Source organism: Brevibacillus sp. BC25 (assembly GCF_000282075.1).
Taxonomy (GTDB): Bacteria; Bacillota; Bacilli; order Brevibacillales; family Brevibacillaceae; genus Brevibacillus.
Genome location: NZ_AKIX01000082.1, coordinates 1 through 57,671, shown reverse-complemented (window position 1 = coordinate 57,671; position 57,671 = coordinate 1). Strand labels below are relative to the sequence as shown.

52 protein-coding genes and 2 pseudogenes are annotated in these 57,671 nt (G+C 46.3%); 15 read left to right on the top strand and 39 right to left on the bottom strand.

What is annotated here, in order from left to right:
* Positions 1–128: 128 nt before the first annotated feature.
* The 3 genes from PMI05_RS21185 to PMI05_RS21175 form a co-directional block, all read right to left on the bottom strand.
* Positions 129–809 (bottom strand): queuosine precursor transporter, encoded by a 681-nt coding sequence (locus tag PMI05_RS21185; protein WP_007726070.1) that lies wholly within the window; start codon positions 807–809, stop codon positions 129–131.
* 69 nt (positions 810–878) lie between these two features.
* On the bottom strand, positions 879–1,514 hold the full coding sequence (locus PMI05_RS21180) for a Crp/Fnr family transcriptional regulator (protein WP_007726068.1): 636 nt from the start codon (positions 1,512–1,514) through the stop codon (positions 879–881).
* Between the two features lie 141 nt (positions 1,515–1,655).
* A complete protein-coding gene (locus tag PMI05_RS21175; RefSeq protein ID WP_007726066.1) occupies positions 1,656–2,174 on the bottom strand; it encodes an HPP family protein in 519 nt (172 codons plus the stop codon).
* Between the two features lie 138 nt (positions 2,175–2,312).
* Here PMI05_RS21175 and PMI05_RS21170 point away from each other — a divergent pair, with 138 nt between their 5' ends.
* Together PMI05_RS21170 and PMI05_RS21165 are read left to right on the top strand one after the other, a co-directional pair.
* Positions 2,313–3,269, top strand: coding sequence for a GntR family transcriptional regulator (locus tag PMI05_RS21170; RefSeq protein WP_007726064.1), 957 nt, complete (start codon positions 2,313–2,315; stop codon positions 3,267–3,269).
* A 161-nt stretch (positions 3,270–3,430) separates the two neighbouring features.
* A complete protein-coding gene (locus PMI05_RS21165; protein ID WP_007726063.1) occupies positions 3,431–4,501 on the top strand; it encodes a hypothetical protein in 1,071 nt (356 codons plus the stop codon).
* A gap of 60 nt (positions 4,502–4,561) precedes the next feature.
* Here PMI05_RS21165 and PMI05_RS21160 read toward each other — a convergent pair whose 3' ends face one another.
* Positions 4,562–4,954 carry a VOC family protein gene (locus PMI05_RS21160; protein WP_007726062.1) on the bottom strand — a complete coding sequence of 131 codons (393 nt, stop codon included), beginning with the start codon at positions 4,952–4,954 and terminating at the stop codon, positions 4,562–4,564.
* Between the two features lie 113 nt (positions 4,955–5,067).
* Positions 5,068–6,360, bottom strand: a complete 1,293-nt coding sequence (locus PMI05_RS21155) for an NCS2 family permease (protein ID WP_007726061.1) — start codon at positions 6,358–6,360, stop codon at positions 5,068–5,070.
* 156 nt (positions 6,361–6,516) lie between these two features.
* Between PMI05_RS21155 and PMI05_RS21150 the strand changes: the two genes are divergently transcribed.
* From PMI05_RS21150 to PMI05_RS21140, 3 genes are all read left to right on the top strand, one after another.
* A complete protein-coding gene (locus tag PMI05_RS21150) occupies positions 6,517–7,389 on the top strand; it encodes a LysR family transcriptional regulator (RefSeq protein WP_007726059.1) in 873 nt (290 codons plus the stop codon).
* A gap of 94 nt (positions 7,390–7,483) precedes the next feature.
* The gene (locus tag PMI05_RS21145) at positions 7,484–9,007 is read left to right on the top strand and encodes a BCCT family transporter (protein ID WP_007726057.1); all 1,524 of its coding nucleotides are present in this window, start codon (positions 7,484–7,486) and stop codon (positions 9,005–9,007) included.
* Positions 9,008–9,098: 91 nt separating this feature from the next.
* Positions 9,099–9,629: a hypothetical protein gene (locus tag PMI05_RS21140; RefSeq protein ID WP_007726056.1), complete on the top strand. Its 531-nt coding sequence runs from the start codon at positions 9,099–9,101 to the stop codon at positions 9,627–9,629.
* A 32-nt stretch (positions 9,630–9,661) separates the two neighbouring features.
* On the opposite strand, the gene PMI05_RS21135 is transcribed toward PMI05_RS21140, so the two are convergent.
* The 4 genes from PMI05_RS21135 to PMI05_RS21120 form a co-directional block, all read right to left on the bottom strand.
* Positions 9,662–10,114, bottom strand: a complete 453-nt coding sequence (locus tag PMI05_RS21135) for a DUF523 domain-containing protein (RefSeq protein WP_007726055.1) — start codon at positions 10,112–10,114, stop codon at positions 9,662–9,664.
* 24 nt (positions 10,115–10,138) lie between these two features.
* Positions 10,139–11,077, bottom strand: coding sequence for a type I pantothenate kinase (gene coaA / locus PMI05_RS21130; RefSeq protein ID WP_007726054.1), 939 nt, complete (start codon positions 11,075–11,077; stop codon positions 10,139–10,141).
* Between the two features lie 192 nt (positions 11,078–11,269).
* Positions 11,270–11,722 carry a Dps family protein gene (locus PMI05_RS21125; RefSeq protein ID WP_007726053.1) on the bottom strand — a complete coding sequence of 151 codons (453 nt, stop codon included), beginning with the start codon at positions 11,720–11,722 and terminating at the stop codon, positions 11,270–11,272.
* Between the two features lie 170 nt (positions 11,723–11,892).
* Complete coding sequence (locus PMI05_RS21120; protein ID WP_007726051.1) at positions 11,893–12,309, bottom strand: hypothetical protein; 417 nt, start codon at positions 12,307–12,309, stop codon at positions 11,893–11,895.
* Between the two features lie 199 nt (positions 12,310–12,508).
* On the opposite strand from PMI05_RS21120, the gene PMI05_RS21115 reads away from it, so the two are divergent.
* Positions 12,509–12,934, top strand: a complete 426-nt coding sequence (locus tag PMI05_RS21115) for a DUF1259 domain-containing protein (RefSeq protein WP_007726049.1) — start codon at positions 12,509–12,511, stop codon at positions 12,932–12,934.
* Positions 12,935–12,986: 52 nt separating this feature from the next.
* Positions 12,987–13,418, top strand: a complete 432-nt coding sequence (locus tag PMI05_RS21110) for a DUF1259 domain-containing protein (RefSeq protein ID WP_007726047.1) — start codon at positions 12,987–12,989, stop codon at positions 13,416–13,418.
* Positions 13,419–13,598: 180 nt separating this feature from the next.
* Here PMI05_RS21110 and PMI05_RS21105 read toward each other — a convergent pair whose 3' ends face one another.
* From PMI05_RS21105 to PMI05_RS21070, 8 genes are all read right to left on the bottom strand, one after another.
* Positions 13,599–15,215: a GMC family oxidoreductase gene (locus PMI05_RS21105; RefSeq protein ID WP_007726045.1), complete on the bottom strand. Its 1,617-nt coding sequence runs from the start codon at positions 15,213–15,215 to the stop codon at positions 13,599–13,601.
* Between the two features lie 209 nt (positions 15,216–15,424).
* Positions 15,425–16,321: a nucleotidyl transferase AbiEii/AbiGii toxin family protein gene (locus PMI05_RS21100; RefSeq protein WP_238543338.1), complete on the bottom strand. Its 897-nt coding sequence runs from the start codon at positions 16,319–16,321 to the stop codon at positions 15,425–15,427.
* Between the two features lie 17 nt (positions 16,322–16,338).
* Entirely contained in the window at positions 16,339–16,923 is a 585-nt protein-coding gene (locus PMI05_RS21095; protein ID WP_007726041.1) for a hypothetical protein, read from the bottom strand.
* A gap of 433 nt (positions 16,924–17,356) precedes the next feature.
* The gene (locus PMI05_RS21090) at positions 17,357–17,980 is read right to left on the bottom strand and encodes a hypothetical protein (RefSeq protein WP_007726039.1); all 624 of its coding nucleotides are present in this window, start codon (positions 17,978–17,980) and stop codon (positions 17,357–17,359) included.
* A 115-nt stretch (positions 17,981–18,095) separates the two neighbouring features.
* Positions 18,096–18,617 (bottom strand): SUKH-4 family immunity protein, encoded by a 522-nt coding sequence (locus tag PMI05_RS21085; protein WP_007726031.1) that lies wholly within the window; start codon positions 18,615–18,617, stop codon positions 18,096–18,098.
* A gap of 98 nt (positions 18,618–18,715) precedes the next feature.
* Positions 18,716–21,403, bottom strand: coding sequence for an S-layer homology domain-containing protein (locus PMI05_RS21080; protein WP_007726030.1), 2,688 nt, complete (start codon positions 21,401–21,403; stop codon positions 18,716–18,718).
* Positions 21,404–21,613: 210 nt separating this feature from the next.
* Positions 21,614–23,413, bottom strand: a complete 1,800-nt coding sequence (locus tag PMI05_RS21075) for a hybrid sensor histidine kinase/response regulator transcription factor (RefSeq protein ID WP_007726029.1) — start codon at positions 23,411–23,413, stop codon at positions 21,614–21,616.
* Positions 23,414–23,417: 4 nt separating this feature from the next.
* Positions 23,418–24,005 carry a sensor domain-containing protein gene (locus tag PMI05_RS21070; RefSeq protein WP_007726028.1) on the bottom strand — a complete coding sequence of 196 codons (588 nt, stop codon included), beginning with the start codon at positions 24,003–24,005 and terminating at the stop codon, positions 23,418–23,420.
* A gap of 272 nt (positions 24,006–24,277) precedes the next feature.
* Between PMI05_RS21070 and PMI05_RS21065 the strand changes: the two genes are divergently transcribed.
* The 3 genes and pseudogenes from PMI05_RS21065 (at position 24,278) to PMI05_RS21060 (ending at position 28,732) form a co-directional block, all read left to right on the top strand.
* Positions 24,278–26,266, top strand: coding sequence for a serine hydrolase (locus PMI05_RS21065; protein ID WP_007726027.1), 1,989 nt, complete (start codon positions 24,278–24,280; stop codon positions 26,264–26,266).
* Between the two features lie 74 nt (positions 26,267–26,340).
* Positions 26,341–26,493 carry a hypothetical protein gene (locus tag PMI05_RS31155; protein WP_007726025.1) on the top strand — a complete coding sequence of 51 codons (153 nt, stop codon included), beginning with the start codon at positions 26,341–26,343 and terminating at the stop codon, positions 26,491–26,493.
* A gap of 233 nt (positions 26,494–26,726) precedes the next feature.
* Positions 26,727–28,732 (top strand): annotated as a pseudogene (locus tag PMI05_RS21060) (serine hydrolase).
* Positions 28,733–29,475: 743 nt separating this feature from the next.
* On the opposite strand, the gene PMI05_RS21055 reads toward PMI05_RS21060, so the two are convergent.
* The 10 genes from PMI05_RS21055 to PMI05_RS21005 all read right to left on the bottom strand — a co-directional run bounded on the left by PMI05_RS21055 (position 29,476) and on the right by PMI05_RS21005 (position 41,850).
* A complete protein-coding gene (locus PMI05_RS21055) occupies positions 29,476–29,973 on the bottom strand; it encodes a hypothetical protein (RefSeq protein WP_007726013.1) in 498 nt (165 codons plus the stop codon).
* Positions 29,974–31,548: 1,575 nt separating this feature from the next.
* Positions 31,549–31,992 (bottom strand): SMI1/KNR4 family protein, encoded by a 444-nt coding sequence (locus tag PMI05_RS21045; RefSeq protein ID WP_007726011.1) that lies wholly within the window; start codon positions 31,990–31,992, stop codon positions 31,549–31,551.
* A 23-nt stretch (positions 31,993–32,015) separates the two neighbouring features.
* Positions 32,016–32,810, bottom strand: a complete 795-nt coding sequence (locus PMI05_RS31420; RefSeq protein ID WP_007726010.1) for a deaminase domain-containing protein — start codon at positions 32,808–32,810, stop codon at positions 32,016–32,018.
* Positions 32,811–33,129: 319 nt separating this feature from the next.
* Positions 33,130–33,729, bottom strand: coding sequence for a pentapeptide repeat-containing protein (locus tag PMI05_RS21035; protein ID WP_007726009.1), 600 nt, complete (start codon positions 33,727–33,729; stop codon positions 33,130–33,132).
* Between the two features lie 14 nt (positions 33,730–33,743).
* On the bottom strand, positions 33,744–36,578 hold the full coding sequence (locus PMI05_RS21030; RefSeq protein ID WP_007726008.1) for a phage late control protein: 2,835 nt from the start codon (positions 36,576–36,578) through the stop codon (positions 33,744–33,746).
* 37 nt (positions 36,579–36,615) lie between these two features.
* Positions 36,616–36,987 (bottom strand): DUF4280 domain-containing protein, encoded by a 372-nt coding sequence (locus PMI05_RS21025; RefSeq protein ID WP_007726007.1) that lies wholly within the window; start codon positions 36,985–36,987, stop codon positions 36,616–36,618.
* A gap of 210 nt (positions 36,988–37,197) precedes the next feature.
* Positions 37,198–38,127 carry an LD-carboxypeptidase gene (locus tag PMI05_RS21020; protein WP_007726002.1) on the bottom strand — a complete coding sequence of 310 codons (930 nt, stop codon included), beginning with the start codon at positions 38,125–38,127 and terminating at the stop codon, positions 37,198–37,200.
* A 49-nt stretch (positions 38,128–38,176) separates the two neighbouring features.
* Positions 38,177–39,544: a sigma-54-dependent Fis family transcriptional regulator gene (locus PMI05_RS21015; protein ID WP_007726000.1), complete on the bottom strand. Its 1,368-nt coding sequence runs from the start codon at positions 39,542–39,544 to the stop codon at positions 38,177–38,179.
* A complete protein-coding gene (locus PMI05_RS21010; RefSeq protein WP_007725998.1) occupies positions 39,531–40,292 on the bottom strand; it encodes a response regulator in 762 nt (253 codons plus the stop codon). Before PMI05_RS21010 ends, PMI05_RS21015 begins: the two co-directional genes overlap by 14 nt.
* Positions 40,279–41,850 carry a sensor histidine kinase gene (locus PMI05_RS21005; protein WP_007725996.1) on the bottom strand — a complete coding sequence of 524 codons (1,572 nt, stop codon included), beginning with the start codon at positions 41,848–41,850 and terminating at the stop codon, positions 40,279–40,281. The genes PMI05_RS21010 and PMI05_RS21005 overlap by 14 nt, the downstream gene beginning before the upstream one ends.
* A gap of 98 nt (positions 41,851–41,948) precedes the next feature.
* Between PMI05_RS21005 and PMI05_RS21000 the strand changes: the two genes are divergently transcribed.
* Positions 41,949–42,998: a DctP family TRAP transporter solute-binding subunit gene (locus PMI05_RS21000; RefSeq protein ID WP_007725994.1), complete on the top strand. Its 1,050-nt coding sequence runs from the start codon at positions 41,949–41,951 to the stop codon at positions 42,996–42,998.
* A 5-nt stretch (positions 42,999–43,003) separates the two neighbouring features.
* Here the strand turns inward: PMI05_RS21000 and PMI05_RS20995 are convergent, their stop codons facing one another.
* The 3 genes from PMI05_RS20995 to PMI05_RS20985 all read right to left on the bottom strand — a co-directional run bounded on the left by PMI05_RS20995 (position 43,004) and on the right by PMI05_RS20985 (position 46,074).
* On the bottom strand, positions 43,004–44,458 hold the full coding sequence (locus PMI05_RS20995) for a HAMP domain-containing sensor histidine kinase (RefSeq protein ID WP_039961119.1): 1,455 nt from the start codon (positions 44,456–44,458) through the stop codon (positions 43,004–43,006).
* Positions 44,424–45,113 (bottom strand): response regulator transcription factor, encoded by a 690-nt coding sequence (locus PMI05_RS20990; protein WP_007725990.1) that lies wholly within the window; start codon positions 45,111–45,113, stop codon positions 44,424–44,426. Before PMI05_RS20990 ends, PMI05_RS20995 begins: the two co-directional genes overlap by 35 nt.
* A gap of 211 nt (positions 45,114–45,324) precedes the next feature.
* Positions 45,325–46,074, bottom strand: coding sequence for a copper amine oxidase N-terminal domain-containing protein (locus tag PMI05_RS20985; protein WP_007725988.1), 750 nt, complete (start codon positions 46,072–46,074; stop codon positions 45,325–45,327).
* Positions 46,075–46,322: 248 nt separating this feature from the next.
* Between PMI05_RS20985 and PMI05_RS20980 the strand changes: the two genes are divergently transcribed.
* The gene (locus tag PMI05_RS20980; protein WP_007725980.1) at positions 46,323–47,615 is read left to right on the top strand and encodes a dicarboxylate/amino acid:cation symporter; all 1,293 of its coding nucleotides are present in this window, start codon (positions 46,323–46,325) and stop codon (positions 47,613–47,615) included.
* 48 nt (positions 47,616–47,663) lie between these two features.
* Here PMI05_RS20980 and PMI05_RS20975 read toward each other — a convergent pair whose 3' ends face one another.
* A complete protein-coding gene (locus PMI05_RS20975; RefSeq protein WP_007725978.1) occupies positions 47,664–47,918 on the bottom strand; it encodes a hypothetical protein in 255 nt (84 codons plus the stop codon).
* A 327-nt stretch (positions 47,919–48,245) separates the two neighbouring features.
* Here PMI05_RS20975 and PMI05_RS20970 point away from each other — a divergent pair, with 327 nt between their 5' ends.
* Together PMI05_RS20970 and PMI05_RS20965 are read left to right on the top strand one after the other, a co-directional pair.
* A complete protein-coding gene (locus PMI05_RS20970; protein ID WP_007725977.1) occupies positions 48,246–48,743 on the top strand; it encodes a cation:proton antiporter regulatory subunit in 498 nt (165 codons plus the stop codon).
* A gap of 2 nt (positions 48,744–48,745) precedes the next feature.
* Positions 48,746–49,978, top strand: a complete 1,233-nt coding sequence (locus PMI05_RS20965) for a cation:proton antiporter (protein ID WP_007725976.1) — start codon at positions 48,746–48,748, stop codon at positions 49,976–49,978.
* Positions 49,979–50,025: 47 nt separating this feature from the next.
* Here the strand turns inward: PMI05_RS20965 and PMI05_RS20960 are convergent, their stop codons facing one another.
* Both PMI05_RS20960 and PMI05_RS20955 read right to left on the bottom strand, forming a co-directional pair.
* Positions 50,026–50,574: a peroxiredoxin gene (locus tag PMI05_RS20960; RefSeq protein ID WP_007725975.1), complete on the bottom strand. Its 549-nt coding sequence runs from the start codon at positions 50,572–50,574 to the stop codon at positions 50,026–50,028.
* Positions 50,558–51,253: a hypothetical protein gene (locus tag PMI05_RS20955; RefSeq protein WP_007725974.1), complete on the bottom strand. Its 696-nt coding sequence runs from the start codon at positions 51,251–51,253 to the stop codon at positions 50,558–50,560. The genes PMI05_RS20960 and PMI05_RS20955 overlap by 17 nt, the downstream gene beginning before the upstream one ends.
* A 90-nt stretch (positions 51,254–51,343) precedes the next feature.
* On the opposite strand from PMI05_RS20955, the gene PMI05_RS20950 reads away from it, so the two are divergent.
* Positions 51,344–52,123 carry a GNAT family N-acetyltransferase gene (locus PMI05_RS20950; protein ID WP_007725973.1) on the top strand — a complete coding sequence of 260 codons (780 nt, stop codon included), beginning with the start codon at positions 51,344–51,346 and terminating at the stop codon, positions 52,121–52,123.
* A gap of 43 nt (positions 52,124–52,166) precedes the next feature.
* Here PMI05_RS20950 and PMI05_RS20945 read toward each other — a convergent pair whose 3' ends face one another.
* From PMI05_RS20945 to PMI05_RS31415, 6 genes and pseudogenes are all read right to left on the bottom strand, one after another.
* The gene (locus PMI05_RS20945; RefSeq protein ID WP_007725971.1) at positions 52,167–52,811 is read right to left on the bottom strand and encodes a bifunctional precorrin-2 dehydrogenase/sirohydrochlorin ferrochelatase; all 645 of its coding nucleotides are present in this window, start codon (positions 52,809–52,811) and stop codon (positions 52,167–52,169) included.
* Between the two features lie 29 nt (positions 52,812–52,840).
* On the bottom strand, positions 52,841–53,620 hold the full coding sequence (cobA, locus tag PMI05_RS20940) for a uroporphyrinogen-III C-methyltransferase (RefSeq protein WP_007725969.1): 780 nt from the start codon (positions 53,618–53,620) through the stop codon (positions 52,841–52,843).
* The gene (gene cobT, locus PMI05_RS20935) at positions 53,617–54,657 is read right to left on the bottom strand and encodes a nicotinate-nucleotide--dimethylbenzimidazole phosphoribosyltransferase (protein WP_007725968.1); all 1,041 of its coding nucleotides are present in this window, start codon (positions 54,655–54,657) and stop codon (positions 53,617–53,619) included. Before cobT ends, cobA begins: the two co-directional genes overlap by 4 nt.
* On the bottom strand, positions 54,632–56,173 hold the full coding sequence (locus tag PMI05_RS20930; protein WP_007725967.1) for a cobyric acid synthase: 1,542 nt from the start codon (positions 56,171–56,173) through the stop codon (positions 54,632–54,634). Before PMI05_RS20930 ends, cobT begins: the two co-directional genes overlap by 26 nt.
* On the bottom strand, positions 56,166–57,542 hold the full coding sequence (locus tag PMI05_RS20925) for a cobyrinate a,c-diamide synthase (RefSeq protein ID WP_007725966.1): 1,377 nt from the start codon (positions 57,540–57,542) through the stop codon (positions 56,166–56,168). The genes PMI05_RS20930 and PMI05_RS20925 overlap by 8 nt, the downstream gene beginning before the upstream one ends.
* A pseudogene (locus PMI05_RS31415) lies at positions 57,539–57,671 on the bottom strand (cobalamin biosynthesis protein); the annotation flags it as partial. The gene PMI05_RS20925 and the pseudogene PMI05_RS31415, both read right to left, overlap by 4 nt.

Here is a 57,671-nt window from a genome sequence, read left to right as displayed (position 1 = left end):
AAGATGGTAAACGTATAACCTGAACCTTATGTAAATTTGATGTAAAGTTTGTATAATCCTTCTAAACTTGTAAAAACAAAAACCGCCAAGCTCCATCGTCCTTGGCGGTTTTTCTTTGTTTTTGTCAATTAGCTTTCGTCCACTTTCATACTGCGTGCGATATAAAGAACCGGCGTCGAAGCTGCCGATACGACAAACTTGATCAGGTAGGTAGTCAACAGGATTTGCCACCATACGTCCATCGGGAATTCTCCCAAAAAGGCAATCGTACAAAAGGTAACGGAGTCGAGCAACTGACTGAAGAGCGTGCTCCCATTATTGCGAATCCAGAGCTGATTTGGGCCTGGACATTTTTTCTTCAACCACGAATAAATTTTCACGTCGACAAATTGGCTGACAAAATACGCACACAAGCTACCCAATGCCACTCTTGGCATCAAGCCAAAAATCGTCTCTAAGGAACCTTGGGCAATATCTGTTTCCTGTGGTTCAAACACCAGCACGAGCTGCATGATGATCGTTGCCGCAATTAAGGTAAAGAAGCCAAACCATACAGCTTTTTTTGCTTCTCTTTCCCCATACTTCTCGTTCAATAGATCGCTTACCAAATAAATAGAAGCATAAATCGTATTGCCGAGCGTCATGACCAGACCGAACATCTCGATTGTTTTGACCACCTGAATGTTGGCCAACACGGTTGCCATCCCGATCCACGCGTACAGTCCCATTCTGCCGAAAAATCGGTAGCAGAGCAGGAACAGCCCGAAGTTCACCAGAGCAAAAAGCACTCCGACCCAAAAATTAAACATATGATTTCCTCCTAGTTTTGATAACGCGGGAGTTTACGAACCGCGGCCCGTTTTGAGCATTCAATCATTTTACTTGCATTCTCTTATTTTATCAACCATTCTCGATGCATGCACAGCAATCGACATTCGGGACACCAACACAATTCCCTCATCGACTAAACTGGCTAATGCTAATGAAACAGTTTCTCTGGTCGCCCCCACCATGTTGGCAATTTCCTGATGGGAGAGAGATACGGTCAATTTCCAAAACGGTTCTTCTACTTTTCCAAATCGCTGACATAACTGAACTAACAGATGGAGTACGCGATCCCTAACCGATTCCAAGGCCAGCTTTTCCATCCTCTCCTCTTGTTCGCCCAATCGTTTGGACAACTGGAACATCATTTCTTTCAAGCTTGGTGGACATGCTTGCAGCATTTCTTCCATCCGTGTCGCACTCCAATGAGTAAGGGTCGTTTTTTGCATCGCTTCAATGTAGACAGCGCGTGACCCTAGCACCATTTCCTCACTCTCGCCAAAAACTGCTCCAGGCCCCAGCAATCCCACGGTAAAAGCCTTTCCATCCTCGTTCAGCCGAGAGAGACGCAGGAGTCCCTTTTGAATGAAGAAAATGCCCATTCGCGTGTCAGCCGGCGTCTGAAACACCGTTTTCTTGGCTAGAACGATTTGCTCCCCCATTCTCTCATGCTTGATCGGCTCATTCATGATACATCCCTCACAACTTTAAATACCTAGTTACCTATACTTTTATGCATTTCAATTCATTTGTCAATCACCCTCCCCTCTTCCTTCTAAATGAAAAAATGACCACCTACTAAAAGGCGGCCATTCTTTACTGTGATACTGCTATACCCAAAACACAGGGTACGCACGTTTCTTATGCATGTTATTGACGAACAGAGCAATCAGCACAACCACTACTGCACCTATGAGTACCGGAGACAATAAAAACTCCCACCCTTTGCCGTCCATGACAATAACGATCGGATTGGCACCCGCAGGAGGATGCGTTGTTTTTGTTACATGCATGACGGCAATCGCAAGACCCACACTAACTGCTACGACCCACAGATGCGATCCGCCTATTTGATAAAGCAGCACGCCAACCAAGCTGGTGAAAAAATGCCCCCCGATGATATTGCGCGGCTGAGATAACGGCGAATCCCAGGCCACAAAAGCAAGCACACAGCTTGCCCCAAATGAAGCCATCAACCAGACCGCGGTGGTTAATTCCGTTAGCATGCCCAGTACCCCTATCGTCACTAATCCGCCAAGGCCCCCAATCAAAGCAACCGAGCCAGATATTTTCAAGGGCGTTCTGCTTCTTCCCTTCATTTTGGCTACAAATTCCTTTATACCACTCATCACAGCCACCTCCTACTCACATCGTAGCAAGTGACCCTTCCTTGTTCTGTGAGGTATCTTACAAAAACACAAATAATAGCTAGTTACCTAGATATTTAGTAAAATGAATACAAACACCAAACTGTGAGGCGAATATTCATGACTCAATCACTTGTGCGGCTAAATGCGGACTTTCCAATACCGATCCATGTGCAAATCAAAGAACAATTGAAGCTTCTCATTGGCCTAGGCCACCTTCAACCGGGCGAAATGCTTCCACCTGCTGCCCAATTAGCAGATCAGCTGCAAGTCAACCGCAACACCATCAATGCTGTATACACGCAACTACGGGATGAAGGTCTCGTCCATATGCAAAAGGGTCGCGGTACTTCTATCGCAGACAAACCTGCGATTACTGCCTTTCGCATACGTCAGCAATCGCTTTATGATCACGTTAAAACAATCATGACCGGAGCACAGCAGCTTCCATTTTCGCTGGATGAGCTTATGCTTGCTTCCATTGCTTACGGACATTTGTTTCTTTCCCAGTCCAAGAAAGAAGCCAGATGGCTCTTGGTGGAATGTCACGAGCATGATCATCCTTTTTATCGCAGGAAAATAGAAGAGATCGTCGGTCAGCCCATTCAGGTTGCCTATCTTGAAAACCATTCAGATGTCCTCTCTGCCTTACAGGATGCAGATCAAATTGTCACTACCGTCAACCATGCAGATGAAGTAAAAGAATTAACTGCACGTTATCACAAATCAGTCCTCATCATTGGAGCAAATGCCCAGACGAGCACGCTTCTGGAAATCGCTCGCCTGGAGGCAGGCCGTGCAGTTGGATTTGTTTGTCTCGGAAAAAAAGGCGGGGAATGGATGGCAGGACGTGTACAAGAGGCAGGTATCGAACAGATTCAACACATGACCGCAGGATTCGCTGATGAACGCTCCTTGCAGCAGATTATCCACGATTCTGACTTGCTCTATGCCTCTGCTGCGGTATATGATCGGCTCCTCGCGTTAGCTCCAGATAAAACACGTCTCTATCCCATGCTGTTGGAGCAAAGCAGCGAGGCACTGCTAAAAGAAGCGAGCAACCTCCTCGCACCCTAACATTTACCTGTTACCGATTTGTAGGTTTTATGTCGATAGTCTGTAACCAATGCATCCACACTATCGTACATAATGAACGTGTAGCAAGGACGAGCACAAAATACAGCACACTACACATTTCATCATGATCAGTCAGCAAGACTGGGGAGGAGATTCATCACATGAAACACATGAAACAATTGAACAAACTCGTAACAGGAACAGTACTTACTTCCGTACTTTTCACTGGAGGGTATGCAATTACAGCAGATGCAAGCAACACAACGGCTACAACAAAAGGCTTGCAAGAGATTACGAAAAAAACAACAGACGTAACGGGTGACAAGACCGCAGACACAGTCGTTCTGTACGGAAAAAAAGAGAAAAACAGCCCATACGTTAAGGACCTCACTATCAAAGTAACAGATGGCAAAACGAAGAAATCTTTTAACATCGACGTGAAGGACAACGGCTACGAGCCGAAGCTCTCCGTTCAAGATTTCACTTACGATAAAAAAGGCGAGATCATGGTTACTGCAAGCACTGGCGGAAGCGGCGGCTACACAACCAATCACATCTACAACATTAAGGATGGAAAAGCGAAAGAGCTCAGCCTGCCAGGTCTGGATAAAAACAAAGCAGGTGTAGTCGGAGCGGACTTCGTAGAACTGAAACCAATCGATCTAAACAAAAATGGTCTCTACGTACTGGAAGGCACAGAGCGTCTGACTGGTGATTACAATGCAGATGTTCGCGGCTACCTCAAATCCAAATGGAAGTGGAACCAAACCAAATGGGAATTGATGAGTGCCAACTTCGAACCAGCTGTAAAACCACTCGAAGTATATCATGATACTTTCAAAAGCCAAGACTCTGCCTTTGCTTTTAAAGGTCCAAAATCTTGGAACGGCAACATCCTTGTTGAGGAAAAAACTGGCCCAAATGCAGACGAATACTTGCCAGAAGCAAAGAGTGTAACCCGCTTCATCTTCAATGCTGACAAAGCGGAAGATCGTGCACCTGTTGTGGTTATAACCGCGTTTGACCTGAATGACTGGAAAAAACTGAACAACCCGGACGAGCCGCCAGTCGGCACCGAAATTGCACGTAACCAAGCAACCAACACGGTTTATGTTGCAAGCTTGCCACAAGATACGGTATTTGATCCAGCAAGCAAAGAAGGTAAGAAATTCATCCCTCTGATGATGTCTCTGGACCAAGTAAAACAAGCGTTTACGCTGGTAAAACGATAATTCATACGCATCTCTCCACGAACAATCCCTTTGCCACTCTCATTGGCAAAGGGACTTTTTTCACTTCAGCTTCTCAAGTCTTTTTTGCTTCTCCTCTTTTTCAGCTGGATCCAGGTACTCGAACAACCCAAGACGATTTCCCCATGGATCGGCGAACGTCCCCCACTTGACCGGTACTTCTTCTCGTTGAAAAATTTCAAACGGTTCGATTTGTAGCTCGTTGATCAGTCTTTCTTTTTCCGCCTCAATATCGACAACGGCAAAGCGCACGGGACCGCTGCCCTCCGCTGGCGTCCCCTCTGCCAGTTGCAGCCAACACCCAGGCAATACTTCCCACTCAGCAAATCCTTCGTGCGGAACAAAATCCGGCTCTCTTTGCAAAAAACTCTGGTACCAGGCTTGTCCTTTGGCGAAATCAGCAGTACGTAATTGAACCGTCATCTCATGGATCATGGAAAAGTCCCCCATTCTTCAACTTTCCATCCATTATTTCACAAGCCTTGCGCCACTTTCTAGAGAACAGAACATAAAAAACCCCCGACTCAAGTCGAGGGAAAACTACTCTTTTATGTGAAGATCGGCAATATGAGATTCAGCAAGAACAATCCCGCGATGACGTACATGAGCGCAGGCACTTCGCGACGTTTGCCCAATGCGAGCTTCATGAGCGGATACGCCACGAATCCAAACGCAATTCCATCTACAATGCTGTAGGACAACGGGATAATCGCGATGATCAAAAAGGCAGGGAAGCCTTCCGAGAAGTCCTTCAGATTGATATTCTGTACATTTTGCAGCATCAATGCGCCAATGATGATGAGCACGGGAGCAATGGCTCCATCCGGAATCATTTTGATGACAGGAAGCAAACCGAGCGAGAGCAGGAACAAGGTACCTGTTACAAGCGCGGTCAGTCCCGTCCTTCCTCCTGCTGCGATTCCTGCCGCGGTCTCCACTGTCGAAACCGTCGGACTGGTTCCCAAAATGCCAGAGATGGCAGCCGACAACGCATTGGCTTGCAGCGAACGTCTGAACTTCTGCGGCTGTCCAAGCATCGAGGTATGCCCATGAATCAAGCCAATATTTTCAAAGACGATGACCATCGCCAATGAGAAGGTCGCGATCCAAAATGGCAACGCCCAAATGGCAGAAAAGGAAAGACCCGCAAAGACGCTTCCGTAATCCGCAAACGAAAACGATCCTCCTCCTCCTGGCTCGACAACCCCGAACAAAAAGCCAAGTCCTGTACCAACCGCAATCCCGATCAAGAAGTTGCCCGGCACATTGCGAACAAACAAAATCAACGTAACAATCAAAGTAATCAGCGTGACGATCACATGCGGGCTGGATAAGTCACCCAGCGCAACAAATGTAGACGGATTCATAACGATCAGCCCGCCTTTTTGCAGACCAATGAAGGTCAAGAACAACCCAATCCCTACGGTAATCGCTTCTTTTAGCGAAGCGGGGATCGCATTGGACAATATCGTCGCAGCCTTGGTAAAGGCAATCACAGTAAAAATCAGACCCGAAACAAAAACAGCAGCTAATGCTTCCTGCCAAGTGAGGCCCATCGATTGGCATAACGTGAACGTAAACAGGGCGTTGATCCCCATACCGGGAACCAGAATAATCGGAGCATTTGCCCAAAAGGCCATAAGAAGTGACCCGATAAATGCCGTCAATACAGTCGCCAGAATGCCTGCTTCCATCGGTATTCCAGCATCATTTAAAATCGAAGCGTTTACGGCAACAATGTAGACAATGGTGACAAAGCCAATAAATCCGGCGATGAGTTCCCTTTGAAACGTCGTGTCGTAAGCGCGCAAGTGAAATAGCTTTTCCATCCACGTACGCACGGATTTCCCCTTCTTTCCTTTATGTCTATTCCGTGAAGTGAAGATTCACAGGAAACATGCTATCATAGCTTCATCAATATGAAAAATATCCATAAAATCTAATTTTCATATCGTTTTCATATGGAACTATTCTCGTAAGGAAAGAAGGCATTGTGTGTGGATATTCGACAACTGCGTTACTTTATCGCCATAGCAGAGGAAGGTCAAATAACGGGGGCGGCTAAAAGACTGAACATGGCCCAGCCACCTTTGAGTCAGCAGCTGAAGCAAATGGAGGAGGAGCTCGGGGTCATGCTCATTGAGCGCTCAGGAAAACAAATGATCCTGACAGAAGCAGGCGTTACTCTCTATAAGCAGGCGCTCAATATCGTTCATCAAATGGAGGAAGCTCTCTCCGAGGTCAAAGAAACAGGCGAAGGCATTCGAGGGACGTTGTCCATCGGTGTCAGTGCACTGTCGGCCTACCGCCTGCCAGAACAAATTCGTGTGTTTCAGCAAAAGTATCCGCTCATTACGTATAAAATCTGGAAAGGCGATACGCAGCTCCTCAATCAGTGGCTAGAGCGCAGAACCATAGAAGTCGCTATCGTACGCCTTCCCCACTCGTTGAACAACTGCACGATGATTCCGTTGGAGGAAGAGGATTTTGTGCTCATCGTTCCTGCCACCTCCCCCTATGCCGATCGCAAGGAAATCGAAATGCGCGAGATCGCCGAGCTCCCGCTTATCATGCCGAGCACACCAGGATTGGGCATCTACGACTTGATTATCAAGGAATTCTCCCGTCTAGGCGTGGAACCGCATGTCATCTGCGAGTGCCCGGACATTTCTCTCATCGTCAGCATGGTCGCCTCCTCGGTCGGTTCCTCTATCGTCCCCATCTCGGCATGGGAGACTCATCAGAGCGAACAAATTCGCGGGATCCGACTCTCCGGAACTTCCATTTATTCTTCCGCTGCTGTCGTTTGGCAGTCTGGACGCCATCTGTCAAAAGCAGCGAATCGTTTTATCGAGACGTTTTCATCGTAACTCCATTCAGGTGTGGTCACATCCGGAATAATCTTGGAAATCCCGCGGGATGATAAACTATTACCATTTCTTGTAGATTCCCGGGAGGATAAAGATGACTTTCCTGATATCCTTGGTCATTGTATTTGTCATTGTGCTGTTCGGCGCGATTTCTCCTGAGCTTTTCGCCTCTGCGGCTTCCCATGTACTTAAAGTGACCACGACGAATTTTGGCTGGTTTTATTTAATCGTGACTTTCGGTTTTCTGATCTTTTGCATCTTCCTTGCCTTTAGCAGATACGGACAAATCCCTTTGGGAAGCGACGATGACGAGCCGGAATATTCACTGCCTACCTGGTTTGCCATGTTGTTTTCTGCTGGGATGGGGATTGGTCTTGTCTTTTGGGGAGTGGCAGAGCCCGTCTCTCATTACTTCTCTCCGCCAGCAGGTGTGACTGGACAAACGACCGAAGCCGCACAAACTGCTCTTCGGTATGCGTTTTTTCACTGGGGGCTGCATCCTTGGGGGATCTACGCTCTCATCGCTCTCGCTCTCGCGTATTTTCAATTTCGCAAAGGAGCGAAGGGCTTGATCTCCTCCACCTTTGGCCCGCTGCTCGGTGAACGCATACACGGACCGATCGGAAAAGGGATTGATATTCTGGCTGTCATCGCCACGGCATTCGGTGTCGCAACCTCACTTGGCCTCGGAACTCTGCAAATAAACGGAGGTTTGTCTCATCTCTTTGGACTGCCGTCCAACACCACCGTGCAAATCGTGATCATTTCCATTATTACGGTCCTATTTCTGCTCTCGGCTACGACAGGTCTGGATCGGGGAATCAAATATTTGAGCAATACGAATCTGGTTTTGGCCATGTTGCTCCTCCTGCTAACGCTCGTATTGGGACCAACCTCGTTTATTTTTGACGCCTTTACCAGCACGCTGGGCAGCTATTTGAACAATCTCATCTCGATGAGCTTGCGACTGACCCCGTTTACACAAGGGACATGGGTAGCCAACTGGACGCTGTTTTACTGGTCGTGGTGGATTGCCTGGGCGCCGTTCGTCGGCATGTTTATCGCACGCGTCTCCAAAGGTCGCACGATCAAGGAATTCGTCATTTGCGTGATGCTCGTTCCGAGTTTGTTGAGCTTTATTTGGTTTTCGGTGTTTGGCGGGACTGCGCTTCATCTCGAGATTTTTGATCAAGCAGCTATAGGGGCAGCGGTACAACGTGACATCTCAACTGCGTTGTTCCTCGCACTGGAGCAGTTGCCCATGGGATACATCCTCGCTGTCGTTGCGATTCTTTTGATCATCACGTTTTTTATCACATCGGCGGACTCAGCTATTTTCGTGCTCGGCATGCTGTCTTCTGATGGCAACCTGGACCCGTCGAATCGGGTAAAAATCACCTGGGGCGTCCTTCAATCGGCTATCGCGATCGTACTTTTGTTAAGCGGCGGCTTAGAAGGCCTGCAGACAGCTTCCATTGTGGCAGCGCTGCCTTTTACCGTCATCATGGTTCTGATGTGCTTTTCTCTTGTCATGGCACTGAAAGAAGAAGACCGGATTGCGAAAAAGAAACGGAAGGATCAGCAGAAGAAGCTGGAGAGGTTATTGAAGGAGTTGTAAATAGTAGGAAGACCTTTCCATCAGGTATTATGCTTCGTGAAGGGTCTTCTTTATGGTATCATATGGTAAAAATTTCAAAGGATCTGATTAAATGGAGCTTGATCGTTCTTTTCGAAAAAAGATTGTACCGATACCGTACTGGAAATTGACGACTGTCTTCATCCTATTCATTGCCTCGTTTATTATTTGGGAAGTATGGGAAAATCAAAATCGCCTCTATAATGACAATCTGTACATGAAACGATCGATTTTTACAGGTGTGATGTATCAAGTGGAATTTCTCAAGGAGCCAGACGGGGGAGAAATAGAGCTATACAGCTTTGTAACTCCAGACGCTCGAGTAGATCGCCAACAATTGCACAAAGACAACCAACTGGAGTTTTCATTACTGGAGAATAAAATCGAACTGATCATTCGAGAAGAGCGCAATGTCATCTTTTATTCCCTATTCTTGTCGTACACACTGGCCGTTTGGTTTATACTGCGAAATCTGATTCGTGATAGTGGCCTTCCTATTTTCGCATTTGTTGCATGTGTTTTCTTCAGTTTTTCTCTCTGGCGTTCTTGGTTCAAGATACAGGAGTTGCTTGAAGAGACCGCTTATAATATGAGCAGATTGTAAAAGGAGGACGCTATCCATCGCGTCCCCCTTTGTTATTCATTGGATACTATTGACTCAGATGTTACCTCAATCCCGTTTCTGCGAAACAGCGCCGCCGTCAGACCGACACCCGACATTTTTTTCCCGGAAAAGCTGCCATCGTAAACAAAGGAGCTTCCACAGGACGGGCTGTTCTCTTTTAATATGGCGGATGTCGCTCCAACCGTTTTCGCCAGCTTCAGCGCTTGGTTTGCCCCCATCAAAAATTCCTCGGTGACGTCTCGGCCAGTGTTGTCTATGATGCGTGCTTTGCCATCCAGAACATCTTCTCCCGTTCCCCCGATGATTTCTGCTGGCGGTCGTGGTGTTGGCAAGCCTCCCAGCTGTTCAGGACAGACGGGGATAGCCTTCCCTTCCCGAAGCAATTGCTCCAGCTCTTGGTCCAAGCATGACTTCTGATCGTAGCGGCATTCACAGCCGATCAAACAGGCACTAATCACTTTCATGACAACCGTCCCCCACCTTTTTATCTACAGTTTGCGCAGCTTCACGCTTTGTATCATATGATCCTGCCCCTTGTCCAAAATCAATTGAGCGCGAACACGTGTCGGCAAAATATTTTGGCGCAGGTTGGCTCCGTTGATCTCCGTCCAAATGCCGGTGGCTACCTCAGTCGCCTCCTCGTCAGACAGACTCGCGTAACGCTTGAAATACGAGGATGGATCGGAGAACGCGGTCTGACGCAGCAGCTTGAACCGCTCTACATACCATTTCAAGATGTGCTTCTCTTCCGCGTGCACGTAGATCGTGAAGTCAAAGAAATCAGAAACAATGACCTCGGAAATTCGAGCATCGTTTTCGTCACCTCTGGGCGGTTGCAGCACGTTCAAGCCTTCGACAATCAAAATGTCAGGCTGTCTGACCGTCTGCCATTCATCTGGCACGATGTCATACACAAGGTGGGAATAAACTGGCGCCTTCACTTCCGGCAAGCCCGATTTTACTTCGGATAAAAAATTGATAAAGCGGCGCAAGTCATAACTCTCCGGGAATCCCTTGCGCTTCATGATCCCTCTGTCTTCTAGAACCTTGTTCGGATACAGGAATCCATCTGTCGTTACCAAATCGACCTTTGGATGATTCGGCCAGCGGGACAATAGGGTCTGCAAAATGCGAGCCGTTGTGCTTTTGCCTACAGCCACACTGCCTGCGATACCGATAATGAATGGAACCTTGCCATCCTGGTTCCCTAAAAAAGTGTGAGTCGCCTGGTACAGCTCCTGCGTGCCCCCGACATACAAATTCAGCAGACGGGACAACGGAAGGTAAATGTCGGAGACTTCGGTCATGGACATTTTCTCATTCAAGCCCTGCAAAAGGGAAAGCTCGTTATCAGATATGGTCAACGGCGTGGAAGCCCGCAGAGCACTCCACTGCTCGCGATTAAATGTAACATAGGGTGATGCCATGGGAATGTACATCCTTTCCATCATGAAAGTGCTTTCTTTATTTCACACAAGGTTAGTTTACACCAGCATGTCTCTCTTGGGAACAAGGGGGTTGTCCCAAATCAGACCAGCCCTGCACTTTTGCCTTCATGAGCACATAGGAAAAAAGCTGATACCCCATGGCATCAGCTTTGCTTGCAAAAGAATTTCTAGTTATTTTCCCAAGTGAGCTTGCAGCATCCACACATGCTTTTGCAAGCTGTCCATGATCCCCAAGAACATATCGCCAGTCGCTTCATCGTCCCCTGCTTCCGCGGCTGTAATACCTTCTTTGAGCTCCTTGATCAGAAGTGTAAAATCGCTCACCACTGCCTCTACCATTTGATCCGCAGACTCTCCACCTGTCGCTTCCTTTATGGAAGCCTGCTCCATACAAGCCTTCAACGTCGAAACAGGCTTGCCCCCAACCGTTAACAGCCGCTCCGCCAGCTCATCCACATTTTTGGCTGCCTCGTTATATAGCTCCTCGAATTTTTCATGCAAGGTAAAAAAATTCGGGCCTTTGACAAACCAGTGATAATGATGCAGCTTCATATACAGCACAGACCAGTTAGCCACCTGTTTATTAAGTACGTCGGTCACGGGCCGACTCATTGTCATACTCATCCGGACGCTCCACCTCTCATGGTATAAATCGTTTGTAGTATGTGGTGAATCGGTCGTTTCTATTCTTTTCATGTACAGAGCGCATCTAATTTTTGATAACGTACTACTTATTCAACAAGCTCCGCGTATTTATAACGAACCAGGGAAAGATACCCTTCCAAATATTCAACTTAGCCATGTATTTTCACAAGAAAATCCTCTAATACTCTTCTAGTCGCAACGCCAGCTCTGGGAAGTAATTCATTTATACGAACGAGTATGGCAGGATTGTCACGTATCATTTGTTTCCCTTCAAGAGTCGTATAGCTTCTCAACGTATCTACACAGATCACGAAAAGTTCTTCATCACCCGTATCCAGCAACGATAGTAGAATATTCAGCTCATGCTCGTTACAAGAACTGTCCAAACAGTACGCAAGTTTTCGCTGCCATTCTAACGGTTTCATCAGCACATGACTGGACAGGTCTTCCCAATCCTTTTGACTGAACTTCACTAGCATGTCAGACGCTATTATGCAGCCATAGTCATACCAATAATCAACGGTATTTTGGCAGCCTGTTATGAAAACATCTAATTCTTTGTACATGCTGGTCACCTCCATTCAATATTCAAATTTGTCACTCTAAAATGTAAAGCCTCCTATATCTGTGCCAAAGCCAATCCCTTGAACAACTAGGACCTAGAATGAAATCTGTGTCTTTTTCACGTAAAAAACCACCAATTACTCATTTCCCTTTTTTCTGTCAATCATAAGATATTTCGAGATTGACAAAAGGAGGATTACTATGGCGAATAAAGCAAAAGCGAAGGTTAGCCCACGGTTCAAAAGGCTCTGTACCCGATTTGGAAGAATATTAGGGGGCGAGTCAGAAATTGAAAATGGGCCGGTTTGTTTTGTCATGCGCCTTGCAAATCTGCGAGAAACAATCTTGGGAAGACGAACGCTTTCCCCTTTAGTTCGAGCTCAAATGTTTTCGTTTGAATCCCTTGATAGGTCGGGTCGTGCCCTTTGTTTGGGTGAGACTGCCGTTCACCAAAATCAGGTGAACCGCTTGATGTCAAATCTCCGCAAACGTGGGATTAAAGTGACAGCACTTCACAACCACTGGCTAAAAGAAAACCCGCGCTTAATGTATATGCATTGGGAAGCGATAGAGAATCCTATCGTATTCGCCAGGAAAACCAAAGAGTCCATCGCATTCCTGGGTTAACATGGTGGAGCCATGAAGTTTTCATTTCATCATAATCGAAAGGATGACGGATATGGGCAAAGTAAAGGCAAAAGCAAAGGCAAGTCCCCAGTTTAGAAGACTGTGTAACCGATTTTCAGCCATTTTAGGTGGAACAGAGCATGAAATTACAAGAGGTCCCGTTTGTTTCGTCTCCAGAAATAGAATATTCAATGCGTCCATATTAGGCAGAAGAACCACATCCCCATTGGTCCGCTATCAATTGTTCTCATTCGAATCCTTGAACAGTTCAGGGCGTGCACTATGTTTAGGGGAAACGGCTCTCTTCCAAAACCAAGTAAACCGTTTGTTGTCAAACCTTCGCAAAAACGGGATAAAGGTAACAGCAGTCCATAATCACTGGCTCTTTGACAACCCGCGTCTTATGTATATTCATTGGGAGTCGATTGATAATCCCATTGAATTCGCCAGAAAAGTGAAGCGTTCTATTGCCTTTTTGGGCTAATCATTGGTATTGATAACAGAAAACAGTGACAGCTAAAGACGTGGTAATATCGTCCTAGACCGCCGCTACAGCTTCAAACCAAAAACCCGAGATTTCGTACAACGGCAATCCATGAATAATATCCCCTGAATCTCCGTACAATTGCGGATTCACGGGATATTACTATTTTCATTACTAATTTCACCTTTTCTTATTATCTCGCGAGTTTTGTTTCAAGAGCTGCTGCGCAATTGTATTTCCAATAAGGTAGGCTGGTGCAGACGTATTGCCATCCACCGTGAATGGAATAATCGAATCATCAGCAACAATTAAGTCTTTTACTCCATGGACTTGACCTTGACTATCCACCACTCCCCCCTTGCTAAGAGGCGCCATGCGAAGGGCACCTTGTTCATGATGATTATGGTCAAAATTATTTTTGATGAATTCTTCAAGCTTGCGATTATTATTGATGATGTCTAGAGTTGGTGAAATAAGCCGGTACGATCGATCGATCGCGGTTAATTGTGCGGCTATCTTCTTGATATATACCTTATAGCAGTTTTTAACTGCTTCAAGATCTGCGGGATTATTGAGATATCCTTCATCAGCCAGCACAATTTTCAACGGATCATTGCTTTGTATTTTTATGGAACCACGGCTTTTTGGTTTTAGGAAAAGGATAGCTATCATCAGTTTCCCTTTTGAGCCGATTCCAATCAGTTGGACTGCACGACGAGTTTTGTTTGAGCCTGGAGTGGGATCTGGCAAAAAGGCCCCACCTGTAAAAAGCGCATTTGGATCATCATCAGGCAATGGGTTATCTTTCGGATTGGCACTAAACTCAGCAAAGTTGAGCGTGTGGTTTCTAAGGTTTTTGCCTACGTGGGGGTTGGCGAAAACAATTGGGATTCCTGCGTCCTTAAGCATTTTGGCGGGACCGATTCCAGAAAGCATTAAAAGCTGAGAACTATTGATGCCTGCTGAGATAATTACTTTTCTCCGAGTGTAGGCTCGCACGCGTTTACCCTCTTTGAGAAATTCTACGCCAATTGCTCGCTTATTCTTAAATAATACCCGAAGAGCTGTTGATTTAAAGAAAACTTGCAGCTTTCGACCATTGACTCCTTGACCAGCAGTAGTCATGATATCTGATGATAGAAAAGCGGTGGACGCACTTTCTCGCCGTCCATTGGGTTGCTGAAATAATTGCCAACGCATAAAGGGTCCAAGGGGAGTTTTCGGGTCATTGTAATCGAGAATTTTTCGAAATCCTGTTGCTTTCTCGATGGCTGACACTAACTTTTTGGACATTGGTGTTGGATTTTCAGGTGCTTGTCGAATGTCGATCAATCCCTTATAACCATGAACCTCTTTATTGTTTGTCTTTCCATTGTAATTTTCCATTTTTCGGAAACTTCGAGTTGCATTCTTTGGTGACCAAAGAGGTCCCAGCAGCTTCTCCCAATGTTGAAAAACTGCTGACGTAGGTCTTACATACTGCTGTGTGTTAATAGAAGTGCCTCCACCCAATAATCGCCCCGTCGTCCATTCAAAACTTCGTTCATTTACTTTTTCCTGGGGTACTCCTTCTCCTTGCCAAAAATATTGAGGAAGATACAGCTCCTCAAGCTCTAAGGCAAACGTTGAGTTGCTAATTGGCGTGTCCCTATCATTATTTTCTCCTGCTTCCAAGACGAGAACGGATGTTTTTTTATCGTCCGTTAGTTTCTTTGCAATAACAGAACCTGCAGGACCGGTGCCTACAACGATGTAGTCAAAAATGATTTTCTTATCTTTCTGTTTACCTTCGCTCATTCGCTACTCCCCTACATGTACAGTTTGGATCATCCCATTGACTCGAAAGACACATTTGCTCTAAAGAAATTGGGTTAATGTAGGGTATTATTCATGAATGATGATGGTGAATGTTTCTGACCAATCTCATTATTAACCTTGTATCCCATAAAAAAACTCATTCCTTCTACCACGATAGATGGAATAAGCCTAATTCACTTACGATGCTGTTACAATTTTTTCTGTGTTGGACTCGGTAAACTTTCAAACACATACCCATTAATCCCGGCAAAATCCATCTTTTTACGCAACTCACTGACAAACTGGGTAAAATAAAGGCCACGATCCATGCTGCCCGCATATTTTCTCAAGTCGTAATCGTAGGATAATGAATCGTATATGTGCTGTAAATCATCGACCAGCACCTTTTTCATATCCGCTTTTTTAATGGATGGATCGATACTGCATTCGTTCACGAGCGCCTGTAATGTTTCCTTGAGCGCATCGTTGTCATAGGACGGGTGAGAGAGTAAAAATTTCAAATCGTACAAGTCTTTAAACCTCGGCCTGACAATCGTTTGATGCAGCTTCCAAGCAACCTGGATGGACAGGGGCACAGTGTACGGAACCAAAAAGCTTTCCCCGAAGGCAGGTTGGTACTCTAGCGGAACCGGTTCTGCATCCATTTCCAAGTTAAACGAAATATCCAGATTAAGCTCGTTATAGTCATCCGCTTCCCTTGTTTGACCTTTGAAATAATAGGCAATATCCGTATTGATCGTCGGAAAATCATCTGCCATAGCGTAGTCGATATATCTCCAAAATGCATTCTTTCGAAAACTTCTAAACACGACGCCGTCGTTCAGATCCATTTCGGTTACTTGAATCATCCATTGAGTAAATACTTCATGTGCATGTTCGACGTCCCTGATTTTTCCCGCATACAATAAGTCGATATCATCCGCGTCCCGAATCTCTCGGTTGTCCAAATATTGTCTGGTTAAAAGGCTGCCTTTTAATACAAAGGGCATATTCACTAGAGCAATTCTTCTCAATAGCGCTTCCAAAACAACGAGCTCTCTCTCCTCATATTCCAACTCTGCTACATCATCATACGTAATCATCATGATCCTCCATCTAAAAATTAGGAAATCCAGCCGCTGTCCAGTTCTTCGCGGCTGTCATAAATACATAGTTCATATTGTTCTTTGATTAGCCCAATCTGATTTGCTTGCAAAATGGTATGTATCATTTCTACTCGATCGTAAAACTGTTTCGGGCTCTCATATTCTCGGACGGTGATAAATCTCACTTTTCCATTCGCATTCAAAGAGTTTCTCGAAATATGTCCACCATGACCTTCACAGTAATTTCGTAGGGCGGCGACATCATCGACCTGTACTTTGCCATGCCATTCGAAGTAAGGCTTCGAATTTTTTAGGATGGGCTGGTGAAAATACGTTTCTTCCTTTGGAGAAATCTCTACTTTTTTTCGGACGATGGTAAAACCGTTGTTTTGAAACGTAGCTGCAATCTTTTCCATCTCTTTATTGGCTTCATGAAAACCTGGTCGTTTGATTACTCCTGTTATCATCGGTTGATTGATGTAATTTCCCTGATCCAAGACGATCATGACCGGTTTTACTTGTTGCGATTGGCAGAGATCGATAAAAGCTTCCTTTTCATCAAGTTGTAGATCGTTGAAGGTAACATGAAACTCAAATTCCATTACTTCACTCCCTGACGTTCCTTGTATTGCGCAATCAATTTATTTCCTTTTCTTCCTATTTGTATCGACATATCTTTTCTATCTATTAACCGTTTCGTTTAAAAAATAAAAAAGTAGAGGTACGCTGAGAATCTTCTCTCAACATATCTCTACTTCGAATAAGTCCTAGTTGCTAACCATTTAGCTTGGTGGTTGCTGAAAAGTCCAGAGAGTGTACTTTTATGGACCAATGCCCCAAGATTTCATCGAGTCTTAAAGCCTAAGTGCTGACCTTTGAGCCTAAAGAGCTTTGACACGTAAGATTTGAAAGCTGAGCTCTCATCTTTGAGCTTTCATCCTCATATTCGCCAAATAATTTTAGGATGGCCTAGTTAACCCACTAGGCAAAGGACTCTCGTTTATCAGCTATTCAAATGATTAGCAAATCACACTGTTAATCCACAAGATTAATTTTCGTAATGGTATTGGATTCGCTTAAAATAAAATCGACTTCACACTCAAACTCATCGATTTCTTTACTAAGCGTATCCATTTTTTCTTTCAACTTCAATGGGTCTACGAGCTTCGCTTCATTTTGCTCTTTAAATGGTTTGGAGATCGCTTCCATTTCCGTATCCTTCACCTTGGAGTCTTTGCCAAAGTTCGCTTCGAGCAGCTTTTCCAATCGCAGCTGTACTTCTTCATTTTTCTCTTCAACCTGCGTGACAGCGTGGTTGTAATCTCTTCTCATTTTCTCCAGCAATGATTTCTCGTATTGAATGGACGTTTTTCGCTCGATTGCTTCTGCCACTGTCATTCTCTTGTCGCTAATCGTTACCATCGTCTTTGCGTTGGACTCGACGATCAGTGACTTAATTTTTTGTCTTCTTTTTATTAGATCAATGATGGATTGGTAGTTGCGCTCTGTTGTTTCCTCATAGAGTTCTGTTGAAGTATAGCCAGATACTGGCTTATGTCCAATGGCCGAAGACATGAAAGTCGTTTCGTTGATTCCTTTTTGGATTCTTTTATCGAGTAATTTTAATTCTGAGAGTCCTCTTGTGATAGACATTTCCATCGTGTCATTCCTCCTCGTGGAGTTTTGATAGAAGAATTGTTTATGTATATAGGGGTTACATTTGGTAGTTTAATATACAACTTTTTGAAAATGCCTGTCAAATTTCAGCCCTGTTTTATAACCCAGTTTCATAGTCTTCTACCAGATGTGACCAGTAACTTTCAGCATCCTTCATTGGTGCAGGATCGATTTGTTCAAATAACCTACGCAGCTCACACGCGTATTGATATGAAGTGTATTCACCTTGTAGTCTCATTTTCATTGCCACTTCATTTTTTATTAAATGGAACAAGAAAAATGTTCTTACGTTTTTATTCAGCATATAAAGTTGAGGTTCATGAAGGGAGGAAGTAGTGAAAAGACCATCGCTACCTTCTTTTACGTACAGTCCATACGAATTATGTATACCGAAGCACGCATAATGACCGATCGTAATAAATTGTACGCCTTCCATTAACGTTTTTTGAATAGTATCCGTTCCATAGAATACAAAATCATTATATTCCTCTGGCACTCCAATACTAACCATAAAGTCAGCATTATCATGACTAATGCCAAGGCTTATTAATTCATTGTAATCATAATTTTGCACTTCAGTGTCATAATAATCGCGGATCTCTCGAATATCAAAGTCCATGCTCTCACTCCTCCTGTTCTCCATTATTTTAAAAGCTCATTCCTCCCTATAGTCAGGTTGAAATGAGCCTTAAAAAGTTTATCGCGTTATTAACAGTATCAAAGCTGCAAATATAGTCGATATAGCATTCGGACAGCTTCCCCGCGAGTGACCGCCTCGCCAGCTCTAATCTGTTTATCAGCAGGAACATCGATCAAGCGCTGCTTCACAGCCAAAGCCATCGTTGGTTTCGCCCAATCGGAAATCGTGTGTTGGTCTGTGAATTGACTCAAGTAGTCCCCCGTATTCGAAGGGTAATGATAATTTTTCTTTTCATGTAATGATCTTGCACCAATCGCAGCCATTTCTTCTCGGGATATGGTATGATCCGGCCTAAACGTGCCATCCGGATAACCTTTGACGATATCCTTTTTTTCGGATGACGCGATAAATGGAACATGCCATTGCGGCGGATTCACGTCTGAAAAGCTCTCCGTCGCTGTTTCATCCAAAGCGTAAAAAGCTCTTACCAGCATCGCCGTGAACTCTGCACGGGTAAGCGGTGAATCGGGCTCAAAGTTGCCATCTTCTTTCCCTGTTACGATTCCTTTCGATCCCAGAAACTGTACGGCTTGCTGTAACTCAGGATCCCGATTGTCAACATCAGGGAACGTTTTGGTATTACCGTCCACGAAATAAGTACCCGAACTGTTTATTTCGGCTTCCATGCCGTTATTGTACGGATTGAACTTCCCTCCGATAGGTTGCGTTACTTTCCCATTCGTATAGAACACGCTATGATGTGTCGCGTCCGCCTGATTTGCAGGCAGAATGAGCCCGATGTTGCTAGATACGTTCGAAAGCTCCTGCCCTTGTTCATCTAAAAATTGTACGTGATATCCGCCGTTATTGTTTTCGACCAAGCGAATAACGATAACCGGGAGCGAATGGAACAGGCGATTTACAGTCGCAAGGTTAAACGTCAGTTTCGCATCCCCCGCATGGACGGTAAGATAGTCGACATCCTTACGATTCGTGAAGCTATCCTTATAAAGTTTGACTGTAAAACCTTTTTGTTCAGGCAAAGACAAAACTTCCCCATTTACGACCAACTCTCTAGCAAGGGCAATGTTGTTTTCCGATAGCGTCTGCTCCACCGCAGTCTTAGCCTTTCGCGCATTGTCAGCTACGCGGTCAATTAACTCGGGCGTGATGACGAGTTGGCCGTCAACAAGCTCTGGCTTTTCGCTGCTTGCGGCTGTAATAACTAGCTCTCCTGCTTGGGTCAGTCCCTCCACAATACACGGACGCTGTCTATCAGCGACAGGAACCGACTGGACGGCAGTGTAATATGTCTCGGACAGCCTATTACTGTCGACGACGTACAACAAAAAGTAAGCGGTCACGTCCGGAGAACCAGCTCTGCTTGCAGTTGCCCGCACAATGGTCTGCCCGGGTTTGTTCGCTTTTACGACCTGTGTACCATTCACATTCGATAAGGTTCCTATGCTCGGATCGTCAATGGTGTACGTCATTTTTGTCCCGGGAAGCAGATTATTTACCGCAATGAATTGTTTGTTCCCAGGTTGCAGCATCGTGACATACGGATAGAGACTCATTTCCGGTGTAGTTCGTATCACTGGCTGGGCAGTTGTTCCAGAGCGATTGTCAGTTGGTTTGTCTGCTTTCTCTGAACGATTACGAGCTACCGTTTCATCTGTGAAAACAACTAGCTTCGGCAAGGCAATCGAATCTGCCCAAGCCCACAAAGTCTGATCCTTTTTTAATACATAGTAATACCTATTTTGTGGGGAATAGTCATTTTGGTATATAGAAGCGATGTCCGTAAGCTCTGGGAAAACTTTATCGTTGTTGTCCACTGACCAAAGCTGATCGTCTTCTCGGAAGGCATACGTTTTATCGATATTCCGATCTCTTATGGAGTCAAATTGCACGATCGTTCGCGCGTCTTTTGCTGCATGTAAATACAAAGGATATTTTTTCGTGTCAGCAGTTGGCCAAGACAAGACAGTGCCATCTTTCATATAAGCATAGCTGGTAGAAATGCCCGGCTCTATCTTGACGATATTAGCAAATCCGTTCATCTGCTCTGGACTTGTGTTTTTCGAGCGGTTATTCGGCAGATACGAATTTGCCTTCCATCTCCAAATCGTACCGTCCTTTTTCACAGCGAATACGATGCCGGCAGCCATTTTAATGGATATGACATCATCTAGCAGCTTTGTTCGGACCGGAACGGGTGTGGCCCCCTTCGTGGTACCTATTTCACTTCCCAAACTCCATACGGAACCATCTGATTTTAGTACGAACAAGACCTTGTAGGCACTATTATAATTCGCGACTAGTGACGTTACATTTTTCAAATCTTTGATTTGCTTCGGAGCACTAGTCGTACTCGTTTCAAGAGTGGTGCCGGGGGCGGCGTCCCAATACCACACCGTTCCGTCATTTTTTAGGGCCGCGTAGTTAACAATATAGTTACCCCGGGCCGACTTCCTTTTGACTGTCATCTCCTTCACATTCTGCAAGCCCGGAATTTGCATCTTCTTGGCTTTATAGAATGGATCTGAAGAACTAAGAGGATGTCCATAGATGTACCAAGTCCATACGGTTCCATCTTTTTTCGACAGTAGCACATTATCGTTAAGGATGTGGTAATCCTCCCCGATACGTGTATATTGCTGTTCGTAATCAACTCTTGTGTCATTCCCATTGGCTTGTACCGTATTAAATTGGGCCGTCAGGATTAACACAAGGCTTAACAATGCTGCCATCAATCGTTTCATTGTTGTCCTCCACCAAAAATCTCCTCGATAGTCTAGTTGCTCTGTCTCTCTAATTACCATAATTTGCACTACGCTTTATATTAACAGAACAAGAAATATTTACAATCAACTACCTAATTGAAGCAGAATATGGTGGTGGGCTTGTCGGGCCGCATGAAAAGGTCCGGAAAAGCAAAAAACCAGGGCCTACTCTCCCTGGCTAATCCTATGTTACAGAAGTCCTTCTCGTTTCCCTTTTTGTACCGCGTCTTCCCGATTCCGCACTCCGAGCTTGTCATACAGAGCAGACGCATAGTTACGAACAGTCCCGTCTGACAAATACAGCTTGGAAGCGATCGTTTTATAGCGCATACCTTGGGAAAGCATCTGCAAAATCTCCTGCTCCCGCTTCGTTAACCCATAAGAATTCTCGTCTTTTTCGGGTGCAATGAGCAAATCTTCCTGTTCGTTTACCGGCTGTTCATCCAGCATTTTATGAAACAGGTCCTGTGCAATCATCGTTCCACCGCGATGGACCAGGCGAATCGTTTCCGCAAGCTCGCGTGATTCAATCGATTTCAAGAGATAACCGTCTGCACCACTACGCATGATTTCCTTGGCTTTTTCCGTATCCTGAAACGTAGATAGGACAAGGACACGAATGCCAGGCCATTTTTCCTTGATTCGTTTAGTCGCAGTGATCCCGTCCATATTCGGCATTTCCAAGTCCATCAGCACTAGGTCTGGTTCTAGCTCCTCGCACAGCTCCACAGCCTGCGCCCCATCTTCGGCCGTCCCGACTACCCGCAGGTCCCGCTGTCCCTCGAGTATGGTGCGCAAGCTATCCCGAATAAACGAGTGATCATCGACGATAAACAAACGAATGATCTCATCGGCGCTCTCCATCAGCCTCGGCACAAAACAAGTAACGAGCGTTCCTTCTCCTCGCTCTGAGTATACGGATACTCTTCCTTGCAAATGAGCGGCTCTCTCTTTCATTGCCGTGATCCCGAAGCCATCCTCCCAATTTTCCACCCCGTGACCGTTATCCTGTACCTCAAGCCTCGTCTGTTGTTGCTCAAAATGCAAGGAAACGACGATGTCCGTAGCCTGCCCGTGGCGTACAGCATTCGTCAAAGATTCCTGCAAGCAGCGAAATAAGGTCATTTTCACCTGCTTACCAACAGGATACTCTTCTCCAATCGCACGAAACCGCACATTCACCTTTGCATGTGTCTGAAACTCCTCCGCAAGCTGCCTCAGCGAATGAACCAAGGGAAGCGTTTCTTGCGGTGACCCCATCTGATGCAAGTACCCTCTCACTTCCTTCATGCCGTTTCGCGCAAGCTTCAGGAGAGAGTCGAGCTTTTGCGTCCCTTCCTGCGACACCACATCCTGACGCAAGGTTTCCATCCCCATGATGATCGAGACATAGGAATGCCCCATCGTATCATGCAGATCCTTGGAGAGCCGGTCCCGCTCTTCCAGCAGCGTCACTCTCTCGATTTGGGTGAGGTACTGCTCCAGCACACTGTTTTGCTTGCGAATAATTTCATTTTGCCGATGATTGACGATAAGCAAATGAAAGGCAAACCCCACCACATAAGCAAGCCCTACTTGCGGGAATATCTGGAGCAATTCAATTTTCCGCGAAAAAAACATAATCAGCAGTGGGATGAAAACAATCGTAATGGGAGCCGACCAGCGATATGATTTCTCCGCACTATTGGCGGCAATCAAAAAAGCTGGCATCAAAAAAGTAAGGTACGCCTCCGGAAACATAGACGTGAGATAAATCGATAATCCGCCAAACATGAGCATTTCTGCAATCAGGTAGTAACGATAGTTCAGCAGTAAACAAATCCACGGGACGGAAAAAACCATAACTTCCCATAAAATAACAATCCATAAGGGTAGAGTAAGAGAATCTACATATTGTGCGGTCGTAACGGTGAGAAAAAAGCAAATAAGCAAACGTAAAAAAAGCATCACCCAGTCATACCAGGCCCATTGTTTTACGATATCTAACAAACCATCATCTCCTAATTGCTTTGAACATCAAGCGGGTATACCCTCCAATTAATTGTACCAGTCCGTTCCCAATCATGGAGCACCCGATCATGAGTATGAATCCTAAACTCATAATTTGCAATGCCATCAGATCTGAATCCACCCGGATCTCGAAAAAAGTTAACTCCAAATAAGGATAGAGCAACGGTGTGACCACAAAACATATGGGGGCAATGTAGATGAGCACTCCGATCACCAGAGAGATACAGCCTATGACAAATTTTTGCATCAGCCAATAAACCGAAATCCAATTTTTCACATTCATTAATTCCGCCTTTGCCTGCATCCATTGATTTCCCTCTGCTCTTTGTCTCGTTTCCAAAGGCTCTATCGAAATATCCGTATAAATTTTCGTCTGAATACGTTCATGCTGGACAAAGGTTTGGGTTGTACGCAACACATTGGTAAGCAATGGAATTCCCACTACGGTAAATGACAAGCCCAAGCCAAGCACGATACTGACCATGTAAAAACACAGATAAAATACCCCCGAAACAAATGTATACAGCAAAAAGATAACATTTTGAACGTTACGCATAATCGCTCTTTTCATCTAAGTTAATTCTCTCCTATCTATACTTTTTCCGACACACTGATGACGGTCTGCCCTTACCGTAATCCGCTGCGCGTCACATGAGCCAGTGCCAAAATGTCATATAACAGGCTAAGTCATGTCATTTCATCAAAATCATTTTGTCAGTCGGAAAAGTGATGACAGAAAGTAACTACCGAGTATGACGCGAGCTTTGCCATACTGTGCTCAAGCGCTCACTCTCAGAGTCGGTGCGTCAAACGGTGTTGCCAACCCAAAAAGGAGAATCGCACATGAAAAAAGTGATACAAAAAATGAGTCTCGTCGTTTTTCTTCTCTCCACAACCTTGATTACCGCATGCACACAGTCGCTCGGTGCTGTTGAATCCACTCATACTGCTTCCATTGCTGCCCAAGGACCGGTGGATGCCAAAGAAATAGAAGCGTTTTTCGATCCACTGTTTGCAGAGAAAATGAAAGAATATAATGTGGCTGGTTCCAGCTTTGTTGTCGTCCGTGATGGCAAAGTCATCGTGAACAAAGGCTACGGCTTTGCTGACAAGGAAAAGAAAATCCCTGTTGATAAAGACACGGTCTTCCAAATTGCCTCTGTATCGAAAACCTTTACCGCCTTGGCTGCCATGCAGCAAGTCGATGCGGGTAAAATTGACCTGCATGGCAATATAGAGGAATATCTCGGTGGGCTAAAAATTCCGAATAAGACAGGAAAACCGGTCAGTATGTACGACTTGCTCACCTACGCACCCGGCTTCGCATTTCCTGACGAAACTACCTTTACCGGTCCACAATACATCGGGCAGGACATCTCTATGGATGAATTCCTTTCAAAGCACACGCCGGTCATCATCCGACCACCTGGCGAAGCCTATACGTATGATAATACAGGATTCTTACTCGCTGGCTACGCCGTGGAAAAAGCAAGTGGAATCCCCTTTGCCCAGTATATGGATGAAAAAGTGTTCAAGCCTCTCGGAATGAACTCGACCAGTGTACGTTTGAAGCCTGAGCTCATGAAGAGAATGGCTGCCAATTACGATCTTAATGGCGAGCCACGTCCGCTAGAAGGACACGCTCCAACTGATGGTCCGCAGGGAAGCATTATATCAACAGCAGAAGACATGGCAAAGTACATGATCATGCAGCTGCAAAACGGAAAATTTGACGGCAAGGAAATCGTCAGCCAGAAAAGCATGGAATTGATGCATACGCACCAGATTTTCGCGGATGACATCCCGATCACAACCGTAGGCTTTGAAAACTATTTTCCAGAGTATACAAATGGTCAGCACGTTGTTTTGAAGGGCGGAAACATGCCAGGCCATTCTTCCCTGATGGTATTAATCCCGGAACATAAAACCGGCTTTTTCATGTCCTACAACAATGATACAATGGTTAGCGCTGATATTTACAAAGAATTCATGGATCATTATTTCCCAGAAACAGAAAAAAAAGCTGAGCCTGTTTACTTGCCCTTGAGTGAAGCGGATGCGCAAAAATATTTCGGGCTGTATCAAAATACGCGTGCCTATTGGACACGCACTTCTATTACCTATGAGAATGGATCACTCGTGCTTGAGGGTAAGGAAAACGGAAAACAAAAGCTGCGAATGATTCGCCCATTGCTATTTGTAGATGAGGCAGGCGAAAAAGTCGCGTTCAAGGAAGACAAAAACGGTAACATCAAATACTTCTATCATACAACGCCAAAAGGCATTAGCCTTGTTGCCGATTCACAAAAAATGGAAATGGAAAAGACATACTCAGACGTCCCTAACACTAGCAGCTATAAGACCCATATCAACAACCTCAGCGCCTTTTCCATTATGGGAGCGAAATCAGGAAGTAAATTTGATCCTACAGGGACCATGACACAAGGCGAATTTGCTGACGCCCTGATCAAAGCAGAAGGCCATTACGTAATGGCCGGGAGTGAAGACGGGCTTAGACAGCAATTGGCCGCGGGCATCCCTAATTTGAACCCATCGGCACCAATCACAAGACAAGTCGCTGCTGCCATGATCCAAAATTTAAAGCAGCTTGAACCTGTTTCAACCAGCAAAGTGACGCTGCAAGACACAGCCGACACATGGGCAAAAGATGCGATCACTGCTCTCGTTTCACAAGGCATCGTCGATCCTGACACGAAGGTAAACGCAGATGGCTCTTTCACATTCCGCGCAAAAGATTTACTGAAGCGTCAAGAAGCCAGTGCCTTGCTTGACTTAGCATTTGGTTACTATTCATTGCCGATTAAACGATAAGCATCCTTTTCCTCTTTTTGGGATAAAGTAGGGACTTGTTGTATACCCTACTCCTTTGAGGGAGGTGACTGGTCGTGGAAAATAGCGATAAACACAGGGGACAAGCTGAACAAAAAGATTCAAGTGACTTGAATGAGAAGGAAATCGAGCTTCAGCATCAATTTCAAATGTTCCCTACCCCTGATGAAAAACGCGCTTCAAAAGTGATTACCGAGCTGAAAGATTAATAACTACTCTCCCCCACTTTAAGGCTGTCGAGAAACTCGGCAGTCTTTTTCATATGCTCTTAGAACCTGCGTATGAGCCAATGCCAAAATGTCATATGACAGAAAGTGACTACCGAGCATATGACAGAAAGTTACTTCCGAGTGTGACACGAGCTTTGCCATACTGTGCAAAGCGTTCACTCTCGGAGTCGGTGCGCCAAAACGTATTAGCAAAACCCAAAGGAGAATCCCACATGAAAAAGGCTGTTCAAAAAATGAGTCTCACGGTTTTTCTTCTCTCCACGACCTTGATTGCCGCATGCACGCAGCCGCTCAGCGCTATGGAATCCAATCAGACTGCTTCCATTGCTGCCAATAATATAAAAGGACCGCTGGATGCCAAAGAAGTAGAAGCATTTGCCGATCAACTGTTTGCAGAGAAAATGAAAAAATTTAATGTGAATGGTTCCAACTTTGTTGTCGTCCGTGATGGCAAGGTCCTCGTGAACAAAGGATACGGCTTCGCTGACAAGGAAAAGAAAATTCCTGTTGATAAAGACACGGTGTTCCAAATTGGCTCTGTAACGAAAACCTTTACCGCCTTGGCTGTCATGCAGCAAGTCGATGCGGGCAAAATAGACCTGCATCGTAATGTAGAGGCATATCTCGGCGGGGTAAAGATTTCCAATAAGACAGGAAAACCGCTCACTCTGTTCGACATGCTTACCTACACAAGCGGCTTCGATTTGCCTGACATCACTACCTTTACCGGTCCACAATACATCAAGCAGAACATCTCGATGGATAAATTCCTTTCTGAGAATAATCTGCCGACCGTTGTCCGACCACCTGGCGAGGTCTATACGTATGATAATACTGGATTCTTACTTGCTGGCTACGCCGTGGAAAAAGCAAGTGGAATCCCCTTTGCCCAGTATATGGATGAAAAAGTGTTCAAGCCTCTCGGAATGACCTCGAGTAGCATACTCTTTAAGCCTGAGCTCTTGAAGAGAATGGCTGCCCATTACGGTCCTAATGGCAAACCACAGCCGATAGAAGGAGTAATGCCAACTGTTGCTCCGGACGGAAGCATTCTATCAACGGGAGAAGACATGGCCAAATACATGATCATGCAGATCCAAAACGGAAAATTTAACGGCAAGGAAATCGTCAGCCAGAAAAGCATGGAAATGATGCATTCTTACCAGATTTTCGCGGAAAAGGACATCCCGCTCACGACAGTAGGAGGGTTTGAAAACCTTTATAAAGAGCCGGCAAATGGTCAGTACGTTGTTTTCAAGGGTGGAAACATTACTGGACATGCTTCCCTGATCGTTTTGATCCCTGAACAAAAAACCGCCTTTTATATGTCCTACAACAATGATTCGGACATGAGATCCGATATTTTCAAAGAGTTCATGGATCATTATTTCCCGGAAAAAGAAAAAGAGGAGCCTGTTTACTTGCCCTTGAGTGAAGGGGATGCCCAAAAATATATCGGACTGTCCAAAACACGCGTGGCTTTTGGAACCGTACTTCTATTGCCTACGAGAATGGCTCACTTATGGTGGAAGATGCAACAATTGGAAAACAAAAGCTGCGCATGATTCATCCACTACTGTTTGTAGATGAGGATGGCAGTAAAATCGCATTCAAGGAAGAGAAAAACGGTAACATTAAATACTTCTATTATTCCACGCCAAAAAACGTCTCACTTGCCGTTGCCCATTCACAAAAAATGGATAGGAAAGAGACTTACTCAGACGTATCTAATAGCAGTAGCTATAAGACCTATATCAACAATGTCAGCGCGCTTTCCATTATGGGGGCAAAAACAGGAAGTAAATTTGATCCTACAGGGACCATGACACAAGGCGAATTTATTGACGCCCTGATCAAAGCACATGGCTGGTACGGATTTCCCGGGGATGAAGCCATCAATAGACAGCAATTGGCCGCAAGCATCCCTGATTTGAACCTTTCGGCACCTATCTCAAGACAATCCGCTGCTGTCATGATCCAAACTTTGAAGCAGCTTGAACCGATGGCAACCAGCAAAGTAAAGCTGCAAGACACAGCCGATGCATGGGCAAAAGATGCGATCACTACTCTTGCTTCACAAGGCATCGTCGATCCTGATACGAAGTTAAGCGCAGATGGCTCTTTCACATTCCGCGCAAAAGATTTGTTGAAGCGTCAAGAGGCAAGTGCCTTGATTGATTTGGCGTTTGGCTACCATTCTTTGCTGATTAAGTGGTAAGTAGCTGTTTGCTCTTATTTGGGAAACTTTCTCTCGCCCACGGCTGTCGAGTAACTCGGCAGCCTTTCTTCTTTCAGAAAAAAAGCCGCTTATGGGACACTAGATTCTCGCCAGAACCTTCATCTCTGCGAGACTCTCGTGCTTTCTGACAGTAGCCTCTCTCGCTAAGTACTTCCCTGATTCGAATAGAAGAGTCTACTTTTAAAATTTGTTTGCTGAAACAAAGCAAGAAATGCTCGAAGCTGAGATGGAGTTCTCTCTTGGATACGCTAAGCATGACATGAAAAAGAAAAGGACAACAAATAGCCAATAATGGATACAGCAAAAAGACTCTTACGATTTTTGTCGTAAACGCAAAGCGAATGGTGAAGCTCATAGAAAAATCAACGAAGTGATCAAAAGTGGGATCATCCCTGAACCGAGTTGGTAGTCGTTTGGAGAGCAGAGCGTTTGTACTTGTGAAAAGTCGAGCGCTTTTTTCTATTTCGGAAGAATGATTGCGGGGAGCGCAAAAGAAATACGGAAATACGAAATAGCACTTTCGGTGAAAAATATAAAATTTTGGATTAAAGGTAGTGACCAGGAGAGGTTGAATACAAGTACAGCAAGAGCGTGTTTTGTCAGCGATGGATGTAAAAGAAACCACAACACGGCGGTTAGGTCGCATTGTGGCGTTGTTTGTTGTATTGTACGATATTGTATTAGTATTGTAAGTTGTTTAATAATCCGAACAAATCCATAAATTAATCAACATGTCCATTGTCAAGGGCATCCAAGGTTTCATCACTTATATCAAGTGGTTCCCTTTTAACTCGATTTGCAAGCGAAAGAAAATCAGTAGCACCCGCTACATTCAAATAACCTCCCCTTATAAAGAAATGGCCACCTCTTTCATATAGCTTTATTGCTGGCTCAAACAAATCTTTATTATCAATAGCAATTTGATTTCCTTCATCAATGAGTGCGTTTAACTCTAAATAACTGGTAGCAATTTCTCTAACATAACTATTGTCAATCTCCTTTAGTATTTGTAATTCATCAACACTCACTTGTGACTTAGTTATCGAATTTGAAATGATAATAAAAGGATACCTACAAGGCCCAGGATAACACCGGAAAAATATTGATGCTCTTCTTAAGTATTCTTGACTCAAATGAACATGTGATCTTGCTTGCTTGTTTCCAATATAACTCCAATCTATTGCAGAAATACGCTTAATTGCCTGATTAAAATTTCCCATCAATTATTTCGCTCCATCTTCTCTATTTTTATTGCCCAAAAACTTTTTTCGAATAATAGTCATATGCTCCAGGGAGTTCAAATGAAGGTTGATCAGAAGCTACATCATGTGCACCAGGAGGATCTGAACCAAAATAATCACTATCTTTTTGATACGAGCCAGGATTTTTATATGGTAGCCTTATTTCATTTTTTCACTTTCAGTTAATTCATGTTTAGCTAAATCTTGAAACCACTTTTTTTGTTTTGGATCCAGCTCACCTTTTTGTGCCCATTTCCATATAAACCTAACTTCTAAATCAGGAGTAAAGTGGCCTACTCTATAACTTTGATTATCTAAAGGATGTTATGTGTATCAAAAAACATGTGTTGTTTCATAGCCCTAATTTCTTCTATTGTCATACCAGTATTTTTTGCAACCTGCTCAATATCAGTCATACCAACACTTCTAATATCATCATGATGCAGCTTTATATTCTTTTTCTTGAAATTCATCCATAAATGTGGGTTTATAATCATCTACACGCTTGTATTCATTCCAATCAACCTTTTTAAGGGTAGGTATTGATTCTGGAGCATTACCAGTCCCCTAAGTTGTAATCTTAAACTGGGGAATATAGAAACTGGGAATCGTTTTACCAATCACCACCATTCTATCATCCTGCTTGACGGTCTGTTAGGGGAGTAACCAGCCTGTATTCCGTCTTGTTCTTCATCATGCTAAAGATGATATTTACAAGCCTTCTCATAAGCGATTAGGTCAATCAGAATCAGCTTCTCATAATGTGTTAAGCCGTAGCACCGATGGATTTTAAGTGGCACTTTTGTAAACCCCTTATGCTGTGATGTCAACTGACTCTCTTGACTTACCTTGTCCATGTACTCATTATCGGCTTGACGATTCTGATTCCTTTTACCTTCCTTCTCGCAATTTAGTTCTGCCCGCGGCGGCTATGAAGTTAGGAAGGCGGCTAGCCTACACGTTACCTTACCTGTTATATGTCAACTGGTCGTCACCAGATTCATTACTTCACAGTAACAATCGCGATAACTTGCCATTCTGTTGCTGATAAAATCAAAAATATTTTCGATTTAGCCCCCACTACTATTAATTGTCGTGCAGCACATCCTTAAAGGTGCGATTGGTTAGTTTCTCATCCTCTCTATCAGGGCGACGTTCTTTACAGTTGCGATTGATTTCAAAAAACTGCGAGAAAACGAAGCTAACAAAAAACAGGTCAATCATGGTGGTATCTGACCATAATCGACCTGTTTAACGTATCGGAATAGCACTTTTTAGGGTATAAAGCCAAAGCATTGATGTGCGTACAAATAAAACGAAAAAGTCTTTATTCCAATGCAACTTGAGTTAAGTCTACTTAGATTCATCTGCCCTACTCATTCGGCACTGGGTGAGGTCTACTCATCAACAAACCGCCCTAGGATAAAAGACCACAATACGGGTGGCTATCTCGTATTGTGGCAATGTTGGGTGTATTGTACGATCTTGTTGTTGAGCTTGTAACCGGATTTACACAAAACTTTTTACATACCTAAAATAATTACTCGATTCTCTTTAGTCGTATAATGAAATTAAATATTCAGAAAGAGTATCGCTGACTTTCTTAAACTCCGTTAGATTAAGACTTTCATCGTAAAGATATACTGAAGGATTATCACCCTCATCCAAATTGAAAAACCAAAACATATATCCTTGGTGCATCATAAACACAAACTGATTATCTGTGAGTTTTTTTGAGAAACTATTTTCCTCTAAAAGTTCTACAGCCCATTCTTTTAACTCTAATATATACTTCATAGTATAATGTGTACCAGTCAAAAACTCTGCACCATTCCCAAACTTACTCATAAAATCTAAATAATTCGAGGGCAGCGTTTTTGTTGGAGAAAAATGTTTTAATTTTGTTAGCTCATCTTCACTACAAGGCTTCATTGGGTATGATTTTTTTTCTAATGTTAATAAGAATTCCTTTAAATCATCCTTATTTGAAATATCCATGTTAAATCTCCTCCATATTCTACTCAATTCAAGTCATCCAAGATTTGAACTCTCGTGACTTTGATATTCGGAAAATCAATTTGAAATTGATCAATAATATCATTACAACTTTTACAAATAGGGTTATGTGAAATAATTTCAATACTGCCTTCAACATCAGGATTATTTTTGAACCTTTCTCTCAGATATTCTATCATCTTTTGCTCTGTATCTTGCAACCTTCCTTTATTATCTGACCCACTATATTTATAGTGATTTTCAGGTGGTCTGGGATAGTTATCCTTATGATTTGGATTATTTGGATCATACCCACTCATTGATTCAAGATTTATTGATTCACCATCTATTTCCCCCTTAGTTAATGCGACATTTTTAGTTTTTCCTGCGTTAAACCTCTTCCTCACATCATCTATCAATTTCTTATCTTCTTCGGTCGCTTCCCTAAAAACTCTGTTGACAGAACCAGCTTTTCCCGTCCCCTCTTTACCATTATCACTACGACGATGATTACCACCACCGCCATTACCCCCAGACAAATCATCATGCCGAACCCAATAAACCCTATATTGACCCGAATGAGCGTCTCTGAAAACAGCAACTCCACCAAGCATGTTCCCCATCTGCTTGAGAAGCTTATCAACCTCTTTTTGTAATTCCTCGATCGATTTTGGAAAACTCTTAGCCTGCGTCTTTAGCTTTCCACCCTTTAGTGATGCGCTACTGTTCCCGTTGTTATCTACGCCATCGATTAGTAATCCCGTTCTATTTCCACCGTCTCGTTTTCCACGTTGGGCATCGATAATAACTACGAATTTCATCCATAAGCTGCTCGTATACACCTCGTGCCTAAGCGATAGACCTCATTTATTTTTTTACTTCCTGTGCTAGTTGCTGGTTCTTCAACTTTCTGCCACTACCTGTTCACGTTTTGCCATTCGTTCCTTCCTCCTTTGATTTTGAACATACAAAAAAAGCTCATCCCTACTCATGATTCAAGTTGGAAAGAGCTTTTGAAAGTTTATCAAGTGTTTGAGTTGTTTAGTGTTTGGTTTGTTGGTCGTATTGTACGATCTTATTGTTGGGATTGTAAGTGTATTTACAAAATATATCTTGGCAAACCATTATTTAAATAACAACTCACATACAATTTTCAAAAATCCACCTTTTCGCTTGTTCTTTATCTAAGGTAATTGGTTCTTCTGGAGTTCCAATATTTATACTAATAATATTAGCCTTCTCAATTCCCTTAACATTTTTGAAGCTTGCACCCTTTACTAAAACATCTTCAAAAAAAGAATCTTCAATGTTTGCATTATCCAGTTTTGAATTTCTAAAGTCTACACTACTAAAATAACAAACATTTAACTCAGCATTCGAAAGATCAGCTCCCAAAAAAATGGTCTCTGCACTCTCACAATCTGTAAATTTTGAGTTTCTGAGATTAGAGTAACTAAAATCCGCATAAGAAACATAACCTTTATAGAAATTAGCCCCGTGTAAATAAGTATTTCTAAACGTTGAAGAATATAGCCAAGTTAAAATAAAATTTCCTTTTTCTAAGTTCATACTATCAAACGAACATTCAATTAACCTAGCTTCTTTAAAGGAAAAATTGGACAAGTGGAGACCTTCCAGATTTATTTCGTCAAGTACCAATTTCTCCCCCTCCCTCCCCACTGAGTCTAACCATACTTGATGTAATTCAAATTTTTTAATTATACTTTTTTCATCTACCATTCTAATCACCCTTTTTATGGATACCAAATAATCCTATCTGCAATACCTTCCTTACTCACTGCATCTTTTAGTTGAGCAACATGTTCCGGGATTAGCCCTCTAGTGTCAATTATTATATTGATATCTTTATTTAATTTTTTATACATATTTTCCAGTGTTCTTTTCACACTAAATGCTCCCTTTTTAGGGTTTGTGTGACCATTAGGATAAGATTCATAACTCTTAACATCCCAACGTTGCTTAGTAGGTGATGATTCATCATAGAATTCAGCGCCACCAGAATCCCTTTTAATTTTGCCTAGTTCCCCTCTTTCTTCTACAGCTAAACCTACTTCTCTTTCCTTTTCGCCTTGTTCATCTAAAACATAGCCTCTATCTGGGTCTGTAGCCAATTCATCCAATTCCTTTTGGCTTCTACCCCCAGTATAATTTCCATCCTTGTCATACAGGTTAGGCTTATTAGCTTCACCCGTCCCCTCATTACCATTTTCACTACGACGATGATTACCACCACCGCCATTACCACCAGACAAATCATCATGCCGCGCCCAATAAACCCTATATTCACCCGAATGAGCGTCTCTGAAAACAGCAACTCCACCAAACACGTTCCCCATCTGTTTTAGAAGCTTATCAACCTCTTTTTGTAATTCCTCGATCGATTTTGGAAAACTCTTAGCCTGCGTCTTTAGCTTCCCACCCTTTAGGGATGAGCTACTGTTCCGGTTGTTATCTGCACCATCGAGAAGTAACCCCGTTCCATTTCCACCTTCTCGTTTACCACGTTGGGAATCCCCATCTGGACCTAAGTCAATTGTCTGTTTAGCTGCCTGTTTGTAGGCAGACAAAGCCCCACGGCTTACCACTAGCTCGGCGATAACCAAATCTTGCTTGCCTCTATTTCGGCCTTTTTCGTAGCTTTCTTCGATAGACCTGGTCCACATGCCGCCTTGTGTGTCTTCCAACATGTATTGCCCATCTTTTACAAAGGGTTCTATGACATCGCTGTAGACTCCTTTTGCACCTGACCAAGCCGTTTCTAATGCATCTGTTCCTATTTCTCTCGCCGATTTATTTCCCGTGAGTACATCTCCAGCGTAATTCAAGGCATTGGTAGCACGATCCGCGACTCCCTTTGCCATGATATTTCGCTCGGTAAGTGATCCTACCTCTTTACCACTTACCCCTTCATAAATTTCTTCGGAGTTGCCGAGCATTAATGCGGTAAACGCAATATCTGCTGTATCAACCACAGCACCCCACAAAGCAGATAAACTATCTCCCCAGAACTCTTTGTTCCCCTGCGTTTCTGCGTCAAAATTTGCCCGCATTCGCTCTTTTTTCACCGCTTCAATACCTTTAGCCTGCACTTGTTTTTCAAATTCACTAAATAGCCGGTCGTACTTCGTTCGTTTGCTCGCATCCAGCTTAATCTCCTCACTGCTGGATTTGTTTTCCTCCAATAGTTCTATCGTATCCGACGCCGTTTTCACGTTCAAGCTCTCAGTCCCGGACAAATACACAGCCGCCCCACTCAAGCTCAGCGCACCACTCGCACTGATATTCACATTCGAGGTACTGTTCAGACTGATGCCCACATCCTTGTTCATCGAGATGTAGAGCATCCCTTCCTGAGCAGTCATCGTCAGCTCTTTATCCCCGAGCGTGAACTCTTTCCCCTGCGGATTCCCAAACGTCTTCACACCGGGGTCCTGCATTTGCCGATCTTGCTTCTCAGCGGCCGCTCCTTTGGGCGCATGGCGCACGGAGTTCATGACCATGCCGTCGTCTTCATCGGCGCTTGGGAAATACAGCTTTACCTTCGAGCCGAGCTCGGGCATGAGATACAAAATTTGGTTGCCCTCCGCCGCATACGGGAACCACTGGGCCTTGCTTAGCTCTTGCTTTTTGTCCATGTTCAGGTGGAGTTTGACCTGATTGCGACCGATTTGAATGACTTTTCCGTCGATCGCCGCACCGATGATGGCCTTGTTGTACAGCTTCGTTTGCTTGACGGATTCAGGCACGGCGCAGACGTAGCTCCATCTCAGGAGTCCCTGCTCCAGCTTCCCAGTGACTTTCGTAATGACAAACGTTTGCCCTTCCCGCTGCACCTCATCCCCGATTTGTAGCAGGTCGTCGTAATCGAAGGTGTACGTCGTGTACTGGTACTCGCTGACGGACGAGGAGCCGTTTGCTGCTTTTTTCATGTACGGCGCGATGGCCCGGTTGACCTCGTATGGTGATTCTTCTTCCAGCTTGATTTGCTTGCGACCCTCGGGCATGCCGATCCACAAGCGTACCTTATGCGCACTCAAATCCGGTACGAGGACGGCTCCGACATGGGACGCGATTCGTTTTAAAAAAGTCCAGTCTGTCTCCTCGTACTGCATGATGAAGTTACCCTGCTGGCGGTCGTCGAAGGCTTGATCGATGACATCTCCACCGTGATAGACGGACATGATCTCGTCTACAACATCCCGGTACAATCGATTCACTTCTTGAAACGAACGTATTTTTACACTCATGTCCAGCGCATATGTATGCGAGACGGCCTTTATCGTGACGTAGTGAATGTCTCGTACGACCTTGATCTCCACATGATCCAGCCGCCCCATGAAAATCGGCTGTTTTTGCCCGTCTTCCACCTTGTACAGCTCGATGGGATCGTGGGTGCCGGCACGATTGATGATCTCGTCCTCTTTGTCTTCCGGAACAATTCCTGTAATCGTGAGCTTGGCGTGTGTGCCTGTTTGATGGACGAACTCTAGCTGATCTAGCCGAATCGGTCCATATGGCCAAACGACTTTTATATCCTGATAAGTCATGACGCCGTTTGTACGCTGCATGTTCTCCCCCCTCCTTCTCTAGCAAGCGCGGGAAGCGTCAATCCTGACCGTCTTTTTCAATCGTGATGATGCCTGACAGATTACAGACTAGCTGCGACTTGCTCAGTAAGGCATGCTCGTTGTCGATGAGCACATCGTGCTTTCCATCTGTCCATTTCGAGGTCGTCTGTGGCACACACAGTCCTCCTCCTGCCGCTGTGCAAAACCCAAAGCATCCGATATTCACTCCGGGGACGTGATCGGCAACATTCATGACAGGCTTGTCTAGGCTATAAACGCCATGGCACAAGGGCAAATTCAATATGCCGGGGTCAGTTCCCTTGCTGCACTTGAGGGTCGCTCCCCGCACGACATATGAGTACTCGGGGCTGAACAACCCCATTGCAAGTGCTTGAAGTAACGCTAGCATCTTTAGACCTATCCCCCTTTCCAAAAAAATCCTCTGCAAGCAACTTCCATAATTCGTCTTATTTTTACATTCCATCTAATAATCGGGATAAACTGGAAAGTAATTTATGGGTCAAACGTCCTGTTTCCTTATTTTTCTAAATTACCCAAAAAGGCCTCCACCAACTCTGCAATGGTTGGGGAAGCCTTCTTGAAAGAAAAAGCATTCTCGTTATATGGTTACACTCTCTTCGATCACTAGTTCACCGTTTGTCGCATCGAGACTGGCCTCTACGCCCAGAGGGAGAGCGATGTTGCACGCGCCATGCCCGATCTGAATGTTCCAGATGGTCGGTTTTCCGTACGGCACGACGATATTTTGAAACACATCCCAGACAGAGAAGCCTTCGCGCTTTTTCGGCTCACAATCGGTCCATGTCCCGATGACGACGCCTGCACAATCATCAAACAAGCCACCCTGGGCAAGCTGTGTTAGCATGCGGTCAATCCGGTACGGCTCTTCGTCGATATCCTCCAGGAACAACAGCTTGCCTCTCGTATCGAGCTGGTAAGGCGTCCCCATCAAAGCGGAGACGAGGGCGAGATTCCCGCCGACTACGGGTCCAGCTGCCTGACCTTCGACGAGACAGACGATTTCTTCCCCAGGCGGATTAATGATCGCTCCCAATGGCTCGGGGCGAGTCATTGCGCGCAGCAAATATTGCTTGGACCAGTCATCCAGTCCATGCGCGATGTCTGAGGTAGCCATCGGCCCGTGAAGGGTAGCCATATTCGCACGCTGTCCGAAAACGGTATGCAGCGCCGTAATGTCGCTGTAGCCGATAAACAGCTTCGGGTTTTGGGCGATGCGGTCATAGTCGAGCAAGGACAGAATTTGCGGGGAACCGTAACCGCCGCGCATGCACATGATCCCGTCCACTTCCTCGTCGACGAACATGGCATTCAGCTCAGCCGCTCGTTGTTCAGGAGTTCCCGCTAAATACCCACCGTACGATTCTCGGCATGTATCCGATATTTTCACCTTGTATCCCAAACCTTGCAGCTCTGCCATTGCTTTGTTCAGCACTTCTTCTGTAGCAGGGCTAGAGGTTGCCACTACTCCGATTGTATCTCCCGCTCGCAATGCTTTCCCTTTGTTCATCTGTCCAGTCTCCTCCTCCAGGTTCTCTCCCCATTATCGTACATCTGTGTCAAATGGTGCATAGCCATTTTCGCAGCTTGCGACTTGCAGACGGCTGGCTGATTCCGAGCGCTTCCGCTACCTTTGTCGTCGTCTTATGCTGCTCATACGCCCGGTGCACGAGCTGGCGCTCCACCTCATCCATGGCATCCTGCATCGCCATCACACGATCTACCTTGATCCCTTTGTGCTCACTGTACTCTTGGTTATGAATATAACGCGGAATTTGCGCGGGCGTAATGAGGACATCGTGAGACGTGACGACGAGCCGTTCCACAACATTTTCCAACTCTCGTACATTGCCAGGCCAATCGTATTCACTGAGGATGCGATAGCAGGCATCTGCGAGCTGTCTTTCCAAACAGTACTTTTGCGAAAAGACATTGAGAAAGTAATGAACGAGCACGGGTATCTCTTCCTGCCGTTCGCGCAGCGGTGGAATTTCCAACGGGACGACGTGAATGCGATAGTACAAATCCTCGCGAAACTTGCCTTCCTTGACCATTTGCCGCAGGTTTTTATTCGTGGCCGTGATCAGCTTTACATCTACTTTTCGCGAAACAGAGCTACCTACAGGTGTAATCGTTTTTTCTTGCAACACATTCAACAGCTTCACTTGCAAGGAGAGAGACATCTCCCCGATCTCGTCCAAAAACAGCGTGCCTCCGTTTGCCTTTTCAATCAAACCTGCCTTACCATCTTTGAACGCTCCTGTAAAAGCACCCTTTTCATAGCCAAACAGCTCTGACTCCAGCAATGTCTCAGGAATGGCTCCGCAGTTGATGTGCACGAATGGCTTGTCCACCCGCGGACTGCACTCATGGATGTATTTTGCCAGCACGCCTTTTCCGACGCCTGATTCTCCTAACAGGATCATGGATGATTCTACCTGCGACAGTTTTTTGGCCAACATGGCGACCTGCTCCATGGACTGACTGCGGTAGATCAAGCTAGTTTCTCCTTTTTGTCTGTTGTTCTCCTTGGTCATTTCACTCTGCAAGACCGTCCCAACGTATTTGACTTCATTTAATTCCTGCTGCAGTTGCTCCTGGCTAGTTATATCAATAAAAGTATGAACCACTCCGCTAAAATTCCCGTCCTGATCCCAAATCGGCGTGCCTTCCACAAAAAGCTTTCGATTTTTCCGGGTGGTTTGAATTGTGTGTACCTTTTTCTTGTCACGAATGACCCGCCTCGTGATCGTTGGCGCAAAATAACCGGGGTGATAAAACTCCTCGATCGGCTTGCCCACCATCTCTCTGGGATCGATTCCGAAAAATTCCTCATATCTTCCCGAGCCATACAAGGTTCTGCCTTCGGCGTCTGTTACGTGCACGATATCAAACAGCGAGCCTATTAACGCTTCATAATCGATCATGGCGCTCTCTACCTCCCGTGCCCCCCGCATCTTGTGGAGTGACACGTACATAGCGATTCGTTGGTCTGCCTACCCCACCATAGCTGACATCCATTCTGACACTCCCGCTCTTCTCCAGGTAGTCTAAATAGCGTCTGGCCGTCACTCTCGCGATCCCTACGCGTTCGGCCACGTCATCTGCCGATAGTGGCTGACTCTCTTTCTCGACCTGGCGCATGATTTGCTCCATGGTGACAGCGTGCAGTCCCTTCGGCAGCACTGCCCTGCCTGGAGTAGCATCGGCTTGTTCTTTTTCTGGACTTTTGCGGAATAGCAGCTGGTCGACCTCATCCTGGGATGCTGTTCCCTCCCAATCAATCCGTCGGCGAAACTCTCGATAGTTTTCTAACGACTGCTTGATCCGTTCGAATTGAAACGGCTTGATAATATAGTCCATCGCACCATTGCGCAGCATCGATTGGATCGTGGTCTTATCCTTTGCAGCTGTCACGACGATGACGTCAACCGCATGTTTGGCGGCACGTAACTCTATCAGCGCCTTCACCCCGTCCTGGATCGGCATGAAAATATCAATGATCACCAGGTCAGGAGTGAGTTCATTCACTAGCTTGAGTCCATCTGCCCCATTGGCTGCAATTCCTACGACGACGAAGCCCGGGACGCGCTCAATGAACTGCTTGTTGATTTCCTGTACCATCGGATCGTCTTCCATAATCAGTACGCGAATGTTATCGTTATTCTTCTCCATGACTCTCCACCTCCCCCATCGGAAACGTTATGAGAAAACTGGCCCCTTCTCCGCGTGCCGAATGGCAAACCAGCTCACCTTTCCCTTTATTGACCAACTGATGCACCAAATGCAGACCAAGTCCACGGTGCGCTCGTTCTTTCGTAGAAAATCCCCGTTCTAGCATGTGTCGGCGCGTCTCTTCGTCCATGCCGTTTCCGTTGTCCTCCACCAGGATGGAGCAAATCTCTTCGTCCTGCTCGATACTGATCATGATCTCCTTCTCCTCGCGTTCGATTCGCTCCAGTGAATCAAAGGCATTCTCGATCAGATTTCCCAATATGAGCACGAAATTGTGATGATCCATATACGGCGGAAATTGTTCCAGATGACTCCTGCGATCAATGACAACACGGATGCCCAGCTCTCTTCCGCGACTTACTTTGCCAATCAAGAGTCCAGATAAATTCTCATCCATGATCCGTGTTGTTAAAAAGGAAGTGAGCTCCTCCTGTTGCTCATTGACCTCGAACAAATACGCGAGTGCCTTTTCATGCTGATGGAGCTGGAGCAAACCTGCGATGGTATGCAAATGATTCATGTGCTCGTGATTTTGTACCCGCAGTGCACCAACGAATTCTTTTACGCCCGTCAGCTCCTCCGCCATTCTCGCCACTTCTGTTCTGTCCTGAAAAATCGCAATCGCACCGACGATCTTCTCCTCGACCTTGATCAGAAAACGGTTCGACCAAAGCAGCGTATTGCCGACGTGAATTTCCGTGTTGGTAAAATTCTGGCGAAGCTCCAGCACTTCTGGTAATCTTGTGTCGTGCAGGACAGAGCGTATGTGTTTGCCCAGCACCTCTCCTTCTATGCCAAAAATTTGCTTCGCTCGGTCGTTAAAAATCGTGATTCGCTCCCGATTGTCGATGGCGATGACCCCCTCATGCATAGCATGGAAGGTTGCGGTTCTCTCTACCAGGATTCGCGCGATTTCGTCCGGCTCTAGGTCGAGCATCTGTTTTTTCATGTGACGGGCCAACTGATAGGAGCCCCACACCCCGAACAATAAGGAGAAGAAAAAGGTCAGGGCGATATTGTTTCGCTCGGTGTACAAGATCCCCCAAACATCAGGCATGACACGTCCGACCAAGACAACACCCACTTGCTGATGCTGGTCATCCATGATCGGCACGTAGGCCCGCAGAGCGGTTCCCATCTCTCCTTTCACTTTCTGAAAATAGGAGTGCTCGGCATAGGCCTCATCAACCGCTGGGTCCATAAATACCGTACCGATTCGCTCATCTAATGGGTCTGAGTAACGGACACGCTCCTTATTCAGCACGACGATATACGTCACATCATTGACGACGCGCAGATTGTTTGCTGTCGGTTGGATCACCTTCCACCCGTCTGGCTCCTGGATGCTTTTTTGTACATTTGGAATCGTCGCAACCGTGCGCGCTGTGGTCATCAGCCGTTGTCCCAGTTGGGTTTCCGTAATCCGAATAATCCCTCCGGCCATGATCAAGTTTCCGATGATCAAAGAAAAAAGAACGATTCCGACGGAGAGCAGCATAATCTTCCATTTGATTGTTAAGCGTTCAAACAGGTTCGTTCTTTCCTTTCCATTGGGTTTGCAACTCAAATTCATTCAACATAAGCAGGTGTTTGAAAATGAAATCATTGGTAACCAGTACATTCATTGTCATACTCGGACTTGTGAGCGCTGTCATTATAGGCTTCGGACCAGATTTCCTGATGGAAAACAGAGGATACGACGAAGAACAGGTAGGACTGTCCAATCAAATAATTATCAAGTTCAGCCACGTAATCGCGGAAAATACACCGAAGGGGCTAACCATCGAACGCTTTTCCCAGCTAGTGAAGGAAAAGACAAACGGACGTGTAGAGGTACAAGTCTTTCCCAACAGTATCCTTCATACCGAGAAAACCGAGATGACTGCTTTGCAAAACGGCGAGATCCAGATGATCGCACCTGCATTCTCCTATCTGTCGAACACGATTCCTGAGTGGGCTGTCCTTGATCTGCCTTATCTGTTTCGATCCCAGGAGGATGTCGAAACCGTATTCAATGGGGAAATCGGTCAAATACTATTCGATAAGCTTGAAGATTCCGACATGAAAGGGCTGGCCTTCTGGGCAAGCGGTTTTAAGCAAGTCACCGCCAACCGCCCGTTGATCATGCCTTCCGATTTTGTCGGACAACGCTTGCGCATCATTCCAGGCAACGTGATCGAAGCTCAGTTTCGCACGCTCCAGGCAATCCCTGTAGGCTCTTCCTTCAATGAATTATACAGCATGCTGGCTGCCGGAAAAGTAGACGGCGAAGAAAATACGATCTCCAATGTGTACACCAAACGGCTCTACCAAGTACAAAAGCACATGACGATCAGCAATCACAGCTATCTGGGCTACACCGTCGTGATTAATAAAACGTTTTGGAACAACCTCCCCGCCGATATTCAGCAGGCCATATCGGAAGCGATGCAGGAAGCGACAACTTACAATAATCAATTAGCTGTTTCGATGAATGACAAACAGCTGCGCTTGCTCCAAGAAAATGGGGGAATGCACATCCACATACAGACTGCCGAAGAACGTGCCGCCTGGATCGAAGCATTACAGCCAGTCTACGATCAATTCGCTCCGAGTATCGGAGAACCCTTGATGCAGAAAATCAGAGAGCTCCACCAACGCCGGTGAAGCTCTCAAGCAATCTCCTCTTTCTGCTCCTTGTGCATGGGCAAAATCAGCGTAAATACAGATCCCTCTGACGTGCTTTTTGCGAGGAGGAGATCTCCGCCAAGAGCCTTCGCCATCATGCGAGAATAGGACAACCCCAAACCGAGTCCACGTACTTTGTCTTTTTTATTGCTTCCCCGAAAGAAACGCTCGAACACAAGAGGCTGTTCCTTTGCAGGTATTCCTGGCCCATCGTCTTTGACGTCGATTCGTAAATCGGTGTCCGTTTCGTATAGAGTGAGCGCTATGCTCCCCTTCTCACCGACAGCCTGTTTCGCGTTGTTCAAAAGGTTAATCAAGATTTGCTGCACACGGCCCGGATCGACATAGATCATCGCCTGCTTTTCCAGAACCCAAACGGTAAACGTCACGTGACCGAGGTCGTGGACAATCTGCCATTGTGAGGCGATCTCGCGGATCAGTTTGTTCACGTTTTGCTCTTCCTGACAAACGGTGATCGCTCCTACGGCAAATGAATTGAAGTCTAGCAAATCCTCTACCATTTTTTGCAGGCGCTTCGTTTCCTTCAAGCAGATTTCCAAAAACTCCTTCTGTTCCTCACCGGAAACCACCTCGTCGTTAATCGCCTGAATTAATCCGCTAATCGACGTAACGGGGGTTTTCAGCTCATGTGTCACTCCAGCCAAAAGCTCTGTGCGCATGCTTTCCAACTGCCGAAGACGGTCGGCCATTTCCGCAAACGTATGCACCAGCTCGTGAATTTCTTTTTCCTTGATCGTTTTATTGATCAAGACGTCGTAGTTTCCTTCTACGATCTGTCGTGCAGACATCACCACATTTTGAATCGGCTCAGACAGCTTCCGCGCATGAAAATAAATAACGGCCCAGCCAAGCACACCCAAACTGCCCAGCATGATGACCAAATATTGGATTTCTTCTTTACCTACCTTGATATCTGTTTCTGGGAAAAGCAAGATCACCTTGCCAATGATTTGACCATTGTACTCCAAATGTTTCCTGATTACATACAGGGTCTCACCTGACGGATGCCTCACTTTATCCCACGTATCCGCCTGCTCCAACAACTGAGGAGCTGCCTGCTGCAAAGGAGGCGGAAGCTTGGTTGGTCGACTGTAAACGACCTCTCCTTTTACATCTTCAATGAACAAAATCAGGTTGCGATCCACACCCATAAACTTGCGCCGATTATCCAATACCTGATGAAGTTTTTCCCCCACCAAAATATTTCCAACATCATCGACGACTCGATCAGCCACTTCCTCTGCAAACAGTCGGGTGACCTCGATCTGCTTTTCAATCGCAGCGTACTTGATCCAATAGGCAGAAACAGCCCCAATGATGAGCAGTCCGATCACGAGGGTGAATAGATAGCGTGTGGTCCAATAGCGCAGCAGCGATACGGGCTCATTGTTTTTTATAAACACAGAATTGATACCCAACCCCTCTTTGCGTCTTGATCTCGCCTTCCTGAACTGGCCAATTCTCCAGTGTCTTTCTGACCCGCTTGATCGCCAGGTCTACAGCACGGTCACTGCCACCATAGTCCATTCCCCATACTTGTTCGATCAATTGCTCACGGGTAAAGGTCTGATTCGGATTTTGTGCCAGAAAAAGCAGCAAGGACAAATCGCGCGGGTGAAACGTCAGTTCGAGACCGTGCAACGTCACGTGGTGGGACTGAAAGTTTATTTTTAAGCTTCCAAATAGTCGGGTTTCCTGATCTTTCACCAAAATAACGGAGCGGCGCAGCACCGCATTGACTCGTGCAACTACTTCATCCGCGACAAAAGGCTTCGTTATGTAGTCATCGGCCCCTTGATTGAGTCCTTTGAGCTTTTGGTCTGTCTGACCGAGCGCCGTCATGATAATGACCGGACAGGAGCTCTTTTCGCGAATGTACTGGAGGATCTCCCACCCGTTGCGTTCAGGGAGCATGACATCCAACAGAACAAGATCCGGCTTTTTTTCGTCAAAAAGCTCCATCGCCTCGATTCCGTCGTTCGCTTGCCAGACCTCATACCCTGCCTTTTGCAAGTAAGCCTTCAGCACGCGCGATATCACCAGTTCATCTTCTACCAACAAAATGCTTTTCATAACTTCCCTACCTGATTTACAGACATATGATCATTCCTATTCGAGAATTCTCGCATGGTCTCTCTAATAGTCTACGTACTTCTATTCTATCAGTTTACAACCTCGTATTAAAATTTGGCTTTGATGTTTTTGGAAAATAGGAAAAAAGCCTTGCATCCTGTGAAAAGGAGCAAGGCTTTTTTTGTGAGAAACGTCCCCACTTTAGATCATTTTACACGTCAAAGTTGATGTCTTCGTCGCTAGCATCGCCTTCAAACTCATAAATCGTATCGTCATTGTCGCTGTCGATGACTTCACCTGTAATATCGGCATCTTCGAAATCCTTGTCGTCCCAGATATCTTTGATAATATCTTCAACGAGTGCCTCTACATCGCCATCGTCATCCAGATCCTCGAACTCATCTTTGTATTTATCCAGATCGATCTCGATTTCTACGTCGATATCATCCTCATCGCCCTTCAGAGAGATGCTCCATTTGAGGTCTTTGTAGTCATCGTAATCAGAATTCAGATCATCTTCCAGATCATCCAAGGCATCCTGAATATCATCATCGTTGTTGTTATTATTGTTGTTTTTCTTGCCGTTTTTCAAATCAGAGATCTCTTTGTTCAGGCTATCGATGGTGTTTTGCAGGCTTCTGATTTGAGCATCACGTGCAGCCAACTCGTTTGCGTGCTGGGAGTTAGGCATGTCTTTTACCGTAACGGTGTACTTAGCGCCATCCCATGCTACATCCTTGTTGAAAACGCCAGCCATCATACGAAGTGGAATGTACGTGGTTCCGTTTACGATGAATGGTTCGATTGTAGTTGGAACAGCTGCACCGTTATAGATAACTTTAATGTTGTTGTACTTAGCTTGCAGATTCTTCGTTCCAGTCGCTGCTTGAGAGCTCGTCGGAATAAGCGTGGTAGTCAGAATCAACGCCGAGGCAATCGCCAGATATTGCTTCTTGAACATAGAAAATCCTCCATTCTCCCGGTTGTCTATTTCTTTCGTGTCACTATGTACATTACTTACTTTACCTATCGTTCGTGTCGAGAGTATGTCAACAATTGATTTTTTCCTTTCCAATTTGAGGGGATTTCTATGACCAAAAGGACCAAAACAACCAATATGACCGTATCATTTTCAATTTTTCACACAATTTATACAATGCGAAAGAGAGGAATAAAGCGTTTTCAAAATCTGGAGGAGGAACGAATTTCATGCGGATCAACTTTAAAAATCTGACCGTACAGGTCGTTATTGCCATCATTCTCGGTATCCTAGTTGGTCATTTTGCACCCAAATTTGGCGCAGAGCTGAAGGTGTTGGCCGATATTTTTGTCAAACTGATCAAAATGGTCATTCCACCGATTGTCTTCTTCACCGTAGTGAATGGAATCGCCAGTATGGGTGACATGAAAAAGGTCGGTAAGATCGGCGGCAAAGCGCTGCTCTATTTTGAAATCGTTACCACAATCGCATTAGCAATCGGACTACTCGTGGTCAACCTGATCAAGCCTGGGGTAGGCTTTGACAAAACGGGACTGACCAGTGGGGACGTCTCCAAGTACACGGAGGCAGCTGCTCAGAGTAACAACGGTTTTATTGATTTTATTGCGGGGATCATCCCGGAAAACGTCGTCGGGGCGATGGCAAATGGCGAGCTGTTGCCTATTCTGTTCTTCGCTGTCCTGTTTGGCCTTTCACTCGCTGCCATGGGGCAAGCGTCCCAGCCTGTCATCAAGCTGTTTGACAAGCTGGCACATGGATTTTTTGGTGTCGTCAATATGATCATGAAGGTTTCTCCAATAGCTGCATTTGGTGCAATGGCGTACACGATTGGCAAATTCGGCATTGGTTCGCTGACCAGACTTGGCCTTTTGATGACGGCTGTCTACATCACGATGTTTTTGTTCATTATTCTCATACTCGGCGGGATCGCGCGCTACTACAAATTCAACATCTTCTCTTTTATCAAATACATTCGGGAGGAAATCCTGCTCGTGCTCGGTACATCCTCCTCAGAGTCCGCTCTTCCGAGAATGATGGATCGGCTGGAGAAGTACGGCTGCTCCAAATCTGTTGTCGGTCTGGTCGTACCGACGGGCTACTCGTTTAATCTGGATGGCACCTCGATCTATTTATCTATGGCTGCCATTTTTATCGCCCAGGCATATGGCATCGAGCTCAGCTTCTGGGAGCAGGTCACCCTTTTAGGAATCCTGATGATTACGTCAAAAGGGGCTGCCGGTGTCACAGGTTCTGGTTTCATTACACTCGCCGCTACCTTGGCAGCCTTCCCTATCATACCGGTCGAAGGCATTGCCCTCTTGCTCGGTGTTGATCGATTCATGTCAGAAGCTCGTGCCATCACGAATCTGATCGGAAATGGCGTAGCTACCGTGGTCATAGCCAAGCATGAAAATGAGTTCCATCCGGGACGCGTCCAGCAAGCAGATGAAACCGCTATCGAGTCGGACAACGATGCAGAAGCAAAACCGATCATCGCCTAGTCCCTATAAAAAAGAGGTTCTCCTATTGAGAGAGAACCTCTTTTTGCTTTAGTCATTTGGCCATGTCTTACGAAGCTCCTGCTCAAATTGTCGCAGGTGATTAATTCGCTTCTGTGCTGCCTGATACTCCTCCTGCCAGCCCTCTTTCTCGCGCTCTCTGATCAGCTCCGCTTTTTTCTCCAGCTCCTTTACCTCATTGCGCAATGCGATCACGATGTCCAATAACTCATCCATATCCATGGACCGCATGTCTTGAATAAAGATCCATTCAGCTTCTGTTAATCGATACTGTTTGTTCGCCATGTTTCATCATCCTTAAAATAACCTCTATCGAAGCCCACTCATGGTGGAGCGACCGCGTTTTAGAGGAAGGTTAATATTCCTGCTCGTTTATAAGTGTGTCACTTTTTAATAAAAATGTTTCATTTCAAAGAAAAATGACGTCATTTCGTGTATAATAGTTGATGTAGGTATGACTGTCGACAATAATCCGCACAACAGGGGGGATTATTACTAAAATATCACCGGAATGGATATAATTCCAAATAATTATTGACGACTTGTTGCTCACTGGGAAAAAAGAGCAGCTATCTATGCCAATACAGTGTTTTGCGCGAAGGAGGATCTTACATGTTCTCAATTAGAGAATCCGATTTACCAGGAATCGGTAGGAAGTACCAGGTCGAAACCAGAAGTGGCGACAAGCTGGTTATCGTCATTCACGATGACGGCCGCCGGGAAATGTATCACTTTGACCGTGATGATATGGACGAAACGATCTCCATGGTTACCCTTGACGATGATGAGGCGAGACAAATTGCTGCCATCGTAGGCGGCTTGACGTACAAACCATCTGCACTGGAAACAGTCGAGGTTGCGTTAGACAAACTCATGATTGAGTGGTACAAAATTGAGCCCAACGCTCCTGCCATTGGCAAGACAATCGGGGAGCTCAACATTCGTCAAGAAACAGGCGCTACCATCATCGCTGTTATCGAAAAAGACCATAAACAAACGATTAATCCCGGCCCCGAGTATGTCCTTTGTTCAGGATCTACGTTGGTCGTTGCAGGTGAACGGAAGCAGGTGAAGGCTCTCAAGACTAATCTCAGCAACGGAGGTGAGTGATATTGGAGCACATCGTTTTTGAAGTCGGTCTTGCCCTCGCACTCATAGCAATTGCAGGGTTCCTCTCTATGAAGTTAAAATTCTCCATTGTACCCTTCTACATTCTCGTCGGGATGATCGTGGGTCCACACGCTCCCGACATCGGTTTGTTTGATCTCCGCTTTATTGAAAGCGCCCCGCTCATCGAATTTATGGGCAGACTTGGCGTACTCTTCCTGTTGTTTTACCTCGGACTGGAATTTTCGGTAGGTCGTCTGATCAAGGCTGGTCGATCCATTGCCGTAGGCGGTACGATCTACATCGTGATTAACTTTACCCTCGGCCTCGTATTTGGTTGGGCCGCTGGATTTCCACTCAAAGAAGTTTTGATTATCGCTGGTATTACCACTATTTCCTCCAGTGCCATTGTGGCAAAAGTACTGGTGGATCTCAAACGTACAGCAAATCGCGAAACAGAGATGATCTTGGGGATCATCATGTTCGAAGACATATTTTTGGCCGTCTATATTTCGATCGTGTCCGGCTTGGTATTAAGCGGTGCAACTTCTCTTGCTGGCGTACTCTCATCCGCATTGATTGCACTCGGCTACATGCTTCTCCTCATTATCGTAGGCCGCAAGCTCGTACCTTTCCTGAATCGGGCATTGAACATCAAATCAAACGAAGTGTTTATGATTACGGTGTTTGCCGCTCTGTTTCTGATTGCGGGTTTTTCCGAAACGATCCATGTTGCCGAAGCCATCGGAGCATTGCTCGTAGGTCTCGTCTTGGCAGAAACACAACACATGAAGCGCATCGAGCACCTCATCCTGCCGTTTCGTGACTTCTTCGGAGCCATGTTCTTCTTCAGCTTCGGTTTGACAATTGATCCATTGTCATTAGGTGGAGCCGTATGGTTGTCCATTGGTGCAGTTGCCCTCACCCTTTTCGGTAACGTCGTCGCCGGACTTTTGGCTGGACGAAGTGCCGGATTGTCTCCCAAGGCTTCTACCAATATTGGACTGACCATCGTATCTCGCGGTGAGTTCTCCATCATCATGGCTAATCTCGGAAAAGCGGGCGCACTCATGGAAATTCTGCAACCATTTGCGGCTCTTTATGTTTTGATTCTCGCCATTTTAGGTCCATTGTTGACCAAGGAATCCAAGCATATTTACAAGTTGCTCAATGCTGTGTTTCGACTGGATCGAAAGACACCACTCAAAGAACCGGAAAACAAAGCAGACGCTGGATAATAAGAGAAACATCACACCGACAGCATTTATGCCAGCTGTCGGTTTCTCTATTTGATCGCAGACAACATGTTCTCCATGATTTCTTCACTCATCGGGCCGATGTATTTATTCTGGACCACGCCGTTCGAATCAATGATGTAGCTGGTCGGAATCGAAATGGCTTTGTACACATTCGCCACTTCTTTATCGGGATCGAGCAGGATCGGGAAGGTAATGCCATACAACTTCACAAAATCCGCCACCGCCTCCGGACTCGTCTCCGTATCAGTCAGATTAACACCCAGAATAACGACGCCTTTTTCCTTGTTCTCTTCGTAGTAACGCTGCATGTCCGGCATTTCTGCACGGCAAGGAGGACACCACGTCGCCCACAGATTGAGAATGACTTTTTTCCCCCGTAAATCGGACAGCTTGACCGTACCGCCACCTATCTGCTGGAGTTCAAAATCCGGAGCAGTATTTCCTTTTTCAATTCCAATCTGCCCGTTGCCTGAAGCGCTGGGCTCCTGCTTGTTCAAGAATTCCGCATCAATAATGCCCCATCCCAAAAGCCCCAAGAGTACGACGATTGCCCAAACATTATGATGCTTCTTCATCGGTCGTTCCCCCTAACGGCTTCACTCGTCTGGACAAAAAGAGCAGCAAGAGAGCGAATGCATAGTACATGAGCTGATCGCCGGAAAGTCCTGCAAACACAGCTTCTCGATTCGGTACAAAAAAGTACACATAGACTTGGCTAATGGCAAACCACATCACCGGTGCAAGCCAAGCCGCCAGATGAATGAGTCCTTCCTTTGCCCGATGCAGCCACCAAAGAAAGAAGGCGCATATGGCGACCTGCTGTACGTGATACCACATGCTGCTCTGTTCTAACACGACCGTGAGCAGCTGATAAGCGCCCGTTGCAGCAAGAAAACCTGTCGCCATTCCCAAGGCGACGAAATGAACAGGAATCGCTTTTTTGCGTACCGTCTTGGTGAGGTAGACGACAACTGCCACGACTGCCAGCATGGCTCCGTTTTCTCCCCCAGAAAAATAAAGAATGGATGAGGGATTCTCCACCGCTTTCGAAAAATAAAACAGGACGTAGCTGAACTTCCAAACGAGAAATGCCAGCAACAATGCATTACTCAACAGCTCAATTACGGCTGATTTCATTTCTCTGTTATTTTTAAGCTGAGCGGATATGGCCACAAAGCCGAGCGAAAGCGAAACAATGACCGCCAGCATGCTCATTTTCAACAAAAAAGGGCCCATTTGAAAAGCGTCCGACATTTTCGTTTCCTCCTTTAGGAAAATGTCTTACTCTAGGGAAGACAAGTATCCAAACAACTATCACCATATCAGGAAATGGGGAATAAAGGAATGCTCACGAATATTTTTACTTTGCAGGAGCGCTATGCCCTTGCTTTTTCTACGCGAACGGAGCATCCACAAGTGCGCGTATATCGCGATGAATCGGTCCCGGACATGTATAGCCATAATTATACAGAGATTATGTCGGTTCCCACTTCAGACTGGGTGCAAGCGTACATCGAGCAAGAGCTTCGACATGCCAAAGAACAACAACTCGGCCACTTGAAGCTGGAGCTGCACCCGTCGCTACCTTTTTCAGAAGAGTTAGTGTCTTTTGCGACCCAGCTTGGGTTTGAAGTAAATACGATGCTGTACATGCTTGCTCCGCTGGATGTTGCCGATAAACTGGAGCCGAATCCACACTGCTCCGTTTTACGAGGGGATTCAACTGACGTCATGGAAGCAGGTATACGCTGCCTTACTGCTAGTGATTCCGTCATGATCAATCCTGATTTTGCTGTCCGTAAAGCGAACCGGAAAAGAGAGATTTATGGAAGAGGTGAGATCATTCCGTATGTGTGCTTTGTCGATCAGGAGCCAGTCGGTGCATGTGAATGGCATCTTTACAAGGAGCTCGTTCGTATGGAAGAATTTTTTATACTGGATGCCTGGCAGCGTAGAGGATTCGGCACGGAAATCATTCGGGTCATGATGCAGGACGCCAAAAAACTCGGCGCCACCCATATGTATTTAACGACCTATGCGGATGATACGCCACAGAAAATGTACAGCAAGCTCGGCTTTCAAGAGGTCGGCAGGCATTTCGAAATGCTCTGGCTAAAGAGCTAGAAAAAAGCTCCCACCAAGTAGCTTAGTGAGAGCCATCCTATTTTCAGTGTTGATCTACTCTTTTGTTAAGCAGCGCTTCTGCCTCCCGATCCCTTCGGTCGGTTTCGCCACTTTTGGTCCATAGTAAAAATCGGTCGTCCAAAAGCTCTGCCAAGATTGCCCGTTTGTCCGCTTCGCTCACACCCAGCGCGAGTACTTGTCTTCTCATGCTGCCGAGAAAAAGCGTGTAGTCCTCGTATTCCGGTCCCACCCATTCTTCGAGCTGGCGGCGCATTTTCTTCGCCAGACCCGGGTTGTTCCCACCCGTAGAGATAGCAATCTGCAAGTCTCCACGTGCAACGACGGATGGAACGGTAAAGGAACAGAGGTCTGGGCGATCAACGATATTGATCCACTGATGCGGACGGCCTGCTTCGTATACTGCCAGATTGACAGCGGGATCACTCGTCGCCGCGATGATGAGCACTGCCTCCTCTACATCCTGTGGGGTGAAGGGGCGCAGTGCTACCATCAGCTTCTTAGCGTGTGCCCATTCAAGGATGGTTGCCGTACAAGAGGGACTCACAACGGTGACATCATCCGCACCAGCAGCAAGCAGACTGCCGATTTTCCGCTCGGCTACCTGCCCGCCACCGACCACCAAGCAACGCTTGTTTTGTAGATTAACCATCATGGCATAGTGCGTCACCAGCGTTCCCTCCCCCAGGCTTCCTATTATTACACTTGCTCCATTCCGACCGTAGCTTCAAACCAGTTGATTTTCTCACGCATCTTCACGACATCACCGACCAGAATGATAGCTGGATTCGTGATGTGACTGTTTTCAGCCAAATGTTCCTCAATATCAGCCAGTGTACCCGTTACCACCGCTTGCTGCGGGAGTGTTCCCCAAGCGATGACGGCTACTGGCGTATGCGGATCGCGTCCGTGCTTGATTAACTGGGTGCGGATTAACGGCAGATTGGATACTCCCATGTAAAAGGCAACGGTGTCGATGCCATTCGCGAGAGCACGCCATTTTTCTACAGCTAACTCCGGCTTGTCTTCGCGCAAATGTCCCGTCACAACAGCAAATGACGATCCGTGATCGCGGTGTGTCACCGGAATACCCGCATACGCCGAGGCTGCAATTCCAGCTGTTACTCCCGGGACGATTTCGAAGGCAATTCCTCGCTCAGCCAAATGCTGCGCTTCTTCTCCCGCACGGCCAAATACACAAGGATCGCCGCCTTTTAGACGTACGACGACTTTTCCTTCCAGCGCTTTTTCCGCTAACAGCTCGTTAATCGATTCCTGTCTCATCGTGTGATGATCCGGCAGCTTGCCGCAGTAGATGCGTTCCGCCGTCTGTGGCGCGTACTCCAGTAGAGCTGGATTTGCCAGACGATCATACACAACCACCTCTGCCTTTTGCAGGCATTCCATTCCTTTTACGGTAATGAGTTTTGGATCGCCAGGGCCAGCTCCTACGAGATAGACTTTCCCCGCGCCGCTCATCGGTCACTTACTCCTGCTGATGCAAATGTCGCCATCTCACGAACCATCCGTGTCGCTGCTTCCACGATTGGAAACGCCAATGTTGCTCCGCTTCCTTCGCCCAGTCGCAAATTTAGGCTGAGCAATGGCTCCTTGCCTAATGCTTGCAGGACAAAATCATGCCCCGGCTCTTCAGAACGGTGACCCGCGATCAAGTAATCAGCAACGAGTGGCTCCATTCGAACAGCAAGCAAAGCCGCTACCGTAGCAATAAAGCCGTCCAGCAGCACAGGAACGCGGCGTGAAGCTGCTCCCATGATTGCCCCTGCCATTGCTCCGATTTCCATTCCGCCGACTTTTGCCAAAACGTCCAACGGGTTGGTTGCATCCGGGCGATGCAGCGCAAGCACGTCACGAACAACTGCCTTTTTGCGTTGCCAGCCTGCGTCATCCAGTCCTGTTCCTCGTCCGACGATTTGCTCAGGATCAGCTCCGGTTAAGGCTGACAGAATCGCACTGCTTGCTGTCGTGTTGCCAATCCCGACTTCACCGACGATCAGGACTTTGGCGCCTTCCCCGATAATCGCTTCTGCCATCTCGAGGCCAACTGCAATGGAGCGCTGCGCTTCGTCTGCGGTCATCGCTGCTTCTTTCAGCATATTGCCCGAGCCTGCTCTGATTCGCTTGTTATAAACACCCGGTGCTTCGACCTCGACCGCTACACCGACATCTACGATTTTTTGGATGGCTCCGATTTGTCTGGCGAAGACGTTGACTCCCGCTCCGCCATGAACCATATTCAGCACCATTTGCGCTGTCACTTCCTGCGGATAGGCAGAGACACCTTCCCGTGCCACACCGTGATCGGCCGCAAAAACAAGCACGCCCGGCGGTGTCACAACAGGCATCGTCTCACCTGTCATCCCAGCCAGCTCAATAGCCAATTGCTCCAAGCGACCAAGGCTGCCAAGCGGCTTGGTCAACTGATCCACATGCTGTCTCGTTTGCTCACTTGCTTCCTGATTCCGTGGCTCAATCGCCGGATAAATGACTGACATTATACTGCACCTCTTTTTCTTGAAAAGCCTTCATGTACTCTTCGATCGTATCCAACTTCACATGGCGACGAACGGTATCCGCCAACAGATCGTACCCCTGCTCTCTCAGAGCGACAAAGGATGGGCGATCCGTAATGGGTGTGAGACCTTTTTTCTCACGGATGGTATTCAGCAACAGCGTGCGGAAGTGGTCATTGTGGAACAGGCCATGAAAATACGTGCCGATCAACTGCCCCTCCTCCTGACAATAGCCCTCCGTACGCCCCTCCATCTGGATAAAAGGAAAATCATAGCTCGAATAAGCGGATTGCCCCATGTGAATCTCGTAGCCTTCCACCGTCAGCTTTTCTTTCGCAAATACTGCTTCTCCGCGGGACAAAACTGTCGTTTTCTTCTGCTCCATCGTCGTGATCATCGGGATGAGACCTAGCCCATCAAGCTGCTGCAACGGAGACTCGACCCCAGCCGGATCGTGAATGGATTCTCCCAGCATTTGATAGCCGCCGCACAAGCCGACGATATGCGTCTTCCCTTTATGATGAAGGTCTTTGACCGCCGCGGCAAGACCTGTCTCTCGCAGAAATTGCAAATCCTCAAGTGTATTCTTGCTACCTGGCAAGACAATCAGGTCTGGTTCACCCAGCTCTTCCAAACGCGTCACAAAACGCATCCGGCAATCCGGCTCTACAAAAAACGGGTCCACGTCTGTAAAGTTGGAAATTCGCGGGTAGCGCAAAACCGCAATGTCAATCTCTCGCGGTGTCTCACGCTGACCTTGATAACGGTGCAAAATCAGCGAATCCTCCGCATCGATCCACAAGTCTGGAATAAATGGCACGACACCAAGGACAGGCTTGCCCGTATATTCTTCGAACCAGTCCAGCCCCGGCAGCAAAAGTGTCAAATCACCGCGAAAACGATTGATAATAACACCAATCACGCGGTCCCGATCTTCGGGTTCAAGCAGCTGGAGGGTACCGACCAAGCTGGCAAACACACCCCCGCGCTCGATATCTGCCACCAAAATGACGGGCGCATTCGTGAGACGGGCGACCCGCATATTGACGAGCTCGCGGTCATTCAGATTGACCTCTGCCGGACTGCCAGCCCCTTCGATGACAACCCGTTCATAAGTGCTGGCGAGTCGTTGATACGCTTCCTCAATGATCCGCAAGCCCTCATGGTAAAATTCCGTCCGATAGGCCATGGCTTTCATGTTGCCGTATGGCTCGCCGTTGACGACAATTTGCGATTCGGAATCTCGTGTCGGCTTGATCAAAATGGGGTTCATATCGGTCGTCGCGAGAATTCCAGCTGCTTCCGCCTGAACGCCCTGTGCCCGGCCGATTTCTTTTCCATCCAGTGTCACGTAGGAATTCAACGCCATATTTTGCGATTTGAACGGAGCTGTTTTGTAGCCATCCTGGGCAAAAATCCGGCATAGCGCTGTAACAATCGCACTTTTTCCTGCATCCGAGCTAGTACCTTGCACCATCAACGGGAGGGTTTTAGGCACGAGCGGCCACCTCCGCGCATCGGTTCAGCCAACGCTCAACCAGGTCGGGATTAGAGCCGAAATGCAAGTGAGTATAGCCTGCGACCAGATTATCCTGGGCATAGCCCTCCGGTTTCGTACCGCGAAGCCCTTTCGTCTCATATGCTGCTGGCAATTGTTGATCCGAAGCATATGTAGAGTAATGGAATTCATGCCCTTTTGCCTGTTCCTCGGTGCCGAGCAAGAAATTGCCTTCCTTGCCGCGCACTTCCCGATAGCCAAGCGCTGCGAGCTTTTTCTGCATGGTCACCTTGCCTGGGATGAGCCCCACCATCGGATAGCTGTCGCCATCTGTCGTCACGATTGCCTCTGTCAAAAACATATAGCCGCCGCACTCAGCCAAGGTAGGCAAGCCTTTTGTGATCGCAGATCGGATCGATTGTTTTACCGCTTCATTTTGCGATAACTCTGCTGCAAATTCCTCCGGGAAGCCTCCTCCGATGTACAAGCCATCCGCGTCCTCAGGCACTCCCTCACCGGCCAGCGGAGAAAAGAACGCGAGCTTCGCGCCATATGCTTCGAGCAGCTCCAAATTTTCCGGATAGTAAAAATGAAAAGCAGGGTCCTTCGCTATAGCAATGGTGACATTGGCAGATGCTTTTCGCGGAGCAAACAGCGTAGGTTCCGCTTTCAGCGGCTCTGCCTTTGCCAGCTCCCAGATTTGTTCCAGATCGACTGTCTCCGCGATCAGATCAGCCAGCTTTTCAAACAGCGGTGTCAGCTCTCCACGCTCGACAGATGGCACCAATCCGAGATGACGTTCCGGTATTTCCAGCTCGTTCTCCCGTTTCAGGTAGCCCACGACCGGAATCCCGCACTCCTGCTCGATCGCTGCCTTCACGATTTTGTGATGCCCTTCACTGCCGACCTTGTTCGCGATGACACCGACGATTCTCGTCTGTGGGTTGAGCAATTGAAAGCCTTTGACAATCGCAGCCGCACTGCGCGCCATGCTCTGACAATTGACCACCAACAGAACCGGAGAGCCAGTCAGGATGCTGATTTCGGCCGTACTTCCTTTATCGCTGGTCGCTTCCTTGCCATCGTACATACCCATGACACCCTCGATAATCGAGATGTCTGCACCCTCGCTACCGCGGACAAAAATCTCCTTCACGATCTCGTGCTCCAGCATGAAGCTGTCCAGATTGCGCGAAGCTCTCCCCGTTACAGCCGTATGATACGTGGGATCGATGTAGTCAGGTCCGCACTTGAAGCCCTGTACGGTATGCCCTTTTCTTTTCAGAGCAGCCATCAGTCCGATGGTAACGGTTGTTTTACCCGCTCCGCTGCCTGTTCCGGCAATCACAATACGGCGGCTGTCCGTCATGCGCGCTCCTCCTCATGATAGGGCATCAATCCGACCGAAATGGTGGTGTTGCCCGACTTCTTCTTGGTCAAAACGAGTTCGCCCGCGCCAGCATACAGCTTCGCGGCAGGCTCGCTCACTCCGTACGCT

Bases quoted from the DNA above. Each gene is read 5' to 3' on its own strand.
- PMI05_RS21185 (WP_007726070.1), bottom strand. From the start codon at position 809: ATGTTTAATTTTTGGGTCGGAGTGCTTTTTGCTCTGGTGAACTTCGGG.
- PMI05_RS21180 (WP_007726068.1), bottom strand. From the start codon at position 1,514: ATGAATGAGCCGATCAAGCATGAGAGAATGGGGGAGCAAATCGTTCTA.
- PMI05_RS21175 (WP_007726066.1), bottom strand. From the start codon at position 2,174: ATGAGTGGTATAAAGGAATTTGTAGCCAAAATGAAGGGAAGAAGCAGA.
- PMI05_RS21170 (WP_007726064.1), top strand. From the start codon at position 2,313: ATGACTCAATCACTTGTGCGGCTAAATGCGGACTTTCCAATACCGATC.
- PMI05_RS21165 (WP_007726063.1), top strand. From the start codon at position 3,431: ATGAAACACATGAAACAATTGAACAAACTCGTAACAGGAACAGTACTT.
- PMI05_RS21160 (WP_007726062.1), bottom strand. From the start codon at position 4,954: ATGATCCATGAGATGACGGTTCAATTACGTACTGCTGATTTCGCCAAA.
- PMI05_RS21145 (WP_007726057.1), top strand. From the start codon at position 7,484: ATGACTTTCCTGATATCCTTGGTCATTGTATTTGTCATTGTGCTGTTC.
- PMI05_RS21140 (WP_007726056.1), top strand. From the start codon at position 9,099: ATGGAGCTTGATCGTTCTTTTCGAAAAAAGATTGTACCGATACCGTAC.
- PMI05_RS21135 (WP_007726055.1), bottom strand. From the start codon at position 10,114: ATGAAAGTGATTAGTGCCTGTTTGATCGGCTGTGAATGCCGCTACGAT.
- coaA (WP_007726054.1), bottom strand. From the start codon at position 11,077: ATGGCATCACCCTATGTTACATTTAATCGCGAGCAGTGGAGTGCTCTG.
- PMI05_RS21125 (WP_007726053.1), bottom strand. From the start codon at position 11,722: ATGAGTATGACAATGAGTCGGCCCGTGACCGACGTACTTAATAAACAG.
- PMI05_RS21120 (WP_007726051.1), bottom strand. From the start codon at position 12,309: ATGTACAAAGAATTAGATGTTTTCATAACAGGCTGCCAAAATACCGTT.
- PMI05_RS21115 (WP_007726049.1), top strand. From the start codon at position 12,509: ATGGCGAATAAAGCAAAAGCGAAGGTTAGCCCACGGTTCAAAAGGCTC.
- PMI05_RS21110 (WP_007726047.1), top strand. From the start codon at position 12,987: ATGGGCAAAGTAAAGGCAAAAGCAAAGGCAAGTCCCCAGTTTAGAAGA.
- PMI05_RS21105 (WP_007726045.1), bottom strand. From the start codon at position 15,215: ATGAGCGAAGGTAAACAGAAAGATAAGAAAATCATTTTTGACTACATC.
- PMI05_RS21100 (WP_238543338.1), bottom strand. From the start codon at position 16,321: ATGATGATTACGTATGATGATGTAGCAGAGTTGGAATATGAGGAGAGA.
- PMI05_RS21095 (WP_007726041.1), bottom strand. From the start codon at position 16,923: ATGGAATTTGAGTTTCATGTTACCTTCAACGATCTACAACTTGATGAA.
- PMI05_RS21090 (WP_007726039.1), bottom strand. From the start codon at position 17,980: ATGGAAATGTCTATCACAAGAGGACTCTCAGAATTAAAATTACTCGAT.
- PMI05_RS21085 (WP_007726031.1), bottom strand. From the start codon at position 18,617: ATGGACTTTGATATTCGAGAGATCCGCGATTATTATGACACTGAAGTG.
- PMI05_RS21080 (WP_007726030.1), bottom strand. From the start codon at position 21,403: ATGAAACGATTGATGGCAGCATTGTTAAGCCTTGTGTTAATCCTGACG.
- PMI05_RS21070 (WP_007726028.1), bottom strand. From the start codon at position 24,005: ATGAAAAGAGCGATTATGCGTAACGTTCAAAATGTTATCTTTTTGCTG.
- PMI05_RS21065 (WP_007726027.1), top strand. From the start codon at position 24,278: ATGAAAAAAGTGATACAAAAAATGAGTCTCGTCGTTTTTCTTCTCTCC.
- PMI05_RS21055 (WP_007726013.1), bottom strand. From the start codon at position 29,973: ATGGGAAATTTTAATCAGGCAATTAAGCGTATTTCTGCAATAGATTGG.
- PMI05_RS21045 (WP_007726011.1), bottom strand. From the start codon at position 31,992: ATGGATATTTCAAATAAGGATGATTTAAAGGAATTCTTATTAACATTA.
- PMI05_RS31420 (WP_007726010.1), bottom strand. From the start codon at position 32,810: ATGAAATTCGTAGTTATTATCGATGCCCAACGTGGAAAACGAGACGGT.
- PMI05_RS21035 (WP_007726009.1), bottom strand. From the start codon at position 33,729: ATGGTAGATGAAAAAAGTATAATTAAAAAATTTGAATTACATCAAGTA.
- PMI05_RS21030 (WP_007726008.1), bottom strand. From the start codon at position 36,578: ATGCAGCGTACAAACGGCGTCATGACTTATCAGGATATAAAAGTCGTT.
- PMI05_RS21025 (WP_007726007.1), bottom strand. From the start codon at position 36,987: ATGCTAGCGTTACTTCAAGCACTTGCAATGGGGTTGTTCAGCCCCGAG.
- PMI05_RS21020 (WP_007726002.1), bottom strand. From the start codon at position 38,127: ATGAACAAAGGGAAAGCATTGCGAGCGGGAGATACAATCGGAGTAGTG.
- PMI05_RS21015 (WP_007726000.1), bottom strand. From the start codon at position 39,544: ATGATCGATTATGAAGCGTTAATAGGCTCGCTGTTTGATATCGTGCAC.
- PMI05_RS21010 (WP_007725998.1), bottom strand. From the start codon at position 40,292: ATGGAGAAGAATAACGATAACATTCGCGTACTGATTATGGAAGACGAT.
- PMI05_RS21005 (WP_007725996.1), bottom strand. From the start codon at position 41,850: ATGCTGCTCTCCGTCGGAATCGTTCTTTTTTCTTTGATCATCGGAAAC.
- PMI05_RS21000 (WP_007725994.1), top strand. From the start codon at position 41,949: ATGAAATCATTGGTAACCAGTACATTCATTGTCATACTCGGACTTGTG.
- PMI05_RS20990 (WP_007725990.1), bottom strand. From the start codon at position 45,113: ATGAAAAGCATTTTGTTGGTAGAAGATGAACTGGTGATATCGCGCGTG.
- PMI05_RS20985 (WP_007725988.1), bottom strand. From the start codon at position 46,074: ATGTTCAAGAAGCAATATCTGGCGATTGCCTCGGCGTTGATTCTGACT.
- PMI05_RS20980 (WP_007725980.1), top strand. From the start codon at position 46,323: ATGCGGATCAACTTTAAAAATCTGACCGTACAGGTCGTTATTGCCATC.
- PMI05_RS20975 (WP_007725978.1), bottom strand. From the start codon at position 47,918: ATGGCGAACAAACAGTATCGATTAACAGAAGCTGAATGGATCTTTATT.
- PMI05_RS20970 (WP_007725977.1), top strand. From the start codon at position 48,246: ATGTTCTCAATTAGAGAATCCGATTTACCAGGAATCGGTAGGAAGTAC.
- PMI05_RS20960 (WP_007725975.1), bottom strand. From the start codon at position 50,574: ATGAAGAAGCATCATAATGTTTGGGCAATCGTCGTACTCTTGGGGCTT.
- PMI05_RS20955 (WP_007725974.1), bottom strand. From the start codon at position 51,253: ATGTCGGACGCTTTTCAAATGGGCCCTTTTTTGTTGAAAATGAGCATG.
- PMI05_RS20950 (WP_007725973.1), top strand. From the start codon at position 51,344: ATGCTCACGAATATTTTTACTTTGCAGGAGCGCTATGCCCTTGCTTTT.
- cobA (WP_007725969.1), bottom strand. From the start codon at position 53,620: ATGAGCGGCGCGGGGAAAGTCTATCTCGTAGGAGCTGGCCCTGGCGAT.
- cobT (WP_007725968.1), bottom strand. From the start codon at position 54,657: ATGTCAGTCATTTATCCGGCGATTGAGCCACGGAATCAGGAAGCAAGT.
- PMI05_RS20925 (WP_007725966.1), bottom strand. From the start codon at position 57,542: ATGACGGACAGCCGCCGTATTGTGATTGCCGGAACAGGCAGCGGAGCG.